Origin of the sequence: Candidatus Paracaedibacter symbiosus, from assembly GCF_000757605.1 — a bacterium.
Classification (GTDB): domain Bacteria; phylum Pseudomonadota; class Alphaproteobacteria; order Paracaedibacterales; family Paracaedibacteraceae; genus Paracaedibacter_A; species Paracaedibacter_A symbiosus.
Window position 1 is genome coordinate 97,233 of the sequence record NZ_JQAK01000004.1, and the last position, 41,236, is coordinate 138,468.

The window sequence follows — 41,236 nt, forward strand, 5'->3', positions numbered from 1 at the left end:
CTTCTCACGCAACTTTTAGCCATGCAAGCAGGAATGGGCTCAGAAACCTTACAGCAAGATAAAGAACCTTTCGCCCTTAAGCAAAATCTTATTGAATGCCTCGATGATTCTTCTCCTAAAAAAAGAGATAGTGTTCAACAAGTTGCCTCTGCTTCTCCAAAAACCTTAGATCTTAGCTCGTATCATCTGAAAGATAAAAAAATGATCCATGTTGTGGGATTACTAAAAGGTAGTGGATGTGAAGTTTTGAATTTAAGCAATAACCAATTTAAAAATGATGGCGTGCAGATGCTTTTCGATGATCTTCCCCCATCGGTAAAAGCTATTGATTTATCATATAACAAGCTCACTCCAACCTTGGGTATAGGTTGGATTATGGATTGTTTAGAGAAGACGAAGGGCCTTAAGTTTCTTGATATAAGTTATAACTGCACAACTCTTCCTTCTAACGTTGGAGAAGCAATAGGAGAAGCATTAGAAAAAAATCCTTCTCTACAGACACTCAAACTTAGGGGAATGGGATTAAATTATGAGAGCTTCCATTTTATCAGGAAAGGATTACGCCATAATACTAATCTTACTTATTTGGATATAAGTGAAAATCCTATGGATGGGATACTTCTTTTAGAAGACCTAATCCAGGAGAATACTTCTCTTAAACATATTGAAGCAGAAGGTTGCGGGATAAATAGAGAAGACTTCATAGATATTCTTCTCACTTTAAACGAAAATCAAACATTCGAGTACCTTGGTTTTGATAAAAACCCAAAAGTTCCTGACGAAGAGTTAAAGCTGTGGGCCCCCAAAATTGAGCAGGATTTGGGATTTAAGGTAGATCTTGAAAGACATACCCTTGCGCGGATTTCTCCTTTAAAAAAGCCAGTTCCACGAGAATATTGGGTTTATTCCATCAAGAAAGATAAGCCTTCAATTTCAGAGAAGATGTAAGAAAAGGAAGCATTATCAAGTTTCTGAAAAGTTATTGAGAGGAAAGAAAGGTACCACAACATATCTGGACCGATCCTGATTGCAAAGTAAAAGAATTGGGCTTATAAAGTGTAAAAGTTAAGACCTGATCTGACAGTTACCCATTTCGGAACTATACCTATTTACTGTCAGATTAAGTTGAGATTACCAACTTTTTTCTGCCAGATAGATTTCCCATCAAGTAATGTTTCCATCGGTGTTCGTCCACAGCACATTTTTCCTTGGTGAGTTCGTTGATTATTATAATATTCCAGCCAGTTGTCCAGATCTTTTTCAACTCTTCAATAGCAGCATAAATCTTTTTACGGAATGTAATTTGATAAAATTCATTGAGAATGGTTCGATGGAACCTTTATCGAGTAGGTGCAGAGATTTCTCCCTGCAACCCTCACAGAACCAGACTTGCGGATTTCCCGCATCCGGCTCTTCAACAAGTTAAATATTGATCTTGCAACCAGAAATAATAACAAAATAGGGCTTACCTAAAACAGGCTGCCCTGTACCCTAAAGTAAGAAATTTAATTATTGAACTATTCAATAGGATTTAGCGATGTACTGGGCTCACCTAATCCCAGCTGTTTAAGAGTATGTCCATAGTCATCAAGTATGTTTTCCCCAGTTAATTTTAGTTTTGAAATGGCATTAAGGTTATTTATGAGCTTATCTTTCATTCTTTCATCACACATTCCTTCATCACACTCTTGTAAACGTAACCTAATTGCGAGATCGAAATACTTACATGCTTCGAAAAACTCAGGTGATTGATAAGGAGCGTGTCCTTTAGGATGACGGATAGATAAAAAGGATTTTATATTTCTTGCAGCTACTAACGCCATGTCTATATCTAGATGATAGGGCTTTAACTGATCATTAGTTTTTTTATCTTTTTCATATAATTTTTTTAAAAACCTGAAAGCTATGTATTCATTTTGTATCAAGTATTGACAGTATTGCTGAGTTACTGAAAGCAATGTAGGATTAGCAGAGGAGACTTTTGATGGCTTTGGTTCCCACCAGGAAAAAAGGGGGCTTTTCATAATAGTTTCTTTAAAATGAGTAACTGCTTTTTGAAGATTTCCTTTTTCTGCTTCAGTCCAGGCTTCAATCGCTTTTAGCCAGTGCCCATTGATATGTGCCAACGCGGTGGTATCTTGTGGTGAAATTGCTTTGTAGAGGCCTGTGATAATAGTTTGCTTGATAAGGAACCATAACCCTATTTCATAGTGAGCTTGGCCTCTTTGAAAGTTTGGTAATGTATTTGCTATTTCGTTTGCCTTTTTATAATATTTAGTCGCTTCTTCCGTATTTATACTAATTGCTTCTATCCTATTTTTCCCCTGACGTGCTTTTGTTCCAGTGAGGAAAGCCCGACTGAGCATCAGGTTTGCCTCTATAGACCTAGGCAAGCTTGTTTCTAGTATGTTAACAACTTTTAAAACTTCCCTTTTTGATTTACCTTCGTGGATTCGAGCGCTTAAATAACTTGCTATTCCCTTATCTAACGAGAAATCTTTGCCTGCTTCCTGTCTTTTATAAACTTCTTCTATAATTTTTAGAAGTTTGTCTACTTTATCCCCCTTTCCCATGGGATTAAAAAATAATTTGTTTTGAAATATAAAAGAGACAGCTGACAAATCGCCAGCCTCAAAAGCTAAATCCAACCACTTGTTCCTGCAAAATCCGTATGATTTGTGACTCTGGTGTTGTGTAATCCCTGCAGCAGCATTAGCACGGGGATTGCCATGGTAAAATTCATCCAAAAATTCATTAATATTATTATACTGCCCATACTTTATTACCTCCTGGAAAACAGGCACAAGACTATAGACAGCATCTCTTACATCATGGGAAACCAACATCAAATTTGCTAGATCTTTCTTCGAACAATAAGAGAGTATTTCTTGCTTAAGTTCATCTGAAAGATAGTCTGTAATATTAAAATTTGAGGAAGTTGGCTTGGCAAAAAAGTCACGGTAATATCTTTTTTTCAGCTGTTTAGATGCTGCTTCCATATCTTCTAATCTGGTTGCAGAATCGTCGCCCAGGATAAATTTTCTAAATGCAGGGGTAAGGCTTTTTAAATAATCCAGGTGATTTTCAAAATCGTCAATTTGCTTATGCTTCTTACTAGGTTCTTTTTCGTCAAGCTCAGCAATAATTTCTTGCGTTTGGGTTCTTTGTCTTTTGTGTTCTTGAGATTTTTCTTCCTCTTTTTCTACTTTTATAGAACTGTACGGCCTTTTGTTACCCTTGGAAGGATTAATATCATCTCCACCCATAGCCAACACCGTCATGGGTGCAGCAGAAAGAAAGAGGGGTAAGATTTTTGTTAGTATTTTCATTTAAAAAATTCCTTTTTATTGAGATTCTGGAAAAAAGTTAAATTGATATAAGGTAAAATCCAGACATCTCTATAGATAAGTATAAAATTAATGGTTTCAATAAATTTGTGAGTTCCTTTCCTTAAAGCTTCTGGAGATTTGTATAGATTTTTTAGGGTCTGGATCCTCTTCTAAAGCAAAACAAGAAATTCCGTTCAGCTCGTTTATAAGCCGTTGGCCAACCACAGCAAAGTGGTTGGCAATCTTTGCCAGAGTCTTTGTTTTCAAAATTCCAAGGCAGGTAGGAATACTAAGGGACTGGCGTATTTTTTGACGAATAGAAAAGCTGTCTCCAATAAAGGAGAGACACCAGTAAAATCAATAAATGCTTCATCGATAGAATAGACTTCTAATTTTGGGACTAAAGACTCTACTAAAAACATTAATCGAGCTGAAACATCCCCACATAAAGCAAAATTTAAGGAAAAAACGGTGATGCGATGCCGATCAATATTCCCTTATAGTTAAATAAAGGGGCCCCCATGGGAATACCTAATGCTTTTTACCTCATTAGACCTTGCAATGACGCATCCATCATTATTGGAGAGGACTGCTACAGGTTTATTGTGCAAATCTGGTCTAAAAATTCTTTCACATGACGCGTAAAAATTATTTACATCTATTAGTTCAAAAAGAAACTTTGTTAAAGTTTCACGAATTGGTGGATAACAGACGTCACGACCCCCCATATGTAAAAATCCATTTCAGCTGTGACTTCTATAGGCTCATAAGAGGTGTTTTCTGGTTTTAAGTAGCATTTATCTCCCTCCAAACTCAAACGTTTCACTGTTAATTCACTATTAAGGACAGCAATGACAATGCTACCGTTTTTAGCCTCAATCGAACGGTCAACAACCAAAATATCTCCATCATTAATTCCCGCTAACACCATAGACTCGCCTGAAACTCTTACAAAAAAGGTTGTTGCTGGTTTCGAAATCAGTTGAGCGCTTAAGTCCAGATAGGAATCAATGTCTTCATCAGCGGGAAAAGGGGCCCCCGCTGCTACTTTATTTGAGAATAGCGGTAATCTTATAGAAGTCTCTTGAACAAGAAAAACTTCTTTTAAACAAAGAGAAACGCCTGATTTGAGAGAATCAATGTAAGTATCAAATGCCGCAGAGACCGACAAAGGAATCCGCCGCACTACTGTTTTTTCACGGTAATATCCAGAGTTAGGTTTTCTTCCAGAACCTGGCCTAAATCCACCTTTTGGCATTTTTTTCTCTTTATTTTGATTTATGTTACAAAAATCATAGCATATCTCAATAAAGATTGCTATAGTCACAATCGAAGGTTTGAAAATAAGGATAATTTAATAAACAACTCCTAATTAAGAAGAGAGTAACATGACCGAATTAGCTCCTTACAACACTCCCAATAGGCGTCACCGTTTCTTACGCAAGAGAAAAAGAATGAAAAAAAGAACTCAAATTCTAGCTCTCCGCAATACCGAGAAATCAACCACAAAGAATACCTTTCTAACGTTTCTTTTTTTGATGAGTATTTTTGCTATTCTCGCTTACTTTCGCCCGCATTAGATTGGGAGCATACCTTATAGCTAGAGAAATATTAGCAAATTCATATGAGTCCAGAGGAAGGTTATAGGTGCAAATTTTTTCTCATAGATTGGCTTGCTAAAAAGATTTATCAAATAAATAAAACAATAAGATGTAAGCCGTCACCTTATAGATTCACATCTTATAGATTCACAAGCTAATTAGCTAAAATTCATCAATTACGAAAACCAACCTTTCAAGAAAGATTAAAACAATGTTGGCTCCTCACCCTATTACTAACAAACGTGCCCGGTATGCATGCCTTAAAAGGAAAATGAAAAAGAGACACCAAGCTCAAACAATTCAGGATAGACAAGTTCCAGGCCTCCTAACTCTTCTTTGCCTGATTGTGCTTTTTACTATCCTTGCTTATTTTCGTCCTAACTAACAAAATAGAGGACTTCATGTCTAAAAATCCTTTGAATACCGCCGTTTGGTTCCATAGTAATAGGTTATAAACAAACATTTTTTCTCATGGATAGGCCTATCTGAAAGGATTATGAGAGAACTAAGCTGTTTAAATTTTAGGTTGTTACCATGAGGGTGCTTTCCGGTCTTAACCGCGAACAAAAAGAAGCAATAGGCCTTTTACAGATTGGTACTTTCCTTGAATATTTCGACCTTATGCTATATGTGCATATGGCTGTAATTCTAAATGAACTTTTCTTCCCCAAAACTGATCCACATACAGCTGCTCTTCTCTCTGCTTTTGCATTTTGTTCTACCTATGTTCTTCGTCCATTGGGAGCTCTTGTTTTTGGCTATATTGGTGACAATATAGGGCGCAAGGCAACGGTTATTATTACCACGATGATGATGTCGCTTTCCTGTATCATTATGGCAAGCTTGCCGACTTACGCCCAAATTGGGATTACTGCCGCCTGGGTTGTTACCTTGTGCAGGATCATTCAAGGTATTTCATCTATGGGGGAAATTATCGGGGCTGAAATCTATTTAACAGAGATGACTAAACCTCCCGCAAGTTATCAGATTGTTTCTTTAATTTCCTGCGCAGCAAGATTAGGAACTATGGTGGCTTTAGGAGTTTCCACGGCCGTTCTCAGCATTGGAATTGAATGGAGAATTGCTTTTTGGTTTGGAGCTGCCGTAGCAGTTATTGGCTCAGTAGCCAGGACGCGGCTAAGAGAAACCCCCGAATTCCTTAACCACAAAAAGAACATAAAACTCCCACGGAACTCTAATAATACAGTCCTATCAAAGGCAGAAAATAAGGTTGAGAATGCTAAATCAAATTTAAAAAATAAAGCATCTTTTAAAACTGTACTCGCCTATTTTCTGATGTCATCCGGACCGCCAGCCTGCTTATATTTTAGTTATATGTATTTTGTACCTCTTTTAAAAGGCAATGGACTTAGTAGTGAATTTATTGTCAGACAAAACTTTTTTCTTTCTATCATTGAGTTCTTAGCCGTTATTGTCATCATTTATTTGAGCAAAAAGCTGGAACCTTTAAAAATAGTCAAATATCGTTCTGCCTTATATTTATTGTTTATTATCTTGTTTCCTCTGATGATGTGTCTCAATCAAGATTATCATTTTATTTTTTTTATTCAATTCTTAAGCATTATTTTTACCTTAACAGGTGTTCCAGCTATTCCCATTTTGATTAAACATTTTCCCGTATTGCGACGCTTTACTTATACAAGTTTGATTTATGCCTTATCGAGGGCGGTTATTTATGTGATAACTTCCTTTGGTTTGGTCTACTTTACAGAGTGGTTTGGGCATCTAGGAGCTTGCTTTATTTTACTTCCTATAACAGGGGGATTCTTATGGGGAGTCCATCATTTTGAAAAACTTGAAAATTCCCAAAAAGCTTTTGCCGATAAACCCTTAAGTCCTTATTTCTCAAACTTGCAAAACTCCTAACTTTTGCAACGACAATCAGTAGTTAGGAAAATACTGAACCTTTCTCATTGCAAAACTTATGGCAAAAGTAAACTCTTTTGCCATAAGTTTTGCAAAGAAAATTTCTCGTAAGAGGGCTTTATGAAAATTGCAAGGTTATCGAGCACGTGCGCTATCAATACAGTTGCAGAAAAATTTCTGAAAGGCTTTCAAGGATATCTGTAAACTGATGCCTATAAAGGATACACTCAAGTCACAGCTCACGAAGGGGTGACAAGCGTTGGTTGCTGGGCCCGTGCGCGGCGTAAGTTTGAGAGGATGTGGTGAATCTGGGTGGCAAGTATGGGAAAGCGGCAGAAGCAGTCGCGATTGTGCAAAGAAGGCGTGAGTATCCTTGTAAAATAGCTGTTTTCGTGGGCATATGGGAACATGTTAGCTGTATGACGCGACGTGCAGAATTATTGCCTATTTTTTAAAATCCTTTCAATATTCTATCTTCTTGAAATATCTCATTTCTTTATTTGGATCACTGCTTAATTCGACGATTACAATTTTCTCAACTTTTTGTGGATATTATTCACCATCGTGCTTATGTGTAAAATTAATTATTGAAGATAATTATGCATATTATTTTTTTAGTTTTACTTGTTTTTATTATGAATCCTTTAAACGCTATGGAGAAAGATCCCGATAGGTACGCGATTAATCTTATGTGGCTACATAAAAATTCTAGCGAAAATCCCTATATATACCGCCTTAAAAATCAAGAGGATGAGGATAAAGATGACAAAACAATTTTTGAAGAAAATGTGGTTGCTCCTATTCAGGCCTGGGCTAGAAAAAATCCAAACGCATCAGTTGTTTTTTGGTATGATGGTAATTATACAATATCAAAGGCCGTAGAGGGGACACGTGCTTACTTCTACCAAGAATCTTTGCCTAATATTGCGATGAAAGATATTCGAGAGCTTCCTGCCGTTAAAGACAGAGAAAATGAAATTGTATTTTCTCATGAAATTCCTGTTTATTTTCGCTCTGACCTTCTTCGTCCTATCATTCAACTTCATCAACTTAAAACGGAAGGATTTCGATATTCTGTCTATGCAGATCTTGATGTAACAGCCATGTCTACTGAAGAGCTTTTTGATGAAAAAACAAAAGAAAATCTTGAAAAGCATGGAATTGTGATGGCAAGTAGTAAAGGAACCATCTCTTTTACTGGTTTTGAAAACTCTTTTCACATCTTAAGCCAAGATCAACCCCTTATGCATGAAGCACTTTATGAAACTGTGGTTCGTGGAAGTATTTTACGCGCTCAAAAATATGTAAAAATAAAAGGAGATCGTCTCCAAGTGCATTTCCCTCAAATGGTTTTCTCAGTTTATGTATATCTTCCTATATATTTCAATTACCTTAAGGGTACGGTTGAATTATATCTTCCTGCCAAAGAAGCTGATGAAACAAAATATGATCCAAACATTCATTATGATTTTTTAAGGTTCCCATGCTTGTCTTTGGAAGGTCCTTCCAAAATGCTTAGAGCGTCTGCTAATGGGGAAAATGTGCCATTTATCAGTTATGACAAATTACCTATTAAGGAAATTGAAATGAAGACTCAAGGGGGAAAATATAACTAGTCGACCCTGAAGTAAGAGTTTATTAAATGAACCCCTCTTTTTTGATAATTCCTATCTCTGAGCACTTTTCTATTCTCCCTTCATTTTTCCATCTCTGCAGATGCTATGGAAAAAGATACTTTACCAAAAGAAAGAGAAGAGACTTCCATAGCGCCAGAAGGATTAAGGCCAACACTGGCTGATCTGGCTGCGAAAGATCATTATAGCGACTCAGAAACAGAATGATTTCTTCCTCAATGACACGAGCCAATAGCTGCTGCGCCCCAGTCGTAGAAGACTGCTGAGCGCATCTCCCCCACATCCCATTGGCTTTTTAATTCAATAACATTATCTTTGGTCATGGCGTATTGCCTGGTTTATTCTTTTCATTAACGGAATATGCCGCCTCTGCTTTTTAGCCTATACACAACTTTCGGTTATATCTCGAAAGACAGCGTAAGAGATAATTTCAGCTAAAAATCGATGACGTTTATAAAGCATAGAACCTCCTGTTTCAGAAGTTCATGCCTTATATTATTTAATTTTAAAAGTTAAGTTAATGTGATGGTACCGTCTGCCTCTCTAAAAAGAAACTTGCAATAATATAGACAAATATAAAAATAAATGTAATCTTTCACTTCATAAAAATTTTACTTATTACCTTTTAAGAGTATTTATGAATATTGCATATTTTTTTAAGAAGTGGATGTTTATTGCTTTCACTTTGACTGTTATAGCTGTAAAAACCTCAGCAAGTACCATAGATGAATTTGCTCAGGTTCAATATAATATGATTACGAAGTTGAATAATTATATTGACCAAGAAGCACCAATTGATATAGATAGATTGTCTGAAGAAGCCAAAATCCTCATACAACATAATACTCTCACAGCACATGACTTAATAAGCCATATTCTCACAGGTAATAAAAGATACTTACTCCAAAGAGATTATACATCTTCGCTGTTCTGTAATCCACCTAGTGTACAGCTTGAATCAATAGCTCAGCGTTTATTAAGTAAAGACTCCTACAAAGTCCAAGAAGAAAAGCTATTGTACCTCATTTTTAACCTTTTTGAAAAAAAGGAATTTACCCTACGGGTTAATTTTTTATGGATTGCTAATACAGTGCTAGATGTTGCGGTCAATGATTTATATATCCAGCCTCTCAGAAAAAATTTTTTTGCCCGAGATGTTTTTAAAGAAACAGCACAGCAGGCCTTAATTCTGCCTAAAAACAGTAGAAGCTTAGAATATGCTCAACACGCTATCTCTTTGCTTTATTATTATGATTATGTTGCTCTTGTGATAGACCACCTTTATAATCCTCACACCCCTTTGATGAGTTTTAAGGATATCTATTCTCATCTGGCAAGCAGAACGTATCAATACTACCAAGAACTTGCAGTACCATTAAATACTTATGAGCTTCTCCTTCCTGATACACCTCAGTCTGCAAAAACCTTTCTTGAAAAAGGAGGTCTTAGTCTTCACGACATCCAATACTTATTAGTCCTTAAGTTGTCCCACCGATCTAAGCTGTCTCAGTTATGGTCTTTAAAGGAGCCTGAGGTAGAAATTAATAGGGACTTGTGGCTTAGTTGGTGGAAAAAATTGCTTGAGGTGTCTTGGAACCAACCATTGCTTATGAAGAAGATTTCAGAGGTGATAGATGAGGGCGATATCCAAGATAGGTGTGACATTTTTTATTCTCTCATGGCTCTACCTTTTAGAGAGCGAGTAAGTCTCTTCCAAATTATTATTAGTTCTTATAAATTAAAAAAAGGTAGCTCAAATGTCTCTATCCTTATAAAAGCATTGTTGAGCATTCCCATCAGCAAATGGCCTGAGCTTAGCTCTTATATAAGTTGTTTTATCTTTCCAACTACAGACCCTATAAATAAGTCTATTATGGTTAATGTTTTTAAGAATGTGCAGTATAAAGAATGGCCAGAATTTTTTACAGCTTGCTTGCACCTCACTGAAGGATTGCGGCCGGTTGAGCAACCCGATGCTATGGTAATTTTATCCCATATTTCTTCTCATAACTGGCAGCCGTTCATTACTTGCGTGAAGCGTCTTATCCCTCAAGGTACAAACACTTCCCTCAAGCTTGAGATTATAAAGCTGCTTTCTCAATTTTCTAGGGAAAAATGGCAAATTATTACCCATGTACCGTTTAAAGACGAGAGGAACAACGTCATAAATTATTGATGCGGCATCATTAACTTAACTTTTAAAATTAAATAATATAAGGCATGAACTTCTGAAACAGGAGGTTCTATGCTTTATAAACGTCATCGATTTCCAGTTGAAATTATTTCCTACTTAGTTTACGCGATATAGGCGAAATTCTAGCTTATCGAGGAATAGAGCCGTTTAAACAATAGAGAAGCTTTTAAAAACGCTCTGCAATTAACTACCTTAGGAATTGGCATTCTATCACTCAACAGAATCAGTATGCCTAAAATTTGAAAGAAAGGGTTATTTGTGCCTTAACTTGCCCATTAATCAGTTAAGTTGACGCTACCACCCAAACAGCTTAAATTGCAAAGTTAATTTAAGGGTACCGGCGTATTCCCTGTTTTATTTTTTCATTAACAGAATACGCCAACTTCCTTTTTTAAGCTATACACAAAATTCCGTCATATCTCCTAAAAACAACACTGCATCATAGCCATAATTCTCAACAGAGTAGGTTTTAACTTAATTTTTCATTTTTTTAGGGCGATAATACGACCTAAATATGGATTATCCTCCTTGTGAATAGAAAGCCCTTGGGCCTCAAGGGCATAAACAATACTGAATCCTAATGAATCCAGCTCAGTACAAAAGTTTTTAAAATGAATATAGCGTCGATAGTGATCAGTGACGCCTTCTGTCCTACTAAGCTGTAAAGAACGCTGATACATTGGATCTTTATCTGTCCTAAATTCTAAAAACAGTTTGGCACCAGATTTCATTCCAGTGAGAAAATCTAAAAACTGCTTTTGCTCTTGTTCGCTAATAGAATGTATGAAAAAGCGTGCATAAAAGTTATCGTATGAAAGAAATTTAGCAAGTTTTTGTTGATCATTAATATCAACTACTCTGAATGAATCTGTGGTAAGTCCACTATCCTTAGCATAGTTTTGATTAGATTTAATAGCATTTGGTGACGCATCAATACCCACGGCTTTAATATTATTTTTTTGGAAAAAAAATGTATCGCGCCCATTTCCACAGGCAATATCAACCAAAGATGCATCTTTTTCAATAAAATCGTTTTCAATTAAATATTGCGCAAAAGTCGAAGGGGTGAGAGCAAGATTATTTTTCTTATAAAATTCTTCCCAAAATAAGGAATTATTTGCAGAAATAGGAGGAGGAGCAATATGAGTTTCAAAAAACATTTTAACACGTTCCTTGAGAGGCCCTGTTGGCTGTGCGGCGCTACGGTCATTCTCAGTAAGCATCCAGAGATAGTTGTTTTTTAAAGAGCTAATATGTTTATGTGATACATAGGCAATGGTATTCCATGCCGGCCCATAAAAGCGATTAAAGAAGTCAGTTGGATTTTCTAGTCCTTTGGCTTTAAATTCACCAAAATTATAATCTTTTTGTTGACGAAACTCCCCAGGTAACAGGAATGGATTTCTAAAAATCTTTCTTCCTTCTTCTGCCGCTAAAATATATCGGTTATTTTCGTGGTCCAATCTAAAAGTGAATAAATCCAGGAAAGGATATATTTCTTCGCCATTTGTTAATTTAAGAGGCGTTTTAGAATAGAGTTTGTATCCAACGATATTTTTTGGATCATAGAATAAATTATATCCTAGGCTAGCAAATGTTTCTTTGGTTTTTTCAAGCTTTGGCTTATCTTCTTCTAAAAACATCAAATCAACATCATCATCATGATGGATAATACCACCACCACGTACAGCGCCTAAAAGAGAACCAAACATAAGCGAGTAAGGGATTTCAAAATGATCCAATACTTGCACTGTATCGTAAGTAATTTGATATAAAGCTTGAACTAAATTAGGATCTGTTTGGATCTGCTTTTTAATGGATTGCGCTTCTTGGAAAGAAACTTCTTTATCTAGATCGATACAACGATCGTTACCAAAAACCAGTGAAGAAGTTAAAAACAGACACGCAATCATCTTAGTGAGAGAATACATTTTACACCTACTTATATTATAATTTTCGAGAAACTATTTTTATTAAAACTTTTTATAAGTTAAGAAAAAGTTAACAATTTAAGAAACCCCCTATATCAGGCGATGTTTGATATAGGAGTGTGAATAAGGAAATTTATCCTTTACTGCCATATTTGCTTTTTTCTGTCCAGGTTGATTTCCAATAGTGTACCCCAAGGGCTTCTGGGGGAACTGATTCATCTGGTTTTACCACTGTAATTTGGGGATATGCATGTTCAGGAGTTGGATAGAGAGTTTCATGGGAAAAGATAATATCTATATCTTTCTTTTCAGAATCAATTGCTTTAGCTACCGCTACTGTAAAAGCACCAGGGCCAGTAATAAGGATTGTGCCAAAGCAGTTAGTGTCAGGGATAGTAGAGATATATTTTTTGACTCTAAGTGGGTCATAATTCCGCTTAATTAAAGATAAATACTCAGTAATTACAGGGTGACGTGGGCTTGATGCGATAAACGCATTGCAGATAAAAGAAGACATGGGTTCGCGAGCTGCCACAAAATTATAATTATTTAAGAGAGGACGGAGCGACTGGTGAATGCGATAATCTACATCTCGGTATACGCCGCCATATTTTTCTAAAGCGACGAGTCGAAAGATATCACTAGCCCTGCCAAATTTTTTATTTTTTAATTCCTCAAGAAAGTAAGTTTTCAGCTCAAAGTCCCCCAAAAGACTAATTTCCCTTACTTCAATATCAGTTGAGGCGAATCTGGCTACTGTTTCTGGGAGTTTATCTTTACTATAGACCCAAAGAATATGTTTGAAACCTTGCTGTGAAGGACAAGCTTTTAAGGACTCTAATGTGAATTTGATGAACTCATCTGGAAACTCAATGGGATTTTCCTCATGAGTTAGCCATATGGCATGAATAAACCCAGGAATTCTTGGTTTTTGAATTGTTGAAGATGCTTGATTAAAAAGGTATGGGAAATAATTTTTTTTATAAAGAGTGTTGAGTTTTTCAAAATAAGCTTTTGGATCGATACCCTCGTTAAGAAAGAGACAATCAAATAGATAATTTAAATGGCCATCATATTGTTCTTTAAAACTACGGTTTAGGTTTGTTGGGGGGTTAACAGCGTATAAAGGACCATAAGGAACTAGCAATGGCTTATTGGTGGGTTGAAATTGTAGGAAAATAGGCTTGAAATCCACAAAGGGAACAAATTGGGGAGTATACGAAATTTCTTTCAAGCTTAGGAGAAGAGTATATCTTCCAGCACTTTTTTCAAGGTTTATAAAAACATTTGGGGCCTGTACATCAGCTTTAAGGCAAATATCCTTAGAGCTAAAAGTAAAGATTTTATCAGGCTCAATTTCCACCGTATTATAAAAAATATCATCATTTTTTAAAATCGTAAATTTAACTGAAATAACTTCAGTAGTTTCATTTATAACTTTTGTTTTTTTTGGCGGATTTTTTCAATGAATTGGTGTACTTCATGCTGCCTATGATTATAAGGAACGAGAGCTTCAGGTTCTATTATTTGATCAATATCATTTGCATACGCAAATGAACGAAATAAACTAAAAAAAACAATAATATTTTTTAGCAAAGTAATCTCCATAATTTTAATTTCTTTTTAAAATTTAGGAGACTAACGATTTACAAATTATTAATATGAAAACGCTAATATGCCCAATGCGATTGAAAAAATGACTTTTATCTAAAAATTAAATATCGTGAATCCCTGCCCAAGATGTTCCCGCCAGAACAGGGTGAAACGCTTATAAAAACACATCGATTTGAGTGTGATAAAAAGCGGGCAGATCGAATGAAAGTCGTTCTTTAGTATGACGAAGGGTGAACACAAGAAAAAATAGTTAAAGCTTTATTTATCTATGGGAATACCAAGACATGCAGAATGATTGAAATCGCCGAATGCGTTGACACAAAATAGTGCCAATGCATAAAAACTGCCCTTTTCTCCCAGCTGGAGCAGAAAATATTTGTGAAAATGAGACAAGAACGCTAAGGACAAGTGTCGGTAGATGTTAAGTTGTAAAAGTTAAGACAAGATCTGACAGTTACCATTCCTAAAGCTATGTTTTTTGTTGCTATACTAAATCTTAACTTCTACATACAAATCTACTTTACTAAATGTTTATTTAAAAATATTTCCTATCTTTTTCCCAGCATCTTTGATTGCCTCCCTGGCCTGGACACCGCGACTTGGCTCATTGTCTTTTGGTTGCTCAGGATTTTGCAGTTGAGCTTGACGTTGTTGTTCTTGCTTAATCTGTTTTTTAAGGTCATTGATTCTTTCAAGGTCAGCATTTTGCTGCTGCAAGGTAATTAATTGCTGTTGAAGATTCTCTTCTGTTTCATTTCGCTCCGCAGCACTTACCCCACTTACCACTGCAACCACAAAAAACGCAGTAGTGATACTTTTTAAAGTAAATTTAATATATTTCATAATAAACTCTCCTTTGTGATTACCAATACTTTTTTATTAAACAACATATCCCTACAGTAAAAAAGCGTCAAAAATTTCATAAAATTTACTTTTAAAATAAAAGATAACCAAAGATTCAGATAGAAAATCTTGGCTGCCCTTATGTGTGAAATTGTCATCATGGCTAATGCTAAACTTAAATCCCTACCACATAGCAACTGTGTTTTTAACGCTGTACCTCTTTATGATAAAAATGTAGTTGTAGGGTGGTATCAAGAATGATCAGAAGCTTGCGCATACATGCTGTTAGAGTAACCTTTTTCTTCTTCCCTCTGGCAATTAACCAATCGTAAAAAGGTTTAATATTAGAGTTTATGAGAATATAGTACTATGAGCGTACACGCTAGACCTTGAGAGCTCCACATCGTCATGTTCATATGGAAATTATTCTCAATAACTCAAATTTGGCAGACAACAATCCACTACTTAAAGACCCTATCGCAGGTTCTTGAGGCATCCCCTAAAAAGGAGGGTAATATTAGTGGAGCATTCGCCCTACCTAACAATTCAAATATTTAAATTTAATTGAGGATGATATAAATCAATAACCATAAAACCTCTACTAATATTACACTCGGTCCAAATTTTGAAGGCCTCCTCTGAGCTTAATTTTTATTATTCATCAAAATCACCGTCACTCCCTAGAGTATCTTCTAACCATTTTTTATGGCGCTTTTCGTCTTCTAGGCCACGTTTCAAGATTTCCTGGGCCTCTTGCCACTTATCAGTGCGATCATTCATCCGTTCGTAAGCTGTATTGGTGTCAATTTCGTTACTAAGCATGGCTTTTAAAATAGTATTGTCACCGATAAGATTAGCTAAGATGATTTTTCCCTTAGTAAGCCATTGCTTGCCTGAGCTTAAGTCTTGAGGAACGTCTTCTCCGTATCGACTCAAAAGGTCGGATAATTCCTTAATATGCCGCTCGTGATCTGATTTAAACCCTTTAAGTTGTCTCTTATAATCTTCAGCTCTAAGCCTATCGATTGCAGCTTCATACGCCTCTACAGCAGCAAAATCAAGTTTGATAAGTTCTTTAACAGAATCTGCAAAACTAGTTTGTGTTCCCACTAAAGTTACCATGTATATCTCCAATTATTATAGGTATTTCATATCCATTAATAACCTCATATAGAAAAAGATGAGACGTAAAGATTAGGCGAGATTTTACTGTCAACTCATTGCTAGTTTTAAATATTACCTAAATTTGTCTTTAGTCCTTTATTTGGATTCTCCTCCTTATCACCTAACTAATGTTCTCAACGGTGATATTAAACAGGAAATTCTGGCATATTTATTCTGGCATATTTTTGAGTCAGATTTATATTTTATGGGTATGCAGTTGATTGGCATTCATATTCGCTATAATAATCAAAACTGTATTGAAGAATATATGTCTTCAACTTTATACTCTCACGGAGAATTCTTTATGAAAAAAACTTAAAGCTTCTTATCTCATCTTTAATGATCGCCCTCATCTTTGCATCGTTTCAGGTGAGTCAGGGCACGGAACTAGAGCCTGCTGATGAATCTGCATTCAAAGTTTGTCCAAAAGAAATCACGGCTATGATTTTACACCGTGCTGCTATTGATGAATGTTTAGACAATCGCAATCCAGTTAACATACTACTTGTTTGTAGAGAATGGCGAAAACTAATCGAGGAAGAATCCATCGATGGTAAGACCGTAAAGAAACTCTGCCAGGAAGCATGGTATGGCGTCCCAGGACATGAAGAAATTTATGAAAGATTTTTAAAGGGCGTATTGATTTACAGACCGCAAGAGGGAAGCGAAGTTGGGCGGATTGATCTACCGATAGCGGCATTAGAGAATCCGTTAGAGGGTACGTTTGATTTATCGCAGTGTGGGGATGTAGGTAATTATTTGAGCATATCGACAGGTTATCGTAAAGAGAAGAAAGCGAAAAATGCAAACAAGCTCGAGATATGGTTTACCCCGCGGTTTTTGATCGAAAAGGCACTAACGACTACCGCAGGTCATTTTCAAAAGATTTTTGGGAGATGGAACGACAGCGCGCCGGTAGGCATTTTCTGGACATGGGGAGGATGGGACAATTTAACTTGCTATGATTATCTTGTAACAGAAAACTTAGATCAATTATCTAACGATAATTTATATGAAAAATGTGCAGCTGTGTCGCAGCGCTTAGAAGGCATGCACAAAATGCATGACGATTTCGGGCGCCCGCTGTCACCACGCACAGTCGCGTTGTTGTGGGATTCCATTGGAACCCCTCCCGTGGATTATGGCATTATGCAAAAATTTCATGTTCATTTTGCGAACTAAAATAAGATACTATAGATCATTACCTAAGCTGAGAGCTATGGCGCCCTGTATCCAACATGAAGAGATACTGGGCAATAGGGTTTGAACCGAGGTTTCAAGCCCTTCAATTGTCGATAGCCCCAATTTTAGCCAGCGCGCCCATTGACCGACGTACCGCCGCGTGATCGCAAGGGCATCAGGTTTTTGAGCAGCTAAAGACAACAAATGCGTCAGAATATTTTCAAAAATACATATTTGTTAGAGCTGCTTCATTAGATTGATACAAAGATATATCCCGCCTGACAGCCATGTTGTTTGGTAACGGCGAGATACATTTTATTGGTTTGCGACGGCCCATAAAGCGGGGCAGCGGAGCTTAAGGTATAAGTCCTTGCCAAAAGTTGCTGCTGTATGACAGGCTTATGTAAATTCCAATTAAGGTAGAAATCCCGGACATCAGGATTTGGGGAACACTTGAGGCGTGCCTTGCATAGCCAGGTTGAATTAACTACTGTACTTGATAGCAGGATTTCCTCCTTTGAATGAGGCTTCTACTGCTGGATTAGCGTTGACAGCGTTTTCCAAGAGTCGATAGAACAGCATACCCCTAAATTTAGAGGTTCTACGATTGAAGCGAAACGTAAACTCATCCAGATAATAACCAAGGTGCGTGGCTTGTATTCCCCCCTGTAAAGTTCCAAGCAACCAGCGTTTCACAAGAGATGTAATAATGTTGGCAAATGGCAGGAGATTATCTCCGAGATGGGCATTAGAACGGACAACGACATGATCATAACCCAAGGCTTTCAGATGTTTTGTGCTGTATCCAGCCCATCCATCGGTATAGAGAGTGGAGCCGGGCTTGATAACGTATCCAAGTGCCGTATTTAAAGTTTCTGCCTTTGCATCGCTAATGTGCACTAAACGAATTCGCCCTATATGTCGATCGACTTTCTCTGCAGCAATCAATACTAATTCTTTTCCTTCTGCGCCGCGCCTTCGCTTGCCTGACTTTGCTCCACCAATAAAGATTTCATCTACTTCTATCTCTCCGCATAACTTATCCCTTTGAGGAGAAACCATCGCAACACGAAATTTATGAAGCCAAGTCCACGCCGTATGATAGCTACCAAGTCCAAGAGCTTTCTGTAAACTACGAGCACTTGTCCCATGCTTGTTTTCGGTGAGGTGTCATGCCGCATGAAACCATTGTAAAAGAGGTTTCTTGCGATCTTGAAAAATCGTACCAGCTGTTATCGACGATTTGAAAAGACATTGATGACACCGCTAAAGTCCTGCTTTGTCCAACTAGTATTTGTCTTCTCCACATCGCGTACAGATAAAGCCATTTGGCCAGCGTATTTTAAAGAGATATGAGTAACATGCGGCATCATCCGGAAACCATTTTACAAATTCGCCATAGGTTTTGGGGTAGGTAGACATAGCTGAATACTACATCTAGGGAACATGCCAGTCAACTGCGTACCCATATTATATTTTTCCCGCAATTGACTCTAGCGTTAGCGTAAGGATTGCTGATTTAAAAACATCTTCATTAGCCAAGTCATTGAATTATTTATCCATAATTTCTTTAACACGAAAGTAATTTAGGGAGACGGCTCCCCAACCACCGGCTAAAAGGCGGCCTCGATAAGCAGGTCAAAAAGATTGTTTATAGCGGCCAACTTTAAATAGATTATTGGTTACCCCATGACAGAATAAAAACTTTTATGTTAATGGTGGCGATTTGAAACGGAGGATCTTACGTTTCTGCTGCCGAGGGGGCTAAATTTCCTATAATTTGCCATTTTCCCGCATCAATGAGGCATTCAAGACGCAACATTTACGCTCACTCCACGGGCGACATCCCTGGAGTTTGCAGGAGGTGGTAATCTCTAACTTGTCTTGTTTAATGTGGGCAATGATCGTGCCCTGACGCTGCACATTAGACCGGTCCAGGACTTTTCCCATATCCGAACAGGCATACCCAATTGATCGCGGTGACAGCAAATAATCTCCCTGAGCGCAATGCGTTTGTAAGTGCCTTTTCGGGACCTTTTCTACTGCCAAAAACAGTTTCAGCTTGCCCACTGGCATGGTAATAGCCCCCTCCTTTAGGTGGTCGAGCTGGTAACAACCTACTTGACGCAAAAACATTTCCTGACCAAAGCCTGATTCCCCACAGCCTAAACAAAAGGCACGCTCACCATCAAAGCCATAAATTGCTTGTTCACGCTCGGGGATCACTATTTTGAGATCCGACGTGAGTTTCAAACAGAAAAATGCCAGAGTCATAGGCACGACGCCCAAATAACGCCATCGTTGTTGCCACAAACAAAACCAAATGCCACCAATCACAAATAACGCAAGGAATATGGGAGGTTGTTCTGGCATGATAATCGCCGCACCAGGCAGGGAGGCAACGGAATGAGAAACAGTGATCAATATCTGAATGGCACTCTTCAAAAAAGGCGTCACCAAAAACTCTAGCCTCACTGGCATCAACAATAAAAACAACACAATAAGCGGCATAATAATAAAGCCCGTCATCGGAATTGCCACCAAATTCCCTAGCACTCCTTGCAAGGAAAACCGTTGAAAAATTGCAATCGTAAAGGGGGTTGTTGCAAAACTGGCGATTAATGTGGTCGCAATAATCCCTGCAATGTAGAGAATGATTTTTCGGATAAAGCTGCCGCGATCTACCCAATTTTTAAAGGGCCGCCAGCCGTTTTCATAAACTCCAATCAAAGCCACCACAGCCGCAAAGGATAATTGGAAACTAGCCGAGAGCAAGCTTTCTGGATAAATCAGTAAAATCACACTGGCGGCGAAACAAACGAGACGCATGGAAAGTGGATTGCGATCGAGGACAATGGCCAGCATCGCCAACAAAATCATCAAAAAAGCACGAAGCGCTGGAATGCCAACTCCTGAGATCAGCAGATAAAATAATAAAAACGGCACCGTCAGGCACGCCGCTACTTTTTTTAAATCATATCTTTCAGCAAGATGCATCGATAAAGACAGGCCCCTGCGGATCAACAGAAATATAAATCCTGCAATCAAACTTAGGTGAAGACCCGAAATCGCCAAAAGATGCGCTAAACCTGCATCAGTAAAAGCCTGACGCGTGCTATTCGAAATGCTCCCCCGCACCCCAGTAACAAGAGCCGCCATAATACCGCCTATATCTTGATCTGGCAAAAACTGTGTCATAATCGTGTCGGTAATTCGCCACCGTATTCCCTTTAAAATGAGATCAAACTGCCCTTGATGGTGTCCAATTTCCTCAAAGGTCAATAATTGCCCTGTCGCATTCACTCCTTGAAAATAGGCTACGCGCCTGAAGTTATAACCTGACTCACTCATAATGCCGCCAAAAGGAAGAAGATTTGCCTCTCCTTTGATTTCAGCGCCGATGCCTGAAACTCTCAAATCGGGCCGTAAGGAGAGGCGAATTGTTTGCAGTCTTTCATATACCTCGGGACGATTTTTTAACTGGATCAATAATCGCACGCCCCTCTGAGTATAATCCACATCTGCCACTACCCCCGTAAAATGAAAGCTCTTAATCCGCTGATCAATCATGACTGTGTCAGTTAAAACCGTGCGCACATGGGTCACAAAAATGCCGCAACAAAAGGCCAAAATTGCAAGACTGCTCACGTTAAAACGGGAGCGCATACGCCTTAAACAAAACAGGAGTGCAATCACAGTGGTTGCGATAATATGCCCGCTTGTTGGTTGTGTCGGCAGAGAAAAATAACCCAAGATTCCAAGACCAAAGGCAACCGGCCACCAGAGAATCAACCGCTGTCGATCTCCTAAATAACAACCTTTTAAAAATACGAAGGCCTTTTTCAAAAATGGGTGGGGCATAGTGGGGCTTAAGTCGATTATACCAAAACTACCCCCAACCTACTGGAAAAAAGAGAATTATGGCAAGCAGATTTAGGGCGTTTTTTCGCCGAGGACAATAATGTTAGTCAGCTGGCGCGGAGGGGTACGAATGGGGGAACGAGTCTAAAAATGCATAGACAAAAACCGCGTCTTCAAGTAGCTTGAATACAAATCCATTCACAAAATACGTTATAGAAAAACATGACTGTTGTCACCCGTTTTGCCCCCTCACCTACTGGTTTTTTACACATTGGTGGCGCGAGAACCGCTTTATTCAATTGGCTGTATGCTAAGCATCATCAGGGCAAATTCCTCCTTCGCATTGAAGACACCGACAGAGAACGCTCTTCTGAGGCGGCGGTTGAGGCAATTTTTGACAGCCTTAAATGGTTGAGCTTGGACTGGGATGAAGAACCCGTTTTTCAATTTTCACGCGCCGCCCGTCATGCAGAAGTCGCTCTTGACCTCTTAAAACAAGGCAAGGCCTATTACTGTTATTGTTCACCAGAAGAGCTAGAACAAATGCGCGAAGAAGCACGTAAGAATGGTGGAGCCCCTCGCTATAATGGTTTTTGGCGAGATCGTGATCAAAGTCTAGCGCCAGTTGGGGTCAAACCAGTGGTTCGGTTCAAAGCACCCCAAGAAGGCGAAACGATGATTGAGGATTCGGTCCAAGGCACCGTGCGCATTCAAAATTCCACTCTTGATGATATGGTGTTGTTGCGTGCTGATGGCACACCCACATATATGCTTTCTGTGGTGGTGGATGACCACGACATGGGAATCACCCACATCATTCGCGGGGATGATCATCTAACCAATGCATTTAGGCAAACCCATCTTTATCTTGCTTGCGGATGGGATATTCCGCAATTCTCCCATCTCCCCTTAATCCACGGCCCCGATGGCGCAAAACTCTCCAAACGGCATGGAGCTCTTGGGGCAGATGCTTACCGTGATATGGGCTTTTTGCCAGAGGCGTTGTGTAACTATCTTTTACGTCTAGGGTGGGGGCATGGCGACGATGAAATCATCACCCGCGCTCAAGCAATAGAATGGTTTGATGGGACCGGGATCGGTAAATCACCAGCCCGCTTGGATTTGGCAAAGCTGACCAATCTCAACGCCCACTACATCCGAGAAACAGGCAATGCGCGCTTAGTTGAGTTGATTCAACCACACCTCACAGCAAAACTTGGCCGTGAATTAGAGGATACTGAGATTAATCGCCTCCTGCACGGCATGAATGGGCTCAAACAACGCGCCAAAACGTTAATCGACTTGGCCAACGCCTCCCTATTCTATTGTGAGGTCCAACCCATCGATGAAAAAGCGGCAAAGTTCACAACATCAGAAGCCAAAGCACTGGTGAAAGCGGTGGCTGATAAGCTGGAAAATGTCACTGACTTCACCGAAAGCGCTATTGATGCCACGGTCCGTATCGTCAGTGAAGAGCAAGGTGAAAAGCTCGGCAACATTGCACAACCTTTACGTGTTGCTCTGACCGGGAGCACTATTTCACCTAGCGTCTTTGAGGTGATGGAAGTGTTGGGGAAAGAGGAAACATTAAACCGTCTTAAAGTATTTATACTTGAATAACCTGGAGATTCAGTTTCTGATATCAGAATGGAGACTGTCTTGATGTTATCTGACCGAGCTTTGTTGAGGTATGATTCACCATCCTGAGGAAATTCAGGATGGTTCTACCTAAGGAAACAATGCCTTCCAATATTGCGGTATCCTAAGACTCCCGATATATCGCAAATTTTACGTACAATACAAGCGTCAATACCACGACAGCTGTCCCTTGATGCAATGTTCCCAGCAGCACTGGCACCTGATGGAGGAGCGTCATAATCCCAAGCAATGCTTGCAAAAACACGCCAGCTATCACAAGAGCAGCGGTGTACCTCAAAGATTCAGATACTTCTTTTCGCATCAACAGAGCCATCCCAGCCGCCAGAAAAACGAATGTCAGAATGGCTAAATATCGGTGTATCCATTGCACCATCGCCGCGTTTTCAAAAAAATTTAAATAAATGGGTTGCAGAAAATTCCATTCCGAGGGAATGAAACTTCCTTCCATCAACGGAAAAGTGTTGTAGATAAGCCCTGCTTTAAGGCCAGCCACAAGGGCACCATAAAAGATAGTGAGGATGAGGAACAAGGACCCCAAATGCAAAATTCCTGTCACCGCGGCTAGCTGCGGCTGGCGCGTCTTTGGCCGTTGGTGCCAGACCTTGAGGCCCGTCCAAAACAGCATCGCATAAAGCACCATTGCTAAAAGCAGATGCGTGGCCAACCGATAATGGCTGACGGCAGGATCCTTCACCAGACCACTTTTCACCATATACCAGCCCATAAAACCTTGCCCAGCACCAATTACCATCGCTGCCAGGGACATTTTTTTGACAAACGGCGATAACCGACCCCGCCCCCAGAAGTAAATAAGAGGGATAAAGAAAACTAACCCGATGAGTCGCCCTAATAGACGGTGGGCATATTCCATAAAGAAAATAAATTTAAACTCGGACAATGCCATATCAGAGTTGACCAGTTTATATTCCGGGAATTGCTGATATTTAGTAAATTCGTCTTGCCATGCCCCCTCAGAAAGTGGTGGCAAAATTCCCGTTACTGGCTTCCATTCGACAATCGATAACCCAGAATGGGTCAGCCGAGTTGCGCCCCCCAGCATGATCATTAGCCAGATTAAAAAACAGGTTCCAAACAACCAGATCAACTGTTGTTTCGTGTTCATTTCTGTGTGTTGGTTCATTGCTCATAAATCCAATTAGTAATGGATAATAATATATTTTGGAGGACAAAACAAAGCTACTGAAGCTCCCCGTTTGTCCTAGGCTCTGTGAACCTAATAACTCTTACCGCCGAGGAATAGTTCACGGCCAATCAACATACGACGAATTTCTGACGTTCCTGCGCCAATTTCATAAAGCTTCGCATCACGCAAAAAACGGCCTGTAGGCGTTTCGTTGATATACCCCATCCCCCCATAAATCTGAATCGCATCCAGCGCAAGTTTGGTAGCATTCTCCGCGGCAAACAAAATAGCTCCTGCCGCATCTTGGCGCGTGACTTTGCCGTGATCACAGCTTTTAGCAACCGCATAGACATAAGCACGGCTCGCATTGAGGAGAGTATACATATCTGCAATTTTACCTTGGATAAGCTGAAACTCGCCGATTTTTTGGCCAAACTGTTCGCGTTCTCGCACATAAGCAAGGGAGACATCCAGGGACGCCTGCATAATTCCTAGCGGGCCTGCCGACAAGACAACGCGCTCAAAATCCAACCCACTCATTAAGACCCGAACACCGCGGTTATAATCTCCTAAAATATTTTCTTGAGGTACAAAGCACTCATCAAAAACTAGCTCGCATGTGTTGGATCCCCGCATCCCCATTTTATCGAGTTTTTGAGCCGTGGTGAATCCCTTATACCCCTTTTCGAGAATAAAGGCCGTAATCCCTTTTGAGCCCGCGGCCGGATCGGTCTTAGCATAGACTACTAATACTTCAGCGTCAGGACCATTGGTAATCCACATTTTGTTGCCGTTCAGCACAAACCCACCATCAACTTTATCGGCACGAAGACGCATACTCACCACATCTGATCCAGCACCGGGCTCACTCATCGCCAATGCGCCGACATGCTCACCGCTCATTAATTTGGGGAGATATTTTTTCTTTTGCTCCGCTGTGCCATTTAATTTGATCTGGTTAATGCATAAGTTTGAATGGGCGCCATAACTAAGTCCGACAGAAGCAGAGGCTCGGGAAATTTCCTCCATCGCCACCACATGTTCGACATAACCCATGCCTGAACCGCCATCATTTTCTGGAACCGTAATTCCAAGCAGCCCCAGTTCCCCCAATTTGGGCCATAAATCCCGGGGAAAAATATTGCTCGCATCAATTTCTGCCGCCCGCGGCGCAATATGTTCATCGGCAAAAGCACGAACAGTCTCCCGAACACTTTCCGCAATGTCACCGAGGCCGAAATCAAACTGGATCATTTTTTATTCCTAATTTGGCAATTTTAAATTTCCCCCAACAAAACGCGCAGAAACCAGCATCTTGAGGGTATTTTTGGTATATTTATCATAAATTGAAAATAAGTGATAGGGAAGAATGAAATGGATCAATCTTCCGCTATTACTGTCATCCTATGAAGACCTTGAAAGTCTATTGGGGGGGTGAAAAACCAACTTTAATGAGCTTCATCCCAGTTATTACCCACTCCTACCCCCACAACAAGAGGCACTTTGAGGTGGACAATCCCTTCCATCAATTTACGCAACACCTCAGTTGTTTTTTCAACTTCCGCCTCTGGCACCTCAAAAATCAATTCATCATGCACTTGGAGTAGCATTTTTGCGTGAAGCTGATGTTGCTCAAGGGTTTGTGGGATTCGATGCATTGCTTTCTTAATAATATCCGCATTTGTTCCCTGCAGCGGCGCATTAATTGCTTGGCGTTCAGCAAATCCTCGCATTCCGGGGCTTTTATCGAGAATGCCAGGGGTAAAACATTTACGGCCAAACAGCGTTTTCACATAACCATGTTCCCGCGCATAGTCTTTAGTTTTTTCCATATAATCATTAATTCCGGGATACTTTTCAAAATAGGCTTTAATATAACCGCCTGCTTCCCCTGTGGAAATAGAGAGTTGCTGCGCCAAGCCAAAGGCGCTAATCCCATAAATAATCCCAAAATTAATCGCTTTTGCCCGGCGGCGCAGGTCCCCCGTGATTTGATCAAGCGGCACGCCAAACATCTCAGACGCTGTCGCCGCGTGAATATCGTGCCCATCCCGGAAAGCTTTAGACAATTGGGGCACATCCGCCATTTCGGCAAGCAAGCGCAGCTCAATTTGAGAATAGTCGAGAGATAAAAGTTTATGTCCTTTTTCAGCAATAAACGCACGCCGAATTTGTCGTCCTTTTTCGGTTCGAATGGGAATATTCTGCAGGTTTGGATCAGATGACGCCAACCTGCCAGTAGATGTCCCTGCCATGGAATAGGAGGTGTGCACACGTCCAGTTTTATGGTTAATAGCGGCCAGCAATCCATCCACATAGGTTGACTTTAGCTTAGACAGGCCACGCCACTCCAGCACCTTTGCAGGCAGCTCATGCCCCTGCTCTACCAATTTTTCTAGGACGTCAACATCGGTTATATAAGCGCCTGTCTTAGACTTTTTAGGCGCTGGCAATCCCATCTCAATAAAAAGAACTTCACCGAGTTGCTTAGGCGAACCAATATTAAAGGGTCGGCCAACAAGTTTATGAATGAGTGTTTCCAGCACCACCATTTCCATCGCATATTGGTTTCCTAATTGACGCAGCAAAGCGTCATCCACCTTAATGCCCGCAACTTCCATTGCCACAATGATTGGTACAAGGGGGCGCTCAATTCGCTCATAGACTGTTGTGACTTTTTCAAGAGCCAAGCGGGGCGCAAGATGCTGATATAACTTAAAAGTTACATCGGCATCTTCGGCAGCATAGGCAGTTGCTCTTTCCAAATCAACTTCATCAAAACGCTTTTGATTTTTGCCCGTCCCCACGACATCAGTATATTTGATGGTTGCGTGCATGAGGTGTCGCTCAGCTAATTCATCCATTCCATGGCCATGTTTGCTGCCATCCAAAACATAAGACATCAGCATCGTATCGGTAATGGGCGTAATCGCAATATCATATTTCGCTAATACGCCTAAGTCATATTTCAGGTTATGGCCAACTTTTAGTACCGCCACATCTGTCAATAATGGCTTTAGACATGCCGCCACCTCTGTCAGACTTAATTGCTTATCCAATGGCTCTTCTTTTGCCAACATCAGTTGATCTTGACGCCGTTTGTGCCCTATGGGTATATAAACCCCTGTTCCGCTTTCAAAGCTTAAAGAAAAGCCGACAACCTCAGCTTCCATAATATTTAGAGAGGTTGTCTCAGAGTCAAAAGCCACCACCGGTTGGCATAAAGCTTCTTTTACAAACGCCTGCAGCTCTGCTAAATCAGTAATACAGTGATAATTTTTTTCCCCTTCATTGCTGTGGGCAGGTACTCCAAATTGCTTGTCTAAGCGGCTCACCAAACTTGTAAAGCCTTGCAACCGAACAAAATCCTTTAAAACAATAGAATCGGGCGATCGCACCGCCAATGCCTCAATCGCCATAGGGAGAGGCGCTGTAGGACACAATGTGACGAGTTGCTTGGAAATACGGGCATTTTCTGCATAGTCCATCAGCAATTGGCGTCGTTTAGGTTGTTTGATCGTCTCGGCTTGCTGCAATAATGTTTCTAAATCTCCGAACATATTGATCAACTCTGCCGCCGTCTTAACACCAATTCCTGGAATACCCGGGACATTGTCGACAGAGTCACCAGCAAGAGCCTGGACATCAATCACTTTTTCTGGCAGAACACCAAATTTCTCTAACACCTCGGCATCCGCAATAGGTTTGTTTTTAATAGGATCCAACATGGTGATCCCTGGGCGAACCAACTGCATCAAATCTTTATCTGAAGAGACAACAATCACTTCAATTCCTTGTTTCACTGCCTCATCGGCGTAAGAAGCGATCAAATCGTCTGCTTCATAGCCTTCCAGCTCAATGGAGGGAATTTGAAATGCTTCACAGGCCTGGCGAATAATGGAAAACTGTGGAATCAAGTCTTCAGGAATGTCCGGACGATGGGCTTTATACTCGGGATAAATATCCTGACGAAAGGTTTTGCGAGCCGCATCAAAAATCACCGCTAAATAATCTTCCCCATGGTTCGCCTGGGCTTGCTCTAAGAATCGCATCAATATATTGCAAAAGCCGTAAACTGCTCCTACTGGCGTTCCATCGGCACGACGCAACGGCGGCAACGCATGAAAAGCGCGAAAGATAAAACCTGAGCCATCAATCAAATATAGTTTTTTTGTCATAAGTGGTGCCGTTATTATGGGGAATTCTTGGCCAAAAGGTAGCAGTATTTTAAACCAATTATCAATGAAGTTCTGCTTATTTTATCCATTTAAAAGGAGGTATGGATCATTTATACCTAAAACACCTGCAAAAGCCGGTTTCTGGTTTCTACAGGTGTTTTGAGTATGGATAAATTTTTTTCTAAATGTAAGGGATTATTTCACTCCTTGCCTTACGACCACATCTCTTTTGTAAACAGACCTCTAACTTGTCTTAATCTCTCTAACTCCGCCTCAGAAAGATGCATATTCTCTAGATGCCTTTTTGATTGTTTATGACCAAGAGCGACAGCCTCTTGATATAGCTTTCTCGCTTCATCAACAGTTCCTAACCCTTTTCTGTGGTAAATAAAAGCTAGTCTACTCTTAATTTCTCCCAATTTTTTTTGCCTAGAATTTGTTCCGCATTTTCTCTTTCAATAACCTTTTTAAAATATACAGCAGCCTGGGCGAAGTCTCGGAATTTGTAATAAGCAAGTCCTATTCCGTAGTACCCTTCTAAATATCCCTGCTCAGCTGCTTTATTATACCAATCAATTGCGTCATCTACATTTGCGTCAATTTTATCTTTTCCCTCTGAACCTTCTCGTAAAATATCTCCCAAAGCAATTTGAGCCAAGGGATTTCCACTTATTGCAAGTGGGGCATATAATTTATATGCCATATTCATCTCCTTTGCTTCGTAATAAAGCTTAGCTAAACGCAGGGTTGCCTCCTCGCCTACTCCTTGGCGAATAGCCTTCGAATAAAGCTTTATGGTTTCCTGTATATTTTTTTTCCCCCCTAGTCCTGTCTCCCACATGTATCCAAGTAATAGGGCAGCCTGAGGGTGATCTTTTCCTACAGCCTTAGTAAGTAAGAGGCGTGCTTTTTTTAAATCTTCTATGTTTGGTTGGGTTGGACCACTTTTTTTTATAGCTGAAACATAATAATAATATCCCAATTCATACAACTTTTTTGGATCCGCATTTTCATATGACTCTTCCATACCACTTTCAGGGAGCCGGCTATAACTGTGGCTGGCAACAGAAGGTTCATATTCCATTGCCGAGACATACGTAGAAGATATACCCAACATAGCTAAAAATAGCTGCTTAACCATTTTTTCCTCCGTAAATAATACTGAAACCTAGTAAAATGAGTTAAACAGGCTACAGCATAATTTTTGGTTAATTATGGAGGAAGTTTTTTTAAAGAGAATCAGAATACTGGATTTATGAGGCCTGTCTCCTAAGCATTAGAGCTCTCAGCCTTAAAAAAGGGTAAGGCCAAAGCCCTCCGTTTTCCACGCTCGAGGCTATTTGCAAACACCTAGATTGCCAACCAGAAAATATTTTAGAATACACGATGGATATAAGAAAAATAGATTAAGAAGAGGAAAACTGCATATCTTTTGGAACTGGCGTAAGAGGACAAAAGATATGCAGCTTTCTTTTTAGTATTGGAAATACCATGGTAATACAAGAGGGAGAAATTACCTTTTTTTCTCCTCCATAAGCTGAAGTCTCACTTACTATGCTACCCTGTAAAAAGAATTTTATCCTTTTATAAATTTACCTCATAAGGATTTATTTCCATGATAAGAAATTTCATATTTAGTGTACTACTAGTTTGGAGCCTCTCTGTTTCTCAGGCGAGTATAATTAATGAAAAAGGAGAAATTGCGCCTCAAGTTATAAAAATATATTCATATTTTACACACGGCCCTGTGTTAGATAATCCGGATAAAATTTCTGAATGGAGTGATTTTGCCCAAAAAAATTTCCTTCGTCCTAAAAGCTCAGAAAGATTGGATAAAAAAGCGATAAGTCACTACAAGCAACTCTGCGCTTCACTTCCCTTAGATGATAAAAAAGAAATTTTAAATCAATTCAATCAATTAGGTCATATTGATACCATTAATCCTAAATCTACGACTCCCAATCACATATTGATTATGGGCTCCACTGTCCAAAATATGCGCAAACGTATTATGTTTTTGGTAAAATTAATAAAAGACCAAAAAATTAATATTACCCCTGAGACAAAAATTGTTGCCCTGGTAGGCGAACGACCTTTATTTGAGTCAGAAACAGAAAGTGTTTTACTAGATTCCTCTCCTTACGAAACAGACCCTACCTGGAAGGCTCCCAAAAACCTTCCTTCTGATGAAAGGGAGGCAGCAAGGTTTATTTGGGGTCAATTAAAACTCCCAGAAATCCTAAGAAAAAAAGGTCTTCATTTTGTAGACACGGAAAAGAAAGAGAATGAATCCAGAGCCCAAACTGAGGATTGTATTCAAACATGGCTTAAAATCGACAATGTTAAAGGGGAGGTTACCATGATATCTTCCAATCCCTATGTTGGTTATCAACAATCGGTGGCGAAGCTCGCCATAAAAAAAGCAGGCCTCGAAAATGAGGTACATTTAGAAGGTGTCGGGAGTGCAGCTTCCTTCGAGGAAGAAGATATTGAGGTAATATTAGGTCTCTTATTAGATAATCTAGCGCGAGAAATCTACACTGAAAAGCAGATAAAAGAGTTGGGGTGACCCTCTCCCCTCAACGTTAGGTTATTTCTTTAAGGTCGGTACCTTTTACCTGCGGAATCGGGAGTCAATGCAGTTTGCATTTAATAGGCAAGGTGGTTAGTGAATCCAATTGATCTTCGGAAAATTATAGCCCCCAAATTGGAGGCGATTTTTTTGTGCAGAGAGCACAGCAGGTAGGCTCGCCCTGCAAAGGTCGAATGAAAAAAAGAGACCAAAGGATACGGAGGCAGAAGTTGGGCTTTTCAATGGCGACAAGTAGATAAGCCAGATTACCAAAAAAGCCACCTTTATAGGTGGCTTTTTATCTTTGTATGCTAATGGTGTGATAGACTAGGCCATTGCTTCAAATGATATTTAACTTCGAATGTTTTCATTGCTCAAAAATAAGCACACGCTACTATTAACGTGAGTAGAATTCCACAACCAAGTTTGGTTCCATTTGAACTGGGTAAGGAACTTCGCTGAATTGCGGTCCACGAATGAAACGACCTTTCATTCCTTTGTGATCAACTTCGATGTATTCAGGAACATCGCGTTCGGCAGACTGTGAAGCTGCGAGAACGTTTACGTTTTCTTTCATACTACCAAGCAAAGTAATTTCATCACCATCTTTTACTTTATAAGAACCGATGTTAACACGCTTACCGTTAACAGCAATGTGTCCATGGCTTACAAGCTGACGTGCAGCGAAAACGGTTGCCACGAATTTCATGCGGTAAACAACAGCATCCAAACGACGTTCTAAAAGTTGAATGAGGTTTTCAGAAGTATCACCACGAAGGCGGATAGCTTCTTGATATAAACGATGGAACTGGCGTTCACCAATACTACCATAGTAGCCTCTCAGCTTCTGTTTGGCGCGCAACTGAACACCATAGTCAGATGGCTTGGAACGTTGTTGACCATGTTGACCTGGACCATAGCTACGGCTATTTACAGGACTCTTTGGGCGACCCCACAGGTTAACACCAAGGCGGCGATCAATTTTGTGCTTTGCGGCAATACGCTTCGTCATTAATAAACCTTAAAATCAATTATCTTAAATAAATTAAAATCTTATCTTTGACATACGACGTTTTTACATCTTTTGTCAAACCGTTTCTTTGGAAATTTTTTTATTTTCTTGAAAAATAACGAAAAGATTCGCCATAATAATAAGCCCGCTCCCTATGATTAGAGCCATATTAGGAACTTCTTGAAAAAAAAGAAATCCATACGTCAGACTCCAAATCAAAGCAGTATACAGGATCGGTGAAAGCAATCCCGCAGGCGCATAGGCATAGGCAGTGGTCACCAAATACTGACCGATTCCCCCTCCCAGCCCCAAAGCCATAAAGATCAAAAAATCATAGGCAGTTGGCATCATCCAAAAGAAGGGTAAGAAGCATCCACTTATTATACTTGCAATTACCAAATAGTAAAGCGCAATTGCTAATGGATGGTTAACAGCAGCTAATTTGCGATTATGAACCATAATCACTGCCTCAATAAAGGCGGAGATCACCCCAAAAACGACCCCCCAGTTAAATACATTTTGGGTTGGCCTTGCGATAATTAGCACCCCCACAAAACCAACAATGACTGCCCCCCATTTTGATAAGCCTACCCTTTCACGCAACATAGGAAACGCAAGAGCTGTTACAAAAACAGAAGAGGTAAACATAAACACGGTCGCCTCTGCCAAGGAAAGCAGTAAGATTGACTGAAATAAACAGCACAAACTCGCTACACCAAACACAGCGCGCAAACAATGAATTGGTAAATTTTTAACTTTTAAAAGCGGCAAACTTCCTTTAAAAAAAAGACGATGATGCAAGGGATAATTGCAAAGAAGTTTCTAAAAAACACCACTTCAATAATAGGATAAGACTGCTCCATCGTCTTTAACAAGGCATTGACACTGACAAAAACAAACATTGCCACTGCCAGACAAATTATACCTAGGAGATGTTGCCTTTTTAGAGATAGTTGAGGTTGAGGGCCCCCCAGGGTGTCAGCCATATTACTAATTACTCTTCTCCTGCAAAAATAGTCAACATGAATACTTCGGACTAATTATAAAACTAATTATAAAACTTGAAATATACCATATTTATTTCCTATTAACTTCTTTTATCTTATCATATAAAAATTAAGGTGGTATGCACTTTCTCTGAGCCAAGGAGCAGTTGTTTATGATGACGTTGCCAAAAACACACAAGATTATATTAAGCTTCCTAACAACGTGTTTTATTATCTCACCCCCTGTTGATGCAGCGCCTGAAAATTCGCTTACTACGATAGTAGAGGCAGGTCAGATAGCTGAGCACCCGATTAAACAACTTCTTTCGCAAGATAAAAGATACTCCAGTGATACAATTGCTTTTTACAAAGAAAATGGCTACCAATCTGCTTGGATGAGCGGGAACAATCTTAATCATGCAGGGGAAATTGCCTTAGAGGTTTTAAAAAATGCAGATAAAGAGGGATTAAATCCCACCGATTATGAAGCAGCTGAAAAAGCAGTAAAAAACAATCTACCTTCAGAAGAAATTGACGTCATCCTGACCAATGAATTTATTCGCTATATTGATGATGTTCGAGTCGGCCGTATCCCTCCTTCTCATACCGCCCGTATCATCAAAATCACCTCTCCCCACACCACGCCAGTCAAGCTGTTGCAAGAGGCGCTTAAGGATTCAAGTGGAGAGAAGTTGCGGCAAATGGCGCCTACTATCCCCGACTACCAAGTCTTAAAAAAAGCACTGGCAGACTACCGCATACTCGGTCAACAAGCACCCCTCCCCGAAATCACAAAAGCGCTCCTTAAACTAGGAACAAAGGATCAAGATGTGGTTAACCTTAGGGTGATTTTGCATACTTATGGCGACTACAAGGGTGACAACCTCACATCAACCGAGTACGATAAGGAGATTGAAACTGCTGTTAAACTTTTCCAAAAGCGCCATTTTATTGATCAAACTGGCATAGTTAGTGATCAAACACGTAAAGCTCTTAACACCCCCCTCAATGATTTGATTAATAAAATCATTGTCAATATGGAACGCCTACGCTGGCTTCCCGATGATCATATAACCACCCGCTACGTCCTCGTCAATGTCGGGGGATATGAGGTCAAAGCCTACACCGACAATCATCTTGACCTTCGAATTAAAGCGATTGTGGGCAAAGAGACAACCAAAACCCCTCTCTTCTATGCTCCCTTAAAAAATGTAATCGTCAATCCCTCCTGGGGCGTACCACACAGTATTTTGATGCGCGACAAGCTCCCTAAAATCTTGCATGATCCAAGTTATGTCCACCGTGCAGGCTTTACTGTCTATGATTCAAACGACAATGTGATTGACCCAGATCAGGCCGATTGGACCCATGAAGGTAGCAATTATCACTTACGTCAAAGCCCTGGCGCTCATAATGCTTTGGGCCGTATTAAACTTAACATTGAGAATCCTTACACTATCTATCTGCATGGAACGCCTGATGAAAAACTATTTGATAAGACCGTGCGCAATTATTCTTCAGGATGTATTCGCCTACAAAAACCTGCGGAACTTGCCAGCTGGGTCCTGAATAATAACACAAAGTATTCGGTGGATGAATTGGACACAATAATCAAGCATGGAGCGACCGTTTCATTGCCACTGCAGGAGCAAATCAACGTTTACTTTACCTACCAAACAGTCTGGCAAGGAGATGAGGGAGAGATCTACTTCAGTCCCGACGCCTATAAGCTTGACCCAACACTAAAACAACTTTTAAATAGCGACTTAAAACGCGCCGTTGAGACAACCCATGGCGTTAAATCAAGGTATGCATAAAAGGTAAGTCGAAATCCACTGTATAGCATCCCAGATAGGGCACAAACAAGACCAAATATAGAAAACGGAAGACCCAATACCAGAAAATGCTAATAAAACTGTTGCGAAGATATTGTGATAATTAGGAAAAACAATTGGTTTTCTGCCATGCAACAATTCTTCCCCACAGTACTCGACAATTCGTGTTCTAAGAATTAAATCATTATACTTTTTAGACGAGAGCATAAGTCCTACAAATTCAAGCGAAGCAATCAACCTATAATAAGTCAATGCTACCAATGTTATCCCTACAATAAACAGCAATACAAACTGTGTTATTGTAAAAAGGAAATAAAAAAAAATAGCAAAACAAAAGGTTAAGACGATATCCAAACCAATAATCCATCCGAGCTCATTACCAGAAAAATACACCCAACACTTACGATAGAGGCTTAATTCCGGATAAAAAACAACAAGTACTATATATTTCCAACTCCAAAACCACTCTTCTTGAGCTAATGGATCAAAATGATGCTGATAACAAACATAGGAAATAATGGTTATTGAGAAAAGAAACATAAATCTAACAAAAAACAATAAATATGATTTAACCAAATATAATGTTTATTTTCAATTGATGTTTGTCACTATTTTCTAGCGCATGACAGAAAGAGAAAAAATATAATTTTCCAAGTCACTTTTAGGCAGAAATTGGCTACTCGATAATGTTAGTGTCAGTCCGTCATTCGCAAACTTGTATTGAACCTTTTAAGCACTATTGACATACTGAATTTAGTTTTGTCTGAAAATCTAAGAAATAGCTTGAATACTCCTCATTTGCACCAGAAGATCGCCGGGAAGTGAAGGGCAAGAGCTAAAACTTCTTACCTTTTTCTAACTTTGAGGTAGAGTTCAAATAAATAGAAGTTAGCTTTAATCTAAAGAGCATTGACTTTAGTGAAAGTGGAAAAGATAAAGAAGTTCTATTGAAAACGAAGATGAACTTTGGTGAGCCACTTACCTGGGTCACTGTCAAAAAGAGTATCAATTTCACAAGCAACCGCTGACAACAAGTCCGTCAGCCATTCTTCATCAGAAGATTTAAAATTACTCAAAACATAACCAGAGACAGCCTCTTTAAAGCCAGGATGACCGATTCCTAGACGCAACCGCCAATAGTCTTGCCCTAAGCAAGAATCAATACTTCTCAGGCCATTATGCCCCCCAGCCCCACCACCTTTTTTGACCTTAATCTTACCAGGTAGTAAATCTAAATCATCATGTAGAACATAAAGATGGTCTACGGGAATTTTATAAAATTTAGCAAGCTCTGCGACAGGCCGGCCAGACAAATTCATAAAGGTTATGGGCTTGCACAAAATCACACGATGATGGCCAATTTTGCCTTCACTCACTTGAGCACTAAATTTTGTTTTAAAGGGAGGGAAATTATATTGATCTGCAATCGTATCGATTGCCATAAAACCTACATTGTGACGGTTCATAGAATACTGAGGACCAGGATTCCCTAAACCAACCACAATATACATAGGCGAAAAGTTTACGCTTCTTCTTTAGCAGTATCACTGCTGGAACCAACGATGGTAACCAAGGTTGCGTCACGTTCTTGATGCGTAGGCACAACACCTTTTGGCAAAGCGAGATCTGTTATGTGAATACCTTGGTTGATTTCCAATTTACTCAAGTCAACAACGATTTGCTCTGGAATTGCGTTTGCAGGGCAAGTAACTTCGAGATTGTGATGAACGATGTTAATCGCGCCACCTTTTTTAACACCTGGAGCCTTGTCATCATTAATGAAAGATAATGGAACGTTAACCGTAATTTTTGCATCTTTACTGACCCGTTGGAAGTCCACGTGGAGTGGATGATCTGATACCGGGTGCAATTGAATGTCTTTTGCAAGCACATGCTGTTCTTTACCATCCAAAGAGATAGTGAACAAGCGGCTAAAGAAACCTGCTTTATACATTTCCTTGATCAAAACGCGTGGATCAAGCGCAATAAGTTGTGGCTCTTTATTGTTACCATAAACAATGCCTGGGACTAGACCGTCTTTACGTGTGGCTCTAGCGGCACTTGTACCTGAAGCTGCGCGGGATTGCACAACGATTGTTTCAACAGAACTCATGAAGTTACTCCGAAAAGTAAAAAAAATAAAACATACCTTGGCGAAGGTATACACCGTTTGGAAATTAAATGCAATGATAACATGAGAAAATTATATTTTCTAGACAGAAAAATTTAAAATTGAGTAAAACTCAACTGTAAAAATCACAGGCTACTGTGAACCTATTCGAATTGTAATAATTTTTAATTTAATTTTTTATACATAGCGTTTATTGAATTGCTATATTCTTATCAGACACTTTAAATTGGATAATAATAATGACTGAGCAAACCAAATTTTTAAATTTCCTCAAAACTGAACAGGTTGATTTTGTCGATTTTCGCTTTAGTGATATGCTGGGGCAATGGCATCATATGTCCTTCCCACAGAATGCCGTCACCGAAGATGTTTTAGACGAAGGTATCTATTTCGATGGCTCTTCCATCGCCGGATGGCGGGCAATTCACGAGTCAGACATGGTCATGAAGCCTGACTTATCTAAATATACGCTTGACCCTTTCTCCGCCCAAAAAACAGCAATTGTTATTTGCGATATATACGATCCACAATCAGGGAACGTCTATGAAAGAGACCCACGCGGGATCGCTAGAAAAGCTGAGGAACACATTAAAAAATCAGGGATGGCCACAACAGCATTCTTTGGACCAGAAGCAGAATTTTTTATCTTTGACAATGTTCGTTTTGGATTACAAAAGCTAAGCTCATTTTACGAGATTGAAGCTGACGAATTCCCCTCTACTAACAGGCGGGCTTTAGAAGTTTCAGCGCATGGTCATCGCCCTCAACCAAAGGGTGGCTATATGCCAGTTGGCCCTCTTGACTCCCTCCATGATTTGCGGGCTGAAATGGTAACAACTATGGCAGAAATGGGATTAGAAATGGAAAAACACCACCATGAAGTAGCCCCTGCTCAACATGAACTTGGCTTTAAATTCGGGACACTTCTTGAAACAGCTGACCATTTGCAGATCTATAAATACGTTGTTCGTAATGTGGCCCATACTTATGGCAAAACCGCAACTTTTATGCCAAAACCTATCTTCGGCGACAATGGTTCAGGCATGCATGTTCATCAATCCTTATGGCATAACAATACACCACTTTTTGCTGGCAATGGATATAGTGGCCTTTCGGAAACAGCATTATACTATATTGGAGGGATATTAAAACATGCAAAAGCGCTCAATGCGTTCACCAACCCCACCACCAACAGTTATAAGCGCCTCGTTCCTGGTTATGAAGCACCAGTAATCTTAGCCTACTCTGCACAAAACAGATCTGCAGCTTGCCGTATCCCTTCTGCAAAAGGCGAAAAAGCAAAACGAGTTGAAGTTCGCTTCCCCGACCCACTAGCTAATCCTTATCTTGGATTTTCAGCCATGTTAATGGCAGGGTTGGATGGCATTCGCAACAAAATTCATCCAGGTGAGCCAGTCGATCACAATTTATTTGAAGAGGTGGAAATTGCGCGCACACTGCCAACTGTTTGCGGCTCTTTAGGCGAAGCCCTGAAAGCCTTGCAGGAAGATTATCAATTCTTGTTAGAAGGTGACGTCTTTACAAAAGACTTCATCAATACGTATCTGACTTATAAATGGGAAGAAGTACATACCTATAATATGGCCCCTCACCCCATTGAATTCCAAAAGCTTTATTCGTTGTAGGGTCTGGAAGCTAGAGAGAAAGATGGTTTTGAGACATTTTAAGCTGAAGTGTCTTAAAGCCATCTTTGCGCGAATTAGAGGAGAGATCCCAAGCTCTGTAAACTTTTCATGAGAGGGGCTATTTGGGCGCTTTTTGCCTCTCAATTTCCTCCAATTCCTTGAAGTGGCTCTCCTACTTCAAAGCATTTGGCTTTATTTTCGGCTAAAAATATCTCAAAATATCTTATAGTCACAAATATCCACAGAATCTAGGATAAAAAAGTGACTTCCGGATAAAACCAGAAGTCTCATAAATAACGGTACGATATTCTAATACTGGAAATAAAAATCAACCGTTTTCTTGAACTGTTTTTTTGAAAATTGGCGAAGCTTTGAAACTAATCACCTGACGCGCTGTAATTTTTGCTGAAACACCTGTTCTTGGATTGCGTCCCAAGCGTTCTGTTTTCTTGCGTACGGCAAATGTTCCAAAAGAAGAGATTTTCACAGAACGGCCACTTGCCAAAGTTTTGCTAATTTCCCTTAAAACCGATTCCAAGATATCCGTTGCTTGTTGACGTGACACACTCGTTTTGTTGACAACATCAGAAACAATATCAGCTCTTGTGACTGTTGAATCAGCCATCTTAATCTTCCTCCATTACAAATAAAAAAGAATTAAAGTTTTACCAACGAATAAGCGCTGATCCCCATGTCAATCCCCCCCCCATTGCCTCAAAAATAATTAAGTCATTTTCCTTAACACGGCCATCTGAAACCGCGTCATACAAGGCTAATGGAATAGACGCTGCAGAAGTATTACCATGTTTATGAACAGTAATCACTACTTTTTCGCGTGGCAAATGAAAATGTTCAGAGACTGAATTAATGATACGAATATTTGCCTGATGTGGGATGAACCAATCAATATCAGCTGAGGTCAGTTGGTTAGCCTCAAGCGCCGTCATCACCGCTTGCCCCAACCGCTCAACTGCCAACTTAAAGATCTCACGCCCGCACATTTTAAGCACACCCTCTTGTTTCTCCTGCCCAGGCCCTCCATCCACATACAGTAATTCTTTATAACTACCGTCAGAGAAGAGGTGTGTTGACAAAATACCGCGATTTGTTGCCGCATTGGTTGCCTGTAAGACTAAAGCACCTGCACCATCACCAAAAAGAACAGCTGTTGTCCGATCCTGCCGATCAAGAATCCGACTCATGGATTCTGCGCCAATAACTAAAATTGTTTTAGCTTGGCCACAACGGATCATATTATCAGCAACAGATAAAGCATAAATAAATCCTGAACAAACAGCCTGCACATCAAAAGCAAAAGCCTTCTTGGCGCCTAATCTATGCTGAACAATGGTGGCAACAGAGGGAAAAATATTATCAGGTGTGGTTGTGGCCACAATAATCGCGTCCACATCCAAGGCTGCTATAGAGGCATTCTTCAACGCCTCTTCCGCCGCACTCACGGCCATGTCAGAGGTTGTTTCACTCTCTGACGCAAACCGTCTTTCCAGAATTCCAGTACGAGAAGCAATCCACTCGCTTGAGGTTTCCATAAATGTAGAAAAATAATCGTTAGTAATTACCTGGGATGGCAAATAGGTTCCACAACCAACTGGAATTGAGCGAAACATCATAAGCTAGCTCCGTAGATTTGTTGTAGTTTATTTTCTATTTCTTGGCCCATACCAACAGAATCAATTTCACTTGCAATACTTGCTGCCACATCAATCGCATAGCAGAATGCAAGCGCATCAGCCCCACCATGGCTTTTCACAGCCGCACTGCGCAATCCCAAAAAAACAGCCCCGTTATGTAATCGAGGATCCATTTTGTTACGAACGTTTTTAAAGGCGGACGACGCTATCCAGTAACCAAGCCTCCCAAGAAAGGTCGCCGAAAGCGAGCCTTTAATAAGATTGAAGAGTAGACGAACAGCGCCTTCCATGGATTTTAAAGCGATATTGCCGGTAAAACCATCAGTCACCACAACATCCGCTTTTCCCATAGTAATATCATCACCTTCAACAAAGCCGATAAAGTTGATTTGATCGCTTTCTTTGAGGAGCTGAGCTGCTTCTTGAACAACAACATCACCTTTTTGTTCCTCAGTTCCGACATTTAATAAGCCCACTGTCGGTCGCTCTTTGCCAAGCAACCGACAAGCCAATGATTCTCCCATTACCGCAAATTGGACAAGATTATCAAAGGAGCAATCAACATTTGCTCCTAAATCAAGACCAATACAAAAACCTTTAATTGTTGGAATTTTTGCTGCAATTGCGGGACGATCAATCTCACTAAGAGTATGGAGTAAAATTTTGGAAAGAGCCATATAGGCCCCAGTATTACCAGCGGAAACAACAGCTTGGCAAACCCCATCAGCCACTGATTGAACAGCAAGACGCATGCTTGATCGCTTGAGAGTACGAATCGCCACAGCTGGCTTCATATCTCCGGGAATTGCTTCATCGGTATGATGAACCATCACTTTATCTTGTAATAAAGGAAAAGATCTGAGCAAAAGATCAATGCGAGAAGCATCCCCAAACATATGAAAGTGGCAGTCTAAACCTCTTTCAATAGCTAGACTAGCCCCCTCAACAACGATTGCAGGAGCAGCGTCACCCCCCATTGCATCAAGAGCAATATTTATAGCCATTGGGTATACCCTCTTGATGCCATACCAATCATATAAACCGCAGGCATTCTATAGTATAAGTTATTTTTGATGCTCTTCACTTTACACCCCATATTTTGTGAAGTAGGAACGCTACCCCTAAAAAATAGGAGTGATTTTAAAGCGCTATACCTTTAAAATCTCTCTCAGACAGAAACG

At 39.9% G+C, this 41,236-nt stretch carries 30 protein-coding genes and 5 pseudogenes; 11 read left to right on the forward strand and 24 right to left on the reverse strand.

The genetic code is table 11. The features are described from left to right. Nucleotides 1-948: leucine-rich repeat domain-containing protein (locus IG80_RS0109000; protein WP_156962146.1), on the forward strand; the 948-nt coding region annotated here is incomplete at its 5' end. A gap of 167 nt (nt 949-1,115) precedes the next feature. On the opposite strand, the pseudogene IG80_RS14110 reads toward IG80_RS0109000, so the two are convergent. From IG80_RS14110 to IG80_RS0109010, 4 genes and pseudogenes are all read right to left on the reverse strand, one after another. Beyond that, a pseudogene (locus tag IG80_RS14110) lies at nt 1,116-1,339 on the reverse strand (IS3 family transposase); the annotation flags it as partial. A gap of 178 nt (nt 1,340-1,517) precedes the next feature. Continuing rightward, nucleotides 1,518-3,329, reverse strand: coding sequence for an F-box protein (locus IG80_RS0109005; protein ID WP_032113727.1), 1,812 nt, complete (start codon nt 3,327-3,329; stop codon nt 1,518-1,520). Nucleotides 3,330-3,592: 263 nt separating this feature from the next. Then, nucleotides 3,593-4,057, reverse strand: a pseudogene (locus IG80_RS16870) (Y-family DNA polymerase). Continuing rightward, nucleotides 4,012-4,587 (reverse strand): LexA family protein, encoded by a 576-nt coding sequence (locus IG80_RS0109010; RefSeq protein ID WP_032113728.1) that lies wholly within the window; start codon nt 4,585-4,587, stop codon nt 4,012-4,014. Before IG80_RS0109010 ends, IG80_RS16870 begins: the two are co-directional and overlap by 46 nt. Nucleotides 4,588-5,464: 877 nt before the next feature. Here IG80_RS0109010 and IG80_RS0109015 point away from each other — a divergent pair. The 4 genes and pseudogenes from IG80_RS0109015 (at nt 5,465) to IG80_RS0109030 (ending at nt 10,627) form a co-directional block, all read left to right on the forward strand. Further along, nucleotides 5,465-6,817, forward strand: coding sequence for an MFS transporter (locus IG80_RS0109015; protein ID WP_052046294.1), 1,353 nt, complete (start codon nt 5,465-5,467; stop codon nt 6,815-6,817). A gap of 216 nt (nt 6,818-7,033) precedes the next feature. Next, nucleotides 7,034-7,123 (forward strand): annotated as a pseudogene (locus IG80_RS16875) (IS66 family transposase); the annotation flags it as partial. 293 nt (nt 7,124-7,416) lie between these two features. Then, a complete protein-coding gene (locus tag IG80_RS0109020; protein WP_032113729.1) occupies nt 7,417-8,433 on the forward strand; it encodes a hypothetical protein in 1,017 nt (338 codons plus the stop codon). Between the two features lie 655 nt (nt 8,434-9,088). After that, nucleotides 9,089-10,627: a hypothetical protein gene (locus tag IG80_RS0109030; RefSeq protein WP_032113731.1), complete on the forward strand. Its 1,539-nt coding sequence runs from the start codon at nt 9,089-9,091 to the stop codon at nt 10,625-10,627. Nucleotides 10,628-11,127: 500 nt separating this feature from the next. Here the strand turns inward: IG80_RS0109030 and IG80_RS0109035 are convergent, their stop codons facing one another. From IG80_RS0109035 to IG80_RS0109050, 5 genes are all read right to left on the reverse strand, one after another. Further along, nucleotides 11,128-12,576 (reverse strand): class I SAM-dependent methyltransferase, encoded by a 1,449-nt coding sequence (locus IG80_RS0109035; RefSeq protein ID WP_032113732.1) that lies wholly within the window; start codon nt 12,574-12,576, stop codon nt 11,128-11,130. A 133-nt stretch (nt 12,577-12,709) separates the two neighbouring features. Then, nucleotides 12,710-13,939: a glycosyltransferase family 32 protein gene (locus IG80_RS0109040; RefSeq protein ID WP_032113733.1), complete on the reverse strand. Its 1,230-nt coding sequence runs from the start codon at nt 13,937-13,939 to the stop codon at nt 12,710-12,712. Between the two features lie 68 nt (nt 13,940-14,007). Further along, a complete protein-coding gene (locus IG80_RS15200) occupies nt 14,008-14,184 on the reverse strand; it encodes a hypothetical protein (RefSeq protein ID WP_156962147.1) in 177 nt (58 codons plus the stop codon). A gap of 537 nt (nt 14,185-14,721) precedes the next feature. Beyond that, on the reverse strand, nt 14,722-15,033 hold the full coding sequence (locus IG80_RS0109045) for a hypothetical protein (RefSeq protein ID WP_032113734.1): 312 nt from the start codon (nt 15,031-15,033) through the stop codon (nt 14,722-14,724). A gap of 654 nt (nt 15,034-15,687) precedes the next feature. Further along, nucleotides 15,688-16,155: a DUF2383 domain-containing protein gene (locus tag IG80_RS0109050; protein ID WP_032113735.1), complete on the reverse strand. Its 468-nt coding sequence runs from the start codon at nt 16,153-16,155 to the stop codon at nt 15,688-15,690. Between the two features lie 381 nt (nt 16,156-16,536). On the opposite strand from IG80_RS0109050, the gene IG80_RS0109060 reads away from it, so the two are divergent. After that, a complete protein-coding gene (locus IG80_RS0109060; protein ID WP_032113737.1) occupies nt 16,537-17,379 on the forward strand; it encodes a hypothetical protein in 843 nt (280 codons plus the stop codon). Nucleotides 17,380-17,862: 483 nt separating this feature from the next. Here the strand turns inward: IG80_RS0109060 and IG80_RS14705 are convergent. The 3 genes and pseudogenes from IG80_RS14705 to IG80_RS0109075 all read right to left on the reverse strand — a co-directional run. Further along, nucleotides 17,863-18,534: pseudogene (locus tag IG80_RS14705) on the reverse strand (IS1595 family transposase); the annotation flags it as partial. A 132-nt stretch (nt 18,535-18,666) separates the two neighbouring features. Further along, nucleotides 18,667-18,801: a transposase gene (locus tag IG80_RS16880; protein ID WP_084756344.1), complete on the reverse strand. Its 135-nt coding sequence runs from the start codon at nt 18,799-18,801 to the stop codon at nt 18,667-18,669. A 351-nt stretch (nt 18,802-19,152) separates the two neighbouring features. Then, nucleotides 19,153-21,171, reverse strand: a complete 2,019-nt coding sequence (locus tag IG80_RS0109075) for a ComEC/Rec2 family competence protein (protein WP_198027333.1) — start codon at nt 21,169-21,171, stop codon at nt 19,153-19,155. 291 nt (nt 21,172-21,462) lie between these two features. Between IG80_RS0109075 and gltX the strand changes: the two genes are divergently transcribed. After that, nucleotides 21,463-22,860 carry a glutamate--tRNA ligase gene (gene gltX / locus IG80_RS0109080; protein WP_032113740.1) on the forward strand — a complete coding sequence of 466 codons (1,398 nt, stop codon included), beginning with the start codon at nt 21,463-21,465 and terminating at the stop codon, nt 22,858-22,860. Nucleotides 22,861-23,002: 142 nt separating this feature from the next. Here the strand turns inward: gltX and IG80_RS0109085 are convergent, their stop codons facing one another. The 4 genes from IG80_RS0109085 to IG80_RS0109105 form a co-directional block, all read right to left on the reverse strand. After that, nucleotides 23,003-24,040: a COX15/CtaA family protein gene (locus IG80_RS0109085; protein ID WP_075553224.1), complete on the reverse strand. Its 1,038-nt coding sequence runs from the start codon at nt 24,038-24,040 to the stop codon at nt 23,003-23,005. 93 nt (nt 24,041-24,133) lie between these two features. Beyond that, nucleotides 24,134-25,297 carry an isovaleryl-CoA dehydrogenase gene (locus tag IG80_RS0109090; protein ID WP_032113741.1) on the reverse strand — a complete coding sequence of 388 codons (1,164 nt, stop codon included), beginning with the start codon at nt 25,295-25,297 and terminating at the stop codon, nt 24,134-24,136. A 194-nt stretch (nt 25,298-25,491) separates the two neighbouring features. Further along, entirely contained in the window at nt 25,492-28,221 is a 2,730-nt protein-coding gene (gene polA, locus IG80_RS0109095; RefSeq protein WP_032113742.1) for a DNA polymerase I, read from the reverse strand. Nucleotides 28,222-28,615: 394 nt separating this feature from the next. After that, the gene (locus IG80_RS0109105; protein WP_198027334.1) at nt 28,616-29,305 is read right to left on the reverse strand and encodes a tetratricopeptide repeat protein; all 690 of its coding nucleotides are present in this window, start codon (nt 29,303-29,305) and stop codon (nt 28,616-28,618) included. Between the two features lie 198 nt (nt 29,306-29,503). Here IG80_RS0109105 and IG80_RS16885 point away from each other — a divergent pair. Both IG80_RS16885 and IG80_RS0109110 read left to right on the forward strand, forming a co-directional pair. Beyond that, nucleotides 29,504-29,631: pseudogene (locus IG80_RS16885) on the forward strand (helix-turn-helix domain-containing protein); the annotation flags it as partial. A gap of 337 nt (nt 29,632-29,968) precedes the next feature. Next, nucleotides 29,969-30,790 carry a hypothetical protein gene (locus IG80_RS0109110; RefSeq protein ID WP_198027335.1) on the forward strand — a complete coding sequence of 274 codons (822 nt, stop codon included), beginning with the start codon at nt 29,969-29,971 and terminating at the stop codon, nt 30,788-30,790. A 400-nt stretch (nt 30,791-31,190) separates the two neighbouring features. Here IG80_RS0109110 and rpsD read toward each other — a convergent pair whose 3' ends face one another. Further along, nucleotides 31,191-31,805, reverse strand: coding sequence for a 30S ribosomal protein S4 (rpsD, locus tag IG80_RS0109115; RefSeq protein WP_032113746.1), 615 nt, complete (start codon nt 31,803-31,805; stop codon nt 31,191-31,193). A 75-nt stretch (nt 31,806-31,880) separates the two neighbouring features. Beyond that, nucleotides 31,881-32,606 carry a DMT family transporter gene (locus IG80_RS0109120; RefSeq protein WP_084756346.1) on the reverse strand — a complete coding sequence of 242 codons (726 nt, stop codon included), beginning with the start codon at nt 32,604-32,606 and terminating at the stop codon, nt 31,881-31,883. Between the two features lie 358 nt (nt 32,607-32,964). Between IG80_RS0109120 and IG80_RS0109130 the strand changes: the two genes are divergently transcribed. Continuing rightward, nucleotides 32,965-34,608 carry a L,D-transpeptidase family protein gene (locus IG80_RS0109130; protein ID WP_032113749.1) on the forward strand — a complete coding sequence of 548 codons (1,644 nt, stop codon included), beginning with the start codon at nt 32,965-32,967 and terminating at the stop codon, nt 34,606-34,608. On the opposite strand, the gene IG80_RS0109135 is transcribed toward IG80_RS0109130, so the two are convergent. The 3 genes from IG80_RS0109135 to IG80_RS0109145 all read right to left on the reverse strand — a co-directional run bounded on the left by IG80_RS0109135 (nt 34,594) and on the right by IG80_RS0109145 (nt 36,739). Continuing rightward, nucleotides 34,594-35,166, reverse strand: coding sequence for a hypothetical protein (locus IG80_RS0109135; protein ID WP_156962149.1), 573 nt, complete (start codon nt 35,164-35,166; stop codon nt 34,594-34,596). The genes IG80_RS0109130 and IG80_RS0109135 overlap by 15 nt on opposite strands. 404 nt (nt 35,167-35,570) lie before the next feature. Beyond that, complete coding sequence (gene pth, locus IG80_RS0109140) at nt 35,571-36,137, reverse strand: aminoacyl-tRNA hydrolase (protein WP_032113751.1); 567 nt, start codon at nt 36,135-36,137, stop codon at nt 35,571-35,573. An 11-nt stretch (nt 36,138-36,148) separates the two neighbouring features. Beyond that, the gene (locus IG80_RS0109145; RefSeq protein WP_032113752.1) at nt 36,149-36,739 is read right to left on the reverse strand and encodes a 50S ribosomal protein L25/general stress protein Ctc; all 591 of its coding nucleotides are present in this window, start codon (nt 36,737-36,739) and stop codon (nt 36,149-36,151) included. Between the two features lie 257 nt (nt 36,740-36,996). Between IG80_RS0109145 and glnA the strand changes: the two genes are divergently transcribed. Then, complete coding sequence (glnA, locus tag IG80_RS0109150) at nt 36,997-38,403, forward strand: type I glutamate--ammonia ligase (protein ID WP_032113753.1); 1,407 nt, start codon at nt 36,997-36,999, stop codon at nt 38,401-38,403. A gap of 328 nt (nt 38,404-38,731) precedes the next feature. On the opposite strand, the gene IG80_RS0109155 is transcribed toward glnA, so the two are convergent. From IG80_RS0109155 to plsX, 3 genes are read right to left on the reverse strand one after another with little or no spacing between them, the layout of a single operon-like run. After that, nucleotides 38,732-39,028, reverse strand: coding sequence for an integration host factor subunit alpha (locus IG80_RS0109155; RefSeq protein ID WP_032113754.1), 297 nt, complete (start codon nt 39,026-39,028; stop codon nt 38,732-38,734). Between the two features lie 40 nt (nt 39,029-39,068). Beyond that, entirely contained in the window at nt 39,069-40,034 is a 966-nt protein-coding gene (locus tag IG80_RS0109160; RefSeq protein WP_032113755.1) for a beta-ketoacyl-ACP synthase III, read from the reverse strand. Next, nucleotides 40,031-41,059: a phosphate acyltransferase PlsX gene (gene plsX / locus IG80_RS0109165; protein WP_032113756.1), complete on the reverse strand. Its 1,029-nt coding sequence runs from the start codon at nt 41,057-41,059 to the stop codon at nt 40,031-40,033. Before plsX ends, IG80_RS0109160 begins: the two co-directional genes overlap by 4 nt. Nucleotides 41,060-41,236: the final 177 nt, after the last annotated feature.

What these genes read in the sequence shown, in the direction of transcription:
- IG80_RS0109005 (WP_032113727.1), bottom strand. Translation starts at nt 3,329, where the DNA reads ATGAAAATACTAACAAAAATCTTACCCCTCTTTCTTTCTGCTGCACCC.
- IG80_RS0109010 (WP_032113728.1), bottom strand. Translation starts at nt 4,587, where the DNA reads ATGCCAAAAGGTGGATTTAGGCCAGGTTCTGGAAGAAAACCTAACTCT.
- IG80_RS0109015 (WP_052046294.1), top strand. Translation starts at nt 5,465, where the DNA reads ATGAGGGTGCTTTCCGGTCTTAACCGCGAACAAAAAGAAGCAATAGGC.
- IG80_RS0109020 (WP_032113729.1), top strand. Translation starts at nt 7,417, where the DNA reads ATGCATATTATTTTTTTAGTTTTACTTGTTTTTATTATGAATCCTTTA.
- IG80_RS0109030 (WP_032113731.1), top strand. Translation starts at nt 9,089, where the DNA reads ATGAATATTGCATATTTTTTTAAGAAGTGGATGTTTATTGCTTTCACT.
- IG80_RS0109035 (WP_032113732.1), bottom strand. Translation starts at nt 12,576, where the DNA reads ATGTATTCTCTCACTAAGATGATTGCGTGTCTGTTTTTAACTTCTTCA.
- IG80_RS15200 (WP_156962147.1), bottom strand. Translation starts at nt 14,184, where the DNA reads ATGGAGATTACTTTGCTAAAAAATATTATTGTTTTTTTTAGTTTATTT.
- IG80_RS0109045 (WP_032113734.1), bottom strand. Translation starts at nt 15,033, where the DNA reads ATGAAATATATTAAATTTACTTTAAAAAGTATCACTACTGCGTTTTTT.
- IG80_RS0109050 (WP_032113735.1), bottom strand. Translation starts at nt 16,155, where the DNA reads ATGGTAACTTTAGTGGGAACACAAACTAGTTTTGCAGATTCTGTTAAA.
- IG80_RS0109060 (WP_032113737.1), top strand. Translation starts at nt 16,537, where the DNA reads ATGATCGCCCTCATCTTTGCATCGTTTCAGGTGAGTCAGGGCACGGAA.
- IG80_RS16880 (WP_084756344.1), bottom strand. Translation starts at nt 18,801, where the DNA reads ATGTCTACCTACCCCAAAACCTATGGCGAATTTGTAAAATGGTTTCCG.
- gltX (WP_032113740.1), top strand. Translation starts at nt 21,463, where the DNA reads ATGACTGTTGTCACCCGTTTTGCCCCCTCACCTACTGGTTTTTTACAC.
- IG80_RS0109085 (WP_075553224.1), bottom strand. Translation starts at nt 24,040, where the DNA reads ATGAACCAACACACAGAAATGAACACGAAACAACAGTTGATCTGGTTG.
- IG80_RS0109090 (WP_032113741.1), bottom strand. Translation starts at nt 25,297, where the DNA reads ATGATCCAGTTTGATTTCGGCCTCGGTGACATTGCGGAAAGTGTTCGG.
- polA (WP_032113742.1), bottom strand. Translation starts at nt 28,221, where the DNA reads ATGACAAAAAAACTATATTTGATTGATGGCTCAGGTTTTATCTTTCGC.
- IG80_RS0109105 (WP_198027334.1), bottom strand. Translation starts at nt 29,305, where the DNA reads ATGGAATATGAACCTTCTGTTGCCAGCCACAGTTATAGCCGGCTCCCT.
- rpsD (WP_032113746.1), bottom strand. Translation starts at nt 31,805, where the DNA reads ATGACGAAGCGTATTGCCGCAAAGCACAAAATTGATCGCCGCCTTGGT.
- IG80_RS0109130 (WP_032113749.1), top strand. Translation starts at nt 32,965, where the DNA reads ATGATGACGTTGCCAAAAACACACAAGATTATATTAAGCTTCCTAACA.
- IG80_RS0109135 (WP_156962149.1), bottom strand. Translation starts at nt 35,166, where the DNA reads ATGTTTCTTTTCTCAATAACCATTATTTCCTATGTTTGTTATCAGCAT.
- pth (WP_032113751.1), bottom strand. Translation starts at nt 36,137, where the DNA reads ATGTATATTGTGGTTGGTTTAGGGAATCCTGGTCCTCAGTATTCTATG.
- IG80_RS0109145 (WP_032113752.1), bottom strand. Translation starts at nt 36,739, where the DNA reads ATGAGTTCTGTTGAAACAATCGTTGTGCAATCCCGCGCAGCTTCAGGT.
- glnA (WP_032113753.1), top strand. Translation starts at nt 36,997, where the DNA reads ATGACTGAGCAAACCAAATTTTTAAATTTCCTCAAAACTGAACAGGTT.
- IG80_RS0109155 (WP_032113754.1), bottom strand. Translation starts at nt 39,028, where the DNA reads ATGGCTGATTCAACAGTCACAAGAGCTGATATTGTTTCTGATGTTGTC.
- IG80_RS0109160 (WP_032113755.1), bottom strand. Translation starts at nt 40,034, where the DNA reads ATGATGTTTCGCTCAATTCCAGTTGGTTGTGGAACCTATTTGCCATCC.
- plsX (WP_032113756.1), bottom strand. Translation starts at nt 41,059, where the DNA reads ATGGCTATAAATATTGCTCTTGATGCAATGGGGGGTGACGCTGCTCCT.